The 57671-nt window shown below is 63.3% G+C and carries 50 protein-coding genes (1 of these 50 only partly in view); 17 read left to right on the forward strand and 33 right to left on the reverse strand.

Going from position 1 to position 57671, the window contains the following annotated elements; translation table 11 throughout:
• Nucleotides 1–1702, forward strand: partial view of a sensor domain-containing diguanylate cyclase gene (locus DVT68_RS10935; protein ID WP_158543492.1) — the 3' portion only. 485 nt of this gene lie to the left of the window's left edge; the window shows 1702 of its 2187 coding nt (coding positions 486–2187); the start codon falls outside the window, past its left edge; its stop codon occupies nt 1700–1702.
• Nucleotides 1703–1716: 14 nt separating this feature from the next.
• Here DVT68_RS10935 and DVT68_RS10940 read toward each other — a convergent pair whose 3' ends face one another.
• Nucleotides 1717–3045, reverse strand: coding sequence for an MFS transporter (locus DVT68_RS10940; protein ID WP_114825090.1), 1329 nt, complete (start codon nt 3043–3045; stop codon nt 1717–1719).
• A 148-nt stretch (nt 3046–3193) separates the two neighbouring features.
• On the opposite strand from DVT68_RS10940, the gene cyoA reads away from it, so the two are divergent.
• The 5 genes from cyoA to DVT68_RS10965 are packed head-to-tail and all read left to right on the forward strand — an operon-like array spanning nt 3194 to nt 8041.
• Complete coding sequence (gene cyoA / locus DVT68_RS10945) at nt 3194–4189, forward strand: ubiquinol oxidase subunit II (RefSeq protein ID WP_233523431.1); 996 nt, start codon at nt 3194–3196, stop codon at nt 4187–4189.
• A gap of 53 nt (nt 4190–4242) precedes the next feature.
• On the forward strand, nt 4243–6216 hold the full coding sequence (cyoB, locus tag DVT68_RS10950; protein ID WP_199536048.1) for a cytochrome o ubiquinol oxidase subunit I: 1974 nt from the start codon (nt 4243–4245) through the stop codon (nt 6214–6216).
• Between the two features lie 10 nt (nt 6217–6226).
• Complete coding sequence (gene cyoC, locus DVT68_RS10955) at nt 6227–6847, forward strand: cytochrome o ubiquinol oxidase subunit III (RefSeq protein ID WP_425477493.1); 621 nt, start codon at nt 6227–6229, stop codon at nt 6845–6847.
• Nucleotides 6844–7230 carry a cytochrome o ubiquinol oxidase subunit IV gene (cyoD, locus tag DVT68_RS10960; protein ID WP_114825093.1) on the forward strand — a complete coding sequence of 129 codons (387 nt, stop codon included), beginning with the start codon at nt 6844–6846 and terminating at the stop codon, nt 7228–7230. Before cyoC ends, cyoD begins: the two co-directional genes overlap by 4 nt.
• 43 nt (nt 7231–7273) lie before the next feature.
• Entirely contained in the window at nt 7274–8041 is a 768-nt protein-coding gene (locus DVT68_RS10965) for an SURF1 family protein (protein WP_114825094.1), read from the forward strand.
• A 57-nt stretch (nt 8042–8098) separates the two neighbouring features.
• Here DVT68_RS10965 and DVT68_RS10970 read toward each other — a convergent pair whose 3' ends face one another.
• Nucleotides 8099–8632 carry a DUF2501 domain-containing protein gene (locus DVT68_RS10970; RefSeq protein ID WP_114825095.1) on the reverse strand — a complete coding sequence of 178 codons (534 nt, stop codon included), beginning with the start codon at nt 8630–8632 and terminating at the stop codon, nt 8099–8101.
• A 159-nt stretch (nt 8633–8791) separates the two neighbouring features.
• Here DVT68_RS10970 and DVT68_RS10975 point away from each other — a divergent pair, with 159 nt between their 5' ends.
• Nucleotides 8792–9154, forward strand: coding sequence for a hypothetical protein (locus tag DVT68_RS10975; protein ID WP_147281713.1), 363 nt, complete (start codon nt 8792–8794; stop codon nt 9152–9154).
• 48 nt (nt 9155–9202) lie between these two features.
• Here DVT68_RS10975 and DVT68_RS10980 read toward each other — a convergent pair whose 3' ends face one another.
• The 5 genes from DVT68_RS10980 to zwf form a co-directional block, all read right to left on the reverse strand.
• Entirely contained in the window at nt 9203–10918 is a 1716-nt protein-coding gene (locus DVT68_RS10980) for a S53 family peptidase (protein ID WP_114825097.1), read from the reverse strand.
• A gap of 304 nt (nt 10919–11222) precedes the next feature.
• Nucleotides 11223–11864, reverse strand: coding sequence for a bifunctional 4-hydroxy-2-oxoglutarate aldolase/2-dehydro-3-deoxy-phosphogluconate aldolase (gene eda, locus DVT68_RS10985; RefSeq protein WP_114825098.1), 642 nt, complete (start codon nt 11862–11864; stop codon nt 11223–11225).
• A gap of 186 nt (nt 11865–12050) precedes the next feature.
• A complete protein-coding gene (gene edd / locus DVT68_RS10990; protein WP_114825099.1) occupies nt 12051–13868 on the reverse strand; it encodes a phosphogluconate dehydratase in 1818 nt (605 codons plus the stop codon).
• Nucleotides 13869–13935: 67 nt separating this feature from the next.
• On the reverse strand, nt 13936–14649 hold the full coding sequence (gene pgl / locus DVT68_RS10995) for a 6-phosphogluconolactonase (protein WP_114825100.1): 714 nt from the start codon (nt 14647–14649) through the stop codon (nt 13936–13938).
• A 135-nt stretch (nt 14650–14784) separates the two neighbouring features.
• Nucleotides 14785–16251 carry a glucose-6-phosphate dehydrogenase gene (gene zwf, locus DVT68_RS11000; protein WP_114825344.1) on the reverse strand — a complete coding sequence of 489 codons (1467 nt, stop codon included), beginning with the start codon at nt 16249–16251 and terminating at the stop codon, nt 14785–14787.
• A gap of 219 nt (nt 16252–16470) precedes the next feature.
• Here zwf and DVT68_RS11005 point away from each other — a divergent pair, with 219 nt between their 5' ends.
• The gene (locus tag DVT68_RS11005; RefSeq protein WP_114825101.1) at nt 16471–17223 is read left to right on the forward strand and encodes a GntR family transcriptional regulator; all 753 of its coding nucleotides are present in this window, start codon (nt 16471–16473) and stop codon (nt 17221–17223) included.
• A 185-nt stretch (nt 17224–17408) separates the two neighbouring features.
• On the opposite strand, the gene DVT68_RS11010 is transcribed toward DVT68_RS11005, so the two are convergent.
• On the reverse strand, nt 17409–18563 hold the full coding sequence (locus DVT68_RS11010) for an alpha/beta fold hydrolase (protein WP_233523432.1): 1155 nt from the start codon (nt 18561–18563) through the stop codon (nt 17409–17411).
• A gap of 486 nt (nt 18564–19049) precedes the next feature.
• Here DVT68_RS11010 and DVT68_RS11015 point away from each other — a divergent pair, with 486 nt between their 5' ends.
• Nucleotides 19050–20153 (forward strand): hypothetical protein, encoded by a 1104-nt coding sequence (locus DVT68_RS11015; protein ID WP_147281714.1) that lies wholly within the window; start codon nt 19050–19052, stop codon nt 20151–20153.
• Nucleotides 20154–20209: 56 nt separating this feature from the next.
• Here DVT68_RS11015 and DVT68_RS11020 read toward each other — a convergent pair whose 3' ends face one another.
• The 6 genes from DVT68_RS11020 to DVT68_RS11045 form a co-directional block, all read right to left on the reverse strand.
• Nucleotides 20210–20440 carry a GDCCVxC domain-containing (seleno)protein gene (locus DVT68_RS11020; RefSeq protein ID WP_114825103.1) on the reverse strand — a complete coding sequence of 77 codons (231 nt, stop codon included), beginning with the start codon at nt 20438–20440 and terminating at the stop codon, nt 20210–20212.
• 40 nt (nt 20441–20480) lie between these two features.
• Entirely contained in the window at nt 20481–20864 is a 384-nt protein-coding gene (locus DVT68_RS11025) for a VOC family protein (RefSeq protein ID WP_114825104.1), read from the reverse strand.
• Between the two features lie 136 nt (nt 20865–21000).
• Complete coding sequence (locus DVT68_RS11030; protein WP_114825105.1) at nt 21001–21453, reverse strand: thioesterase family protein; 453 nt, start codon at nt 21451–21453, stop codon at nt 21001–21003.
• A 465-nt stretch (nt 21454–21918) separates the two neighbouring features.
• Nucleotides 21919–22566: a hypothetical protein gene (locus DVT68_RS11035; protein ID WP_114825106.1), complete on the reverse strand. Its 648-nt coding sequence runs from the start codon at nt 22564–22566 to the stop codon at nt 21919–21921.
• Between the two features lie 809 nt (nt 22567–23375).
• A complete protein-coding gene (locus DVT68_RS11040) occupies nt 23376–23642 on the reverse strand; it encodes a YciI family protein (RefSeq protein ID WP_114825107.1) in 267 nt (88 codons plus the stop codon).
• Nucleotides 23643–23905: 263 nt separating this feature from the next.
• Nucleotides 23906–24895, reverse strand: a complete 990-nt coding sequence (locus tag DVT68_RS11045) for an AraC family transcriptional regulator (RefSeq protein WP_114825108.1) — start codon at nt 24893–24895, stop codon at nt 23906–23908.
• Between the two features lie 144 nt (nt 24896–25039).
• Between DVT68_RS11045 and DVT68_RS11050 the strand changes: the two genes are divergently transcribed.
• Both DVT68_RS11050 and DVT68_RS11055 read left to right on the forward strand, forming a co-directional pair.
• Nucleotides 25040–25816 (forward strand): SDR family NAD(P)-dependent oxidoreductase, encoded by a 777-nt coding sequence (locus DVT68_RS11050; RefSeq protein ID WP_114825109.1) that lies wholly within the window; start codon nt 25040–25042, stop codon nt 25814–25816.
• Nucleotides 25817–26148: 332 nt separating this feature from the next.
• Nucleotides 26149–26595: a carboxymuconolactone decarboxylase family protein gene (locus DVT68_RS11055; RefSeq protein ID WP_114825110.1), complete on the forward strand. Its 447-nt coding sequence runs from the start codon at nt 26149–26151 to the stop codon at nt 26593–26595.
• Between the two features lie 235 nt (nt 26596–26830).
• Here DVT68_RS11055 and DVT68_RS11060 read toward each other — a convergent pair whose 3' ends face one another.
• From DVT68_RS11060 to DVT68_RS11075, 4 genes are all read right to left on the reverse strand, one after another.
• Nucleotides 26831–27142 carry a VOC family protein gene (locus DVT68_RS11060; protein WP_233523433.1) on the reverse strand — a complete coding sequence of 104 codons (312 nt, stop codon included), beginning with the start codon at nt 27140–27142 and terminating at the stop codon, nt 26831–26833.
• Nucleotides 27143–27285: 143 nt separating this feature from the next.
• Nucleotides 27286–29121: a retroviral-like aspartic protease family protein gene (locus tag DVT68_RS11065; RefSeq protein ID WP_233523434.1), complete on the reverse strand. Its 1836-nt coding sequence runs from the start codon at nt 29119–29121 to the stop codon at nt 27286–27288.
• Between the two features lie 73 nt (nt 29122–29194).
• Nucleotides 29195–29605 (reverse strand): hypothetical protein, encoded by a 411-nt coding sequence (locus DVT68_RS11070; protein WP_114825111.1) that lies wholly within the window; start codon nt 29603–29605, stop codon nt 29195–29197.
• Between the two features lie 248 nt (nt 29606–29853).
• Nucleotides 29854–30783, reverse strand: a complete 930-nt coding sequence (locus tag DVT68_RS11075; RefSeq protein WP_114825112.1) for an alpha/beta hydrolase family protein — start codon at nt 30781–30783, stop codon at nt 29854–29856.
• 520 nt (nt 30784–31303) lie between these two features.
• Between DVT68_RS11075 and DVT68_RS11080 the strand changes: the two genes are divergently transcribed.
• Nucleotides 31304–33181, forward strand: a complete 1878-nt coding sequence (locus DVT68_RS11080) for a potassium transporter Kup (protein ID WP_233523435.1) — start codon at nt 31304–31306, stop codon at nt 33179–33181.
• Between the two features lie 298 nt (nt 33182–33479).
• Nucleotides 33480–34247 (forward strand): bestrophin-like domain, encoded by a 768-nt coding sequence (locus tag DVT68_RS11085; protein ID WP_114825114.1) that lies wholly within the window; start codon nt 33480–33482, stop codon nt 34245–34247.
• A 131-nt stretch (nt 34248–34378) separates the two neighbouring features.
• Here DVT68_RS11085 and DVT68_RS11090 read toward each other — a convergent pair whose 3' ends face one another.
• The 5 genes from DVT68_RS11090 to DVT68_RS11110 all read right to left on the reverse strand — a co-directional run bounded on the left by DVT68_RS11090 (nt 34379) and on the right by DVT68_RS11110 (nt 38535).
• Nucleotides 34379–34714: an antibiotic biosynthesis monooxygenase family protein gene (locus DVT68_RS11090; protein ID WP_114825115.1), complete on the reverse strand. Its 336-nt coding sequence runs from the start codon at nt 34712–34714 to the stop codon at nt 34379–34381.
• A 218-nt stretch (nt 34715–34932) separates the two neighbouring features.
• Nucleotides 34933–35139 (reverse strand): hypothetical protein, encoded by a 207-nt coding sequence (locus tag DVT68_RS11095; RefSeq protein ID WP_147281715.1) that lies wholly within the window; start codon nt 35137–35139, stop codon nt 34933–34935.
• 209 nt (nt 35140–35348) lie between these two features.
• Nucleotides 35349–36095, reverse strand: a complete 747-nt coding sequence (locus tag DVT68_RS11100; protein ID WP_147281716.1) for a DoxX family protein — start codon at nt 36093–36095, stop codon at nt 35349–35351.
• Between the two features lie 398 nt (nt 36096–36493).
• A complete protein-coding gene (locus DVT68_RS11105; protein WP_114825118.1) occupies nt 36494–37417 on the reverse strand; it encodes a bestrophin family protein in 924 nt (307 codons plus the stop codon).
• Between the two features lie 188 nt (nt 37418–37605).
• A complete protein-coding gene (locus DVT68_RS11110; RefSeq protein ID WP_114825347.1) occupies nt 37606–38535 on the reverse strand; it encodes a LysR family transcriptional regulator in 930 nt (309 codons plus the stop codon).
• On the opposite strand from DVT68_RS11110, the gene DVT68_RS11115 reads away from it, so the two are divergent.
• Nucleotides 38516–39220: a lipocalin-like domain-containing protein gene (locus DVT68_RS11115; RefSeq protein ID WP_114825348.1), complete on the forward strand. Its 705-nt coding sequence runs from the start codon at nt 38516–38518 to the stop codon at nt 39218–39220. The two genes, DVT68_RS11110 and DVT68_RS11115, sit on opposite strands and share 20 nt — an antisense overlap.
• Before the next feature lie 273 nt (nt 39221–39493).
• Here DVT68_RS11115 and DVT68_RS11120 read toward each other — a convergent pair whose 3' ends face one another.
• The 4 genes from DVT68_RS11120 to DVT68_RS11135 all read right to left on the reverse strand — a co-directional run bounded on the left by DVT68_RS11120 (nt 39494) and on the right by DVT68_RS11135 (nt 45873).
• Nucleotides 39494–40423: a hypothetical protein gene (locus DVT68_RS11120; protein WP_114825119.1), complete on the reverse strand. Its 930-nt coding sequence runs from the start codon at nt 40421–40423 to the stop codon at nt 39494–39496.
• Nucleotides 40424–40500: 77 nt separating this feature from the next.
• Nucleotides 40501–41061 carry a hypothetical protein gene (locus DVT68_RS11125; RefSeq protein WP_114825349.1) on the reverse strand — a complete coding sequence of 187 codons (561 nt, stop codon included), beginning with the start codon at nt 41059–41061 and terminating at the stop codon, nt 40501–40503.
• A 326-nt stretch (nt 41062–41387) separates the two neighbouring features.
• Nucleotides 41388–41978: a porin family protein gene (locus DVT68_RS11130; RefSeq protein WP_158543493.1), complete on the reverse strand. Its 591-nt coding sequence runs from the start codon at nt 41976–41978 to the stop codon at nt 41388–41390.
• Between the two features lie 1528 nt (nt 41979–43506).
• Nucleotides 43507–45873: a YadA family autotransporter adhesin gene (locus DVT68_RS11135; protein ID WP_158543494.1), complete on the reverse strand. Its 2367-nt coding sequence runs from the start codon at nt 45871–45873 to the stop codon at nt 43507–43509.
• Nucleotides 45874–46802: 929 nt separating this feature from the next.
• Here DVT68_RS11135 and DVT68_RS11140 point away from each other — a divergent pair.
• Nucleotides 46803–47537 (forward strand): Crp/Fnr family transcriptional regulator, encoded by a 735-nt coding sequence (locus DVT68_RS11140; protein WP_114825122.1) that lies wholly within the window; start codon nt 46803–46805, stop codon nt 47535–47537.
• A gap of 21 nt (nt 47538–47558) precedes the next feature.
• Here the strand turns inward: DVT68_RS11140 and DVT68_RS20285 are convergent, their stop codons facing one another.
• Nucleotides 47559–47789: a hypothetical protein gene (locus DVT68_RS20285; protein WP_147281717.1), complete on the reverse strand. Its 231-nt coding sequence runs from the start codon at nt 47787–47789 to the stop codon at nt 47559–47561.
• Between DVT68_RS20285 and DVT68_RS11145 the strand changes: the two genes are divergently transcribed.
• A complete protein-coding gene (locus DVT68_RS11145) occupies nt 47788–47976 on the forward strand; it encodes a hypothetical protein (RefSeq protein ID WP_114825123.1) in 189 nt (62 codons plus the stop codon). The genes DVT68_RS20285 and DVT68_RS11145 overlap by 2 nt on opposite strands.
• A 496-nt stretch (nt 47977–48472) precedes the next feature.
• Here DVT68_RS11145 and DVT68_RS11150 read toward each other — a convergent pair whose 3' ends face one another.
• The 5 genes from DVT68_RS11150 to DVT68_RS11170 form a co-directional block, all read right to left on the reverse strand.
• The gene (locus DVT68_RS11150) at nt 48473–48883 is read right to left on the reverse strand and encodes a DoxX family protein (RefSeq protein WP_114825124.1); all 411 of its coding nucleotides are present in this window, start codon (nt 48881–48883) and stop codon (nt 48473–48475) included.
• A 162-nt stretch (nt 48884–49045) separates the two neighbouring features.
• A complete protein-coding gene (locus tag DVT68_RS11155; RefSeq protein WP_114825125.1) occupies nt 49046–50617 on the reverse strand; it encodes a glycoside hydrolase family 1 protein in 1572 nt (523 codons plus the stop codon).
• 103 nt (nt 50618–50720) lie between these two features.
• On the reverse strand, nt 50721–51263 hold the full coding sequence (locus DVT68_RS11160) for a GNAT family N-acetyltransferase (RefSeq protein WP_114825126.1): 543 nt from the start codon (nt 51261–51263) through the stop codon (nt 50721–50723).
• Nucleotides 51264–51632: 369 nt separating this feature from the next.
• Complete coding sequence (locus DVT68_RS11165; protein ID WP_158543495.1) at nt 51633–52700, reverse strand: transporter substrate-binding domain-containing protein; 1068 nt, start codon at nt 52698–52700, stop codon at nt 51633–51635.
• 137 nt (nt 52701–52837) lie between these two features.
• A complete protein-coding gene (locus tag DVT68_RS11170) occupies nt 52838–53761 on the reverse strand; it encodes a transporter (protein ID WP_199536025.1) in 924 nt (307 codons plus the stop codon).
• A 729-nt stretch (nt 53762–54490) separates the two neighbouring features.
• On the opposite strand from DVT68_RS11170, the gene DVT68_RS11175 reads away from it, so the two are divergent.
• Nucleotides 54491–57646, forward strand: a complete 3156-nt coding sequence (locus DVT68_RS11175; RefSeq protein ID WP_114825128.1) for an efflux RND transporter permease subunit — start codon at nt 54491–54493, stop codon at nt 57644–57646.
• Nucleotides 57647–57671: the final 25 nt, after the last annotated feature.

Genomic DNA, 57671 nt, shown 5'->3' on the forward strand with positions numbered 1-57671 from the left:
CTTCGGATCCGCCGAGGAATGGTTTCGCGCCCACCTGCTCGGCATGGTGATCGTGGGCATGCTGATGCTGGTCGCGTTTCGCGAACGTGGCCGCATGCTGGGCGTGCCGGGAAAACGCCTGCGCATGTTGCGCGATGTGCTGCTGCTCGCCATCGTCTCGATCGGCGTGTTCGCGCAAGAGCGCTACCCGATGCTCTTCGTGGTGTTCGCACCCCTGTTGTACCTGGTGTTCCGGTATCGCTTCACCGGTCTGGTGCTCGGCATCGCCATCGTGGCGTTGGTGACCAACGTGGGCACCTCCCTGGACGAAGGGCCATTCAACCTCATACGCTCGTACAGCTCCTGGGAGCGCACCCTGATCGCGCAGATCTACCTGGGCGTGCTGTGCCTGGTGGCTGTGCCAGTCGCGCTGGCTCTGGCCGACCGGCAGCGGCTGGGGCGGCAGGTGGCCGACAGCGAATCCCGCTACCGCCTCCTCGCCGAATATTCCAGCGACCTGATCGTCCGCATAGGCGACGACAACAGCCGACGCTATGTCTCGCCCTCTGTCACCGAAATGCTGGGTTGGAGTCCGGAGGAATTCGCCGCCCTGCGGGGCGAGCTGATCCACCCCGATGACCGTGACAAGGTGCTGGCCGTTCTCGCAAAGTTGCGTGAAGGCTCCGGCCCGATCATCGCGCGCTACCGCCTGCGTCGCCGCTCGGGCGGCTACCTGTGGATCGAGGCGCTGGGCAACAGGGCGCCCAGCCCCGACCATCCGGGCGAATCGGAGATCATCTACACCGCACGCGACGTCACCCAACGCGTTCTCGCCGAAGAGTCGCTGGCCGACAGCGAAAAGCGCCTGCGCACGATCACTGACAACGTGCCTGCGGCCATTGCGCATGTCGATACCAGCGAGCGCTACACCTTCATTAATGCCTATATCTCCGAATTGATCAGCGGCGAATCGTCACCGGTCATTGGCCACACCGTTGCCGAGGTGCGCCCGGCAATCTACCCGGTGCTCAAGCCGCACATAGACGTGGCTCTCCATGGCGGCTGCGCTACCTTCGAGTACGAATCGCCACGTGATGGCCACGCGCGCTACTTTCAGGCCACGTACCTGCCGGCGGTCGCCGCCGACGGCAGCTCGACCGGTCTTTACATGCTGACCACGGATATCACGCGCATCAAGCTGGCCGAGCAGCAACTGAACTTCCTGGCCCACCACGATGCACTCACCGGCATCGCCAACCGGCTCTCGTTCCGCGAAAGCAGCGAGCTGTCGGTGCGACAAGCCGCCACCACGCAGCAACCCTTGTTGCTGATGATGATCGACGTCGATTTCTTCAAGCACATCAACGACACCTATGGCCATGCCGCCGGCGACGTCGCGCTGAGCGAGGTGGCGAAGCGGCTCAAGGCGAACGTGCGCAAGAGCGACCTGCTCGCCCGTATCGGCGGCGACGAATTCGTCGTGCTTTGCCATGACATCGAGGATGTGGCCACCGCCGAGCGGCTGGCGCAGCAGATCACCGACGCGATGCGTCCGCCGGTGTCGTTCGAGGGCGCCGACATCAAGGTGTCGCTGAGCATCGGCGTCGCGCTATGTCGCGACGTCGCATCCATGGAGGCCCTGGCGCAGCGCGCCGATGAGGCGCTCTACCAGGCCAAGGAGGCCGGACGCGCCTGTTTCCGCATGGTCGCCGATGGCTTCTGAGCGCGACGACGCGCTTACTCGCGCGCGGCCAGCGTTCGATTGATGCGCAGCGCCAGCAGCGTGCACACCACGCCGGACAGCAGGTAGGCGCTGACCGCCCACAAGCCGAAACGATCCGACAGGCCAAGCGCCACCAGCGGCGCGAAGGCGGCGCCGATCAGCCAGGCGAAATCGGTGGTCAGCGCGGCGCCGGCATAGCGCAGGCGGATCTCGAAGTTGGAGGTCACGCTGCCGGCGGCCTGGCCATAGGACAGGCCCAAGCCACCAAAGCCCAGGACGACGAACGCATCCTGCCCCAGCTTGCCGCCGCCCAGCAGCCACGGCGTGATCAGCGCGAACACGCCGATCAGGGCCGCCATGGTCCCCAGCGTGGTGCGCCGTCCGATGCGGTCAGCCATGACGCCCGAGATGATCATGCCCATGATGCAGGCCACCGAGCCGATCAGCTCGGCCACCAGCATCGCATCCACCGACTGGGTGGCGCCCAGCACGATCCACGACAGCGGGAAGATCGTCACCAGATGGAACAGCGCGTAACTGGCCAGTGCGGCGAAGGCGCCAATGAAGATGTTGCCGCCCTGCGTGCGCAGCAGCTCGACCATGCCGATCGGCTCGAGCTCGCGCTCTTCCATCGCCAGCGTGTATTCCTCGGTCACCACCAGGCGCAGGCGCGCGAACAGCGCCACCACGTTGATGGCGAAGGCCACGAAGAACGGATAGCGCCAGCCCCAGTCGATGAAATCTTCCTCGTCCAGCTCGGAGTGCAGGAAGAGGAACAGGCCGCCGGCCACCATGAAGCCGATCGGAGCGCTCAACTGGCCCAGCATGGCGTACCAGCCGCGACGCGCCGGCGGCGTATTGAGCGCCAGCAGCGAAGGCAGGCCGTCCCATGATCCGCCCAAGGCGATGCCCTGCAGGATGCGGAACAGCACGAGCAGGCCGATCGACCACGTGCCGATGTCCTTGTACGGCGGCAGGAAGGCCATGCCCGCCGTGGCGGTGCCGAGCAGGAACAGCGCGATGGTGAGCTTGGTGCCTCGGCTCCAGCGCCGCTGGATGCGCATGAACAGCGCGGTGCCGAATGGACGGGCGATGAAGGCCAGTGAAAAGATCGTGAAGGCATACAACATGCCGTCGAGCGGGCTGGCGTTCGGAAACAGCAGCGAAGGAAACACCAGCACGCAGGAGATGCCGAACACGAAGAAGTCGAAGTATTCGGACGTGCGACCAATCACGACACCCACGGCGATCTCGCCAGGAGCGACGCGCGCGTGGGCATGCAGCCGACTGATCTCCTCTGGCGTGACGCCTGGCCTGCCGTGCTCGGGGAACGTGCTTGACATAGCCGTTACTCGGAAAGAGGGAGGATGACGCGGCCATCATCTGGCTTCGCCACGCCTCACGCGTTATGGGACCTTCTGCCCGATTCCTGTCGCGCGCCGATCGGCGTACCGTTTTCCACCATCCAGAACATCGGTTGCGCCGTCGGTCATGTCTATGAAGGCTTTCCGTGGACTGCTGCTGTTATCTGCCGGCTTCCTGCTCGCGGGCTGCCAGACCGTACTGATGTCGCCCTCCGGCGACCTGGCCAAGCAACAACGCGACCTGATCCTCACCTCGACAGTACTGATGCTGCTGATCATCGTCCCGGTGATCGCACTGACGCTTGGTTTCGCCTGGCACTTCCGCGCCTCCAACAAGAAGGCTACCTACGATCCCGAATGGGATCACTCCACCATCCTCGAGCTGCTGATCTGGTCCGCGCCGCTGTTGATCATCATCGCACTCGGCGCGATTACCTGGGTCAGCACGCACAAGCTCGACCCGTACCGTCCGCTCGACCGCCTCGATGCCCACCGAGCGGTTCCCGCCGATGCGCGCCCACTGGTCATCAACGTGGTTGCGCTCGACTGGAAGTGGTTGTTCATATACCCCGAGCAGGGCATTGCCACCGTGAACGAGCTGGCCGCGCCTGTCGACCGGCCGTTGCAGTTCAAGATTACGGCGACATCGGTGATGAACTCGTTCTTCATCCCTGCGATGGCCGGCCAGATCTACGCCATGCCCAACATGGAGACCGTGCTGCAGGCGGTGATCAACCACCCCGGCGAGTACAAGGGCTTCTCCGCCAACTACAGCGGCATTGGATTCTCCGGCATGTACTTCAGCTTCCATGGCCTGAGCGAGGACGGCTTCGAGCAATGGGTGGCGCAGGCCAAGGCCAATGGCGGGGACCTCAGCCGTGAGGCCTACGTGAAGCTCGCCGAGCCCAGCGCGAACGCGCCGGTGCAGTTCTTCGCCACCGTGGCGCCGGGGCTCTACCAGGCCATCCTCACCCACTGCGTGCAACCGGAGAACCCCTCGTGCATGAGCCGCATGCAGATGCGGCCACCCAAGGCCGAGGGCGCTGCGTCCGACAACGTGAATGCCGACGGCGCCGCCACCGGCATGGCCGGCATGCCGCGCCACAATTCTTCTTCGGACTGACCTAGCGACAGGCGGTGTCCACGATGCTTGCCCATCCCGACCTCACCAAGCTGATCTTCGGTCGCCTCACGCTGGAGGCGCTGCCGCTGCACGTGCCGATCGTGCTGGGCACCTTTGCGGTGGTGGCGCTGGGCGGACTCGTCCTGGTCGGCGCGCTCACCTACTTCAAGCTGTGGGGCTACCTGTGGCGCGAGTGGTTCACCAGCATCGACCACAAGCGCATCGGCATCATGTACATGATCCTCGGCTTCGTGATGTTGCTGCGCGGTTTTGCCGACGCCGTGATGATGCGCGCCCAGCAGGCGATCTCCTTCGGCGACAACATGGGCTATCTGCCGCCGGAGCACTACGACCAGATTTTCACCGCGCACGGCGTGATCATGATCTTCTTCGTCGCCATGCCGATGGTGACAGGCATGATGAACTTCGTGATGCCGCTGCAGATCGGCGCACGCGACGTGGCGTTTCCCTTCCTCAACAACTTCAGCTTCTGGATGACCGTGGCTGGCGCGCTCTTGGTCATGGCGTCACTGTTCATCGGCGAATTCGCACGCACCGGCTGGCTGGCCTATCCGCCGCTGTCTGACATCGTCTCCAGCCCTGACGCGGGCGTGGACTACTACATCTGGGCCTTGCAGATCGCCGGCGTCGGCACCTTGTTATCGGGCATCAACCTGCTGGTCACCATCGTGAAGATGCGGGCGCCGGGCATGACGCTGATGCGCATGCCGGTGTTCACCTGGACGGCGCTGTGCACGAACGTGCTGATCGTGGCGGCCTTTCCTGTGCTGACCGCGGCGCTGGCGCTGCTGGCGCTGGACCGCTACGCGGGCACCAACTTCTTCACCACCGAGCTTGGCGGCAACGCCATGATGTACGTGAACCTGATCTGGATCTGGGGCCATCCGGAGGTCTACATCCTGGTTCTGCCGGTGTTCGGCATCTTCTCGGAGGTGACCGCCACCTTCAGCCGCAAGCCGCTGTTCGGCTATACCTCGATGGTGTACGCCAGCGTGGTGATCACCGTGCTGTCCTACCTGGTGTGGCTGCACCACTTTTTCACCATGGGCTCGGGCGCCAGCGTCAATTCGTTCTTCGGCATCACCACCATGATCATCTCGATCCCCACGGGGGCGAAGATCTTCAACTGGCTGTTCACCATGTACCGCGGCCGGGTGGAGTTCGAGGTGCCGATGATGTGGACGGTGGCCTTCATGGTCACCTTCGTGATTGGCGGCATGACCGGCGTGCTGCTGGCGGTGCCGCCGGCTGACTTCTCGCTGCACAACAGCCTGTTCCTGATCGCGCACTTCCACAACGTGATCATCGGCGGCGTGGTGTTCGGGCTGTTCGCCGGCATCTACTACTGGTTTCCCAAGGCGTTCGGCTTCCGGCTGGAGCCGTTCTGGGGCAAGTGCGCGTTCTGGTTCTGGGTGGTCGGCTTCTATTTCGCCTTCATGCCGCTGTACATGCTGGGCCTGATGGGTGTCACGCGGCGCCTCAGCCACTTCAACGATCCGGCCCTGCAGATCTGGTTCGTGGCGGCGGCATTCGGCGCGTTCCTGATCCTGCTCGGCATCGGCAGCCAGATCATGCAGTTCGCGGTGAGCTTCAAGAACCGCGAGGCCCTGCGCGACGTCACCGGCGACCCCTGGAACGGCCGCACGCTGGAATGGTCGACCTCCTCGCCGCCGCCCAAGTACAACTTCGCATTCACCCCGCTGGTGCATGACCACGACGCGTGGTGGATGATGAAGAAGCATCGCTACCAGCGTCCGCTCGACGGCTTCGTGCCGATCCACATGCCGAGCAACACCGGTGCCGGCATCATCCTCGCCGGCCTGAGCTTCGTGTTCGGCTTCGCCATGATCTGGTACATGTGGCTGCTCGCCGCCGTGTCGTTCGCGGCGCTGCTGCTGACAGCCATCGCACATACGTTCAACTACCACCGCGACTACTACCTGTCGGCGGACGAAGTGCGCCGCGTCGAGGCATCCCGTACGGAGCTGCTGGCACGCCATGTCTGAGATATCCACCATGCTTCCCATGGCCGGCGCGCCGACGCAGCCGCTGGAATTCCACGTCACCAGCGAGACCCATCCGCCCAATGGCACGCTGCTGGGCTTCTGGGTCTACCTGATGAGCGACTGCCTCGTCTTCGCCTGCCTGTTCGCCGCCTATGGCGTGCTAGGGCGGCAGTTCGCCGGCGGCCCCACCGCAGCGGAAGTGCTGGAGATTCCCACGGTGGCGCTCAACACCGCCTTGCTGCTGCTGTCCTCCATCACCTATGGCTTCGCCGTGCTGGAGATGCAGCGCGATCGCCAGAGCCCCATGCTGGGCTGGCTGGTGGTCACCGGGCTGCTTGGCCTGGGCTTTCTCACCATCGAGCTGCGCGAATTCGCGCATCTGATTTCGATCGGGGCCGGACCGCAGCGCAGCGCGTTCCTGTCCTCGTTCTTCACCCTGGTCGGCACCCACGGCCTGCATGTCACCACGGGCATCCTGTGGATGATCGTGCTGATCATCCAGGTGCTGAAGAAGGGGCTGATCACCGCCAACAAGCGGCGCCTGATGTGCCTGTCGATGTTCTGGCACTTCCTCGACGTGGTGTGGGTCGGCGTTTTCAGCTTCGTCTATCTGATGGGAGTGCTGCCATGAGCGCGCATGACGACACGCAGCACGGGCACGACGACGCCCACGGCCACGACGACCTGGGCATCCACGCCACCTTCGGTGGCTACATGACCGGCTTCGTACTGGCGGTGATCCTCACCATCATCCCGTTCTGGGTGGTGATGGCGAAGGTGTTCGAGAAGTCCAGTTCGGCGGCGGTGGTGATCCTGGGCCTGGCCGCAGTGCAGATCGTGGTGCACATGATCTACTTCCTGCACATGAACACGAAATCCGAGGGCGGCTGGAACATGCTGGCGTTGGTGTTTACCATCGTGCTGGTGCTGATCACGCTCAGCGGATCCATCTGGATCATGTATCACCTCAACGACAACATGATGCCCCTGATGAATCCGGCCAACCTGCCGTGACGGCGCCACGAACCCACCGCACGTTCCCCGCCGCGAGTCATCCATGCGCTCCACCGAAGAAACGGGCCGCCTGCCGCGCGGCCCTGTCGCCCTGACCCTGTTTGCCCTGCTGGGGCTGGGCCTGTTCGCCGGCTTCATCGCCCTCGGCACGTGGCAAGTACACCGGCTGGCCTGGAAGCGTGACCTGATCGCCCGCGTAGACCAACGCGTGCACGCGGCTCCCGAGGATGCGCCCGGCCCATCGGCATGGAGCGATGTCACCGCGCCATCGTCCGAATACCGGCACGTGCGCCTGCACGGCACGTTCCTGCATGATCGCCAGACGCTGGTGTGGGCGGCGACCGATCTGGGCAGTGGCTACTGGGTGATCACGCCGCTGCAGCAGGCCGATGGCAGCGTCGTGCTGGTCAACCGCGGCTTCGTGCCGGCGGACTGGTGCGGCATCAAGGGGCAGTGCGCGACGCAACCGGACGGCGAGACCACGCTGACCGGCCTGCTGCGCATGAGCGAACCGTCGGGCATGTTTCGTCACAACGACCCTGCCCGCAACAGCTGGTACACCCGCGACGTTCCGGCCATCGCCGCCGCACGCGGGCTCAGCCGCGTCGCGCCTTACTTCGTGGACGAGGACGCCGCGCCAGGCACGCTGGACGCAGGCAAGCCCGCCTGGCCGCAAGGCGGGCTGACGGTGATCGCTTTTCCCAACAACCACCTCAGCTACCTGATCACCTGGTACCTGCTGGCCTTGATGGTGCTTGCGGCCGGCGTCTACGTCGCCTACGACGAGGTTCGGCTGCGCCGCCACCCGTAGCTCAGTGCTTCCCGTGGGAACGCACAACGCGCGCTCCCACGGGAACGGCTCGCGCGGCTACATGTGCAGGAACGACTTGCCCTGCTTCAGCACGGTGTCGCACACCTTGGTGGTGAGCTGCGACTTCAGGTCGCTGGAACCACCGCCGAGCGTATTGAGGTCCATGCTCTGGCCGTTGCTGCCCTGCAGGATGCCCTTGGCGCCGCTGAGGTAGCTTGGGTCGCTGGTGGCGCTACCGCCGCTGCTGGTGGTGGACTTGTGCTTGGCGCTGCCAGTGAGCTCATTGAACATCTGGCTCGGGTCCGAACTCTGGCCGCTCTTCACCGTGCCGGTGCTCGTGCCACCGCCGCCCAGCTTGCCCATCAGCTGGTCCTTGATGCCGGATGCTCCGGAGTCACCGCCGAGGAAATTGTTCTTCATGCAGTATTCCAGCAGGCCCGCCACGTTGCCCATGCTGCCCGAGGTCATGGAACCGCCGCCGGGGATCATGCTGCCAAGCTTGCCCAGGTCTTGCGCGCTGCCGGGACCGCACGCGAGGCTGAGCGCGATGGTTGCGCCGATGGTGGTTAAGCTGCCGATGCGCTTGTTCATGGATTGCCCTCCGTGTATCTGCCGAATTCAACACCTTGCGTCGTTACGGTTGCGTCAGCGCGCAGGACGCCTCGAACGTTTCCCGTTCAGGTGTGCGCCCGCCTGGCGCGGCCGTACCCTGGGCGCGAGCCTGTACCCCGACTTCATGGAAGCCAAACGATGAAACGAATTGTGGTCCTTGCGATGGTGGCGACGCTGATGGCCGGCTGCTCGAGCGTGGGCAGCCTGCGCAACTCCAAGCCCACCGCCGCCTACGAAGGCAGCGGCAGCGTCGGCGACATCGCCTCGTGCATCTCCGGCGCATGGGGCAGCAAGCCGGTGCACCTGGTGTCGTACCAGGAATACACAGGCACCAGCATCGAGATTCACCAGACCGAGGACGGCCCGGCGGTGGCGCTGGTCGACATCAAGCCGGTGAGCGCCCGCACGGTGGCCACCTACTATTCGAACTTCGACGAAGACGACAGCTGGTATTTCCAGGAAGTGGAGCGCTGCGTCGACACCACGCTGCCGCACGAATGAGTCTGCTGGGGACGGGGCCCGCCGGGCCCCGTCCCCAGGATGTAGCGCTTACTGCTGCAAGGTGGTGATCAGACCCGCCTTCGGGCTGCCCCAGCCGGTGACCAGGTCATAGCCGGTGACCGCCGAGTAACTGCCCGACTTGCCACTGGTGATGTCGTGGAAGTCGGTTGCATACGTGCTGGTGATGTTCTGCGGGTAGATCGTCGCGTTGAAGTTGCCCACGCGCGTTCCACCGTTGGCCACGATCTGCTGGTTGACCAGGGCGATGAAACCCGCCCACATCGGCGCGGCGAAGCTGGTGCCGCCGTATTCGTTGGCCAGGCAGCTGGTCTGGTCGGCGCAGGTGTAGAAGGTGAAGTTGGCATTGGCCGAGACGTCGGGGCCGTTGCGTAGCGTGGTCGAGCCCTTGTTGCTGGTGTTGATCACGCCCGACAGCTTCTGCCAGGACGGAATGGCGATCTTGTCCGGCGAAATGCCGCCGCCGCTGTCGACCCAAGCGGTTTCCGACTTCCATGCGCCGGCCGCGCTGGCGGTGACCAGGTCGGTGCCGCCCACCGAGATCACATAGGCATCGTCGGCCGGCCAGGCTTCGTTGCGCCGCGACCAGGTGGAGCTGTCGCCGGACGCCGCGAAGAAGGTCTGGCCTTGCGCGGCCATCTTCTCGAAGTAGGGATCAAGCGTGGACGGATCCGCCGGCGTCCAGCCCCACGAGCAGCCGATGGTGGTCGGCAGCGGGCTGTGCGTGGTCATCGCGCTGATGATCGCGGTGTCAGTCGACCCGACGTACATCACCAGGCTGCTCAGCCCCGGCGCCATGCCCAGCGCCTGGGTCATGTCGAGCGTCTGCTCGGTGTCGTCGCAACCGCTCTTGTACAGGCAGGAGGTGCTGGTGCCATCGGTCGACAGCACCGAGACCGGTACGCTGTTGGTCTGGTTGACGTTCTTGAAATAGGTGGTGAGGTCAGCCAGATCGGTGCCTTCGTACTCGAACAGGCCCAGGTTCTGGCCGGCGCCGGTCAGTGCGGTGCCGCCGTAGTAGGCCGCGCGCATGTCACTGCCGAGGAACGACGCGGACGGACCGGAGCCCGTGGTGGCGTGCGGTACGACGGCCTCGGGGTTGATGCCATTGGCCTTGGCGTAGTCGCTCTTCTTCACGTACAGCGGGTGCGGCAGCGAATAGTTGTCCAGCCCCGACACGTGCCACAACGGAGTCGCCAGCGCCGTCGTGGGTTCGCGGTCAGGGCTGAAGAACACGCGATTCTCGGTCGGATGCTGGTAGGTGCGCATCTTCACGTTGAACGCCTTCTCGACCGCCGATACCGGACCGGACACCTGCACGTCCATGCCGTCGCGACTGCCGCCGACCACGCGCAGGCCGAAGCCCGCGAGATAGCTCACCACTGCGTCGTAGTCGGCCTGCGTCGGGCCGAACCGCGCGGTGAACTGCTCGGGCGTGAGGTATTGGCGATAGGAGGGACTCGCGGGGTTGGTGACCTCGGCGACGAAAGCGTCCAGTCCGGCGCGGTCGCGCACGGGCAGCACGACATCGAGTCGCATCACCTGATTGGCGGGCAGGCTGCCGACTCGCGCGGCCGTGTTGGCGCTCACCGCGTCACGCACATGATGCGTCAACACCTCGGCAGCCTGCGCCGTGCCGGTGGCGAGAAACGCCATCGCGATGGCGAACGACAGGCCGCGGACTTTCCGCAGCGATCCACGAACTCCATTTCGTGCAGCTGTTCCAGTCAAAGCTGTACTAGTCATGGGAGGACTCTCCTCGATGTAGACAGTGACCGAGAAATCAGTCGAAAGGGGAGCTGGCGACACGCTCCCCCGTGCGCCGTTTGGCGGCGCGAGGCTAGACCTGCAACCGTCGGCTTGCAGTGAATCTGGCGCGATATGGAGCGAGAAAGTTCTTGCGTCGCAAGCATGCGATCGAACGCGCAAGCGTCGCGCAAGCGTCGCGCAAGGAAATGCAGCGAAGGCTGCCCGCTGCGATGGCGTCACAGGTAGACGCGTCGATGCGCGACGCGTGAACCCACGCGCCGCGCATCGCGGTGGAACAGGATCAGCGCAGCGCGGCGGCTTCGCGCGCGAGCTGCTCGATGCCGGCCCAGTCGCCGCTGCGCAGCTTGTCGGCCGGCGTCAGCCAGGAACCACCCACGCACACTACGTTCGGCAACGAGAGGAAGTCGGTTGCGCTGGCGAGGGTGATGCCACCGGTCGGGCAGAACTTCATCTGCGGCAACGGACTCGCCCACGCGCCGATCAGCTTGTGGCCACCGGCGGGCACGGCGGGGAAAAACTTCACGTGGCGATAGCCGCGTTCGAGCAGCGTCATCACTTCGCTCGCGGTGGCGGTGCCGGGCAGCAGCGGCAGCTCGCTGTCGTCCGCGGCGTCCAGCAGGCCAGGCGATACGCCGGGCGACACTGCAAAGCGGGCGCCGGCCTTGAAGGCGGCGCGCAGATCCTTGGCGCTGAGCACGGTGCCCACGCCGACCACCGCGCCTTCCACGTCCTCGGCGATGGCCTTGATCGCGTCGAGCGCCGCCGGCGTGCGCAGCGTGACTTCAATGGCCGGCGTGCCGCCGGCGACCAGCGCTCGCGCCATCGGCACAGCGGCGCGTGCGTCTTCGATGATCACCACCGGCACCACGGGCGCCAGGCGCAGGGTGGCGGCGATCTGCTGTTGCTTCTGTTCGATGCTCATGGCGTTCCGTGGATGCGAGGTGGAGTCAGCGACCTGCAACCGTGCTGTTGTCGCGGAGCAACCCGATAAGGGACTGCACCGAGGCACGGCGACGTTGCTTCTCGGACATCAGAGGCCCCGGATTCCTGCGTACGCAGGAATGACGCGCGGGTAGCAGTGATGTCCGGAGGCCGCGCTAAACATGTTTCAGAGCACGCCCGCGCCCATATCGGCGGTGGTGGCGTTGCGACGGAACAGGCCGAACAGGTCGCGGCCCATGCCGAACTGGTGGTTGGAAAGGTCGGCGGTGGCCGGCACGCGCGCGGCGAATTCGGCGGCGTCGACCAGGACATCCACGCGACCGTGCACCGCGTCCAGGCGCACCATGTCACCGTCGCGGATGCGCGCGATGGCGCCGTTGTCCTGCGCTTCGGGCGTCACGTGGATCGCCGCCGGCACGCGGCCGGACGCGCCGGACATGCGGCCATCGGTGAGCAGCGCGATGCGGTGGCCGCGATCCTGCAACACCGACAGCGTCGGGGTGAGCTTGTGCAGCTCCGGCATGCCGATCGCCTGCGGACCCTGGAAGCGCACCACGGCGACGAAGTCGCGGTTGAGTTCGCCGCGCTCGAACGCCTTGCGCACGTCATCCTGGTCGTTGAACACGATGGCCGGCGCTTCGATCACCAGGCGATCGTCGGGTACCGAGGAAACCTTGATCACGGCGCGACCGATGTTGCCGCTGAGCATGCGCAGACCGCCGTCGGCGCGGAACGGCTCGTCCGCGCTGCGCAGCACGCCGCGATTGCCGCTCTCCTTCGCCACCGGCTTCCACGCGAGCTGGCCCTGCTCGTCCAGGGTCGGAATCTGCGTATAGCCGTCCATGCCGGTGCCGAACACCGTGCGCACGTCGGCGTGCATCAGGCCGTGCGCAAGCAGCTGGTCGATGAGGAAGCCCATGCCGCCGGCCTCGTGGAACTGGTTCACGTCGGCGTAGCCGTTCGGGTACACGCGCGCCAGCAGCGGGACCACCGACGACAACGCGTCGAAGTCATCCCAGCGCAGCTCGATACCCGCGGCGCGCGCAATGGCGACCAGATGCAGGAGGTGATTGGTGGAACCGCCGGTGGCGTGAAGGCCGATGACACCGTTGACGATGGCCTTCTCGTCGATGATGTAGCCCAACGGCAGATGCGAGGAACCCGGCGCGCTCAGCTCGGCCACGCGATGCACGGCCTCGCGCGTCAGCGCATCTCGCAGCGGCGTATCCGGCGCGACGAAGCTTGCGCCCGGCAGGTGCAGGCCCATGATCTCCATCAGCATCTGATTGGAATTGGCGGTGCCGTAGAAGGTGCAGGTGCCCGGCGCGTGGTACGCGGCGGCTTCGGCTTCCAGCAGCTCGGCCTTGGTCGCCTTGCCCTCGGCGAACGCCTGGCGCACCTTGGACTTCTGCTCGTTGCTGATGCCGCTGGGCATCGGGCCGCTGGGCACGAAGATGCCGGGCAGGTGGCCGAAGCTGAGCGCACCGATCAGCAGGCCCGGCACGATCTTGTCGCAGATGCCGAGGTACAGGGCGCCATCGAACATGTCATGCGACAGCGACACCGCCGTGGCCATGGCGATCAGGTCGCGCGAGAACAGCGAAAGCTCCATGCCGGCGCGGCCTTGGGTGATGCCGTCGCACATCGCAGGAACACCGCCGGCCATCTGCGCGGTGATGCCCGCTTCGCGCGCCACGTTGCGGATCAGCTCGGGATAGCGCTCGTACGGCTGGTGGGCCGAGAGCATGTCGTTGTAGGCGTTGATGATGCCGAGGTTCGGCGCATGGCCTTCGCGCAGGCGCTCCTTGTCGGTAGAACCACAGGCAGCGAAACCGTGGGCGAGGTTGCCGCAGGACAGGCGCTCGCGATGCACACCGGCGCCACGCGCCCCATCGATGCGACGCAGGTAGTCCGCGCGTGAATCGCGGCTGCGCTCGCGCAGGCGTTCGGTGACTTCGGCAATGACGGGGTGAAGCACACTCATGTTGGAACTCCGCAAAGTCGGGTGGCGCGCATGCGTGCGCGCCAATCAATCAGGTGGGGCCGTCGCCTCAAGGACTCCAGTAGACCGCCACCGGTACGCGCTGCTGGGTCAGCACCGCGCGCACGGGGAAATTCGCCGCCGCGTCCAGGCCCAGGCGAGCGTCGGCCAGCAACTGGCGCTTGGCCTCGCCCTCGATGTGCAGGAACAGCGCGCGCGTGTCGAGCAGGGTGGACAGCGTGAACGTGATGCGCGGCTCGCCCGCACCGGGCGCGCGCATTGGCAGCACGCGCACCGGATTGTGCGGATCCAGCGCCTCCGGCAGGCGATCACCGCCGGGAAAGAACGAGGCCGTGTGACCGTCGTTGCCCATGCCCAGCACCACGGCGTCGAACGGCATACCGAGCGACGCCATGCGCGCACGCACCGCGGCGAGTCCGGCTTCCGGCGTGGGCGCGTCGGCGTACAGCGGCACGAATTGCGCGGCGGAGGCCTCGTGCTGGAGCAGCAGCGACTTCACCAGGGCGGCGTTGGAACGCTCATGGCTCTCGGGCACCCAGCGCTCATCGACCAGGGTGATCTGGACCTTGGCCCAGTCCAGCGACTGGCGCGACAGGCGTTCGAAGAAATGACGCGGCGTGCTGCCGCCGGACACGGCGAGCAGCCCCCGCCCGCGTTCGGCGATGCTTTCGCGAAGGAGCTCGGCGACCCGTTCGGCCAGCGCCACGGCCAGCGCCTGGCCGTCGGTGAAACTATGGGTGGTCACGTTCAGTTTGTCGGGCATGGCGGGTGGGATGTCGGCTCGCGCGGCACACACACGCGCGTCGGCAGAAGCGGGGAGGTCATCGAGTCTAGGCAGGCCCCCGCGATGCACAGGTGAAGCACCCGTGCATCGCCGTGGATCAAGCCGAACCGTTGCTTACTCACTGTCCTCGTTCCAGGTGCGGCCGTCGCGCTCGATCAGCGCCACCGCCGCGGTCGGTCCCCAGGTGCCTGCGCCGTAGGGACGCGGCGCCTCGCCGCTGTTGGCCCAGGCTCCGAGGATGGGGTCGGCCCACTGCCATGCCGCTTCCACTTCGTCGCGTCGCATGAACAGCGTCGGGTTGCCGCGCACCACGTCGAGCAACAGGCGCTCGTAAGCGTCGGGCTGCTGCACGCCGAAAGCCTCGGCAAAGCTCATGTCCAGCGACACGTGGCGCAGGCGCAGGCCGCCCGGGCCCGGATCCTTGATGGTGACCCACAGCTTGATGTTTTCACCCGGCTGCAGGCGCAGCACCAGGCGGTTCTGCGCGAGCTGGCCCGCCGAAGCGGCGAAGATCGAGTGCGGCACCTGCTTGAACACCACCACGATCTCGGACACGCGCTCGGGCAGGCGCTTGCCGGTGCGCAGGTAGAACGGCACGCCGGCCCAGCGCCAGTTGGCGATCTCGACCTTCAGCGCCGTGAAGGTCTCGGTGTTCGACTTGTGATCCTTCAGCTCGTCCAGGTAACCCGGCACGGCCTGCCCTTCGGCGGCGCCGGCGCGGTACTGGCCACGCACGGTGAGCTGCGCGGCGTTGCTTTCATCGATCGGCTGGAGCGAACGCAGCACCTTGAGCTTCTCGTCGCGCACCGCATCGGGCGCGAGCGAGGAGGGCGGCTCCATCGCCACCATGCACAGCAGCTGCAGCATGTGGTTCTGCACCATGTCGCGCAGCGCGCCGGCATGGTCGTAATAGCCCGCGCGCTGGCCGACGCCCAACGTTTCGGCCACGGTGATCTGCACGTGGTCGATGTGCGAGGCATTCCACAGCGGCTCGAACAGCACATTGCCGAAGCGCAAGGCGAGCAGGTTCTGCACCGTCTCCTTGCCAAGGTAGTGGTCGATGCGGAAGGTCTGCGATTCGTCGAACACCTGGCCAACCGCATCGTTGATCTGGTTGGCGCTGGCGAGGTCGCGGCCGATGGGCTTTTCCAGCACCACGCGCGCCTTGCCCTTGTTGAGGCCGTAGCCGCCCAGGCGCTTGCAGATGTCGACGAACAGCTCCGGCGAGGTGGAGAGATAGAACACCCGCACGTGGTCCGGCTGCTCGCCGATCAGCGCGGCGAACGCGTCCCAGCCGTCGTCCTTGCGCGCATCGAGCGAGCGGTAGTGCACCAGTCGCAGGAAGTCATCGATCTTGCCCGGCTGGCCGCCGTTGTTCTGCAGGGCCTTGCGGATGGTGGCGCGGTAGCCCTCGTCGTCCGTCGCCTCGCGGGCGATGCCGACGATGCGGCTGACATCGGGGATCTGTCCGTCCACGTAGCGGTGGTACAGCGCAGGCAGCAGTTTGCGAACGGCGAGGTCGCCGGTTCCGCCGAAAATCACCAGGTCGAAAGCGTCGACCGGTTGGGGAGAAGCAGTCACTTCAGTCACCTCGAGGCGATGCGGAGAGCGGTACGTGGCATGCATACCACGTGCGATGCCGGTCGATCGTACCAGTGACATACCAGACAAAACCAGTTCCCTCGATCCAATATTTTTAGCCAGTCAGCACAACGGCTCGACCCCAAAATTGGTACGACCGCAAAGGCTCGCCGTAACAACCGATTGCCATACTGGTATGGTCATTGGTATCGTTGAGGCATGGAAACCGCCCTCGTCAATGAATACCGCCGGCTCAGCCGGGACCCGGCCGCCAGCCAGCCTCTGGCCTACCTGCGCCTGCGCCGGGCCATCCGCAACGTGGTCGAACACCGGGATATCGAGCCGGGGCAGGCCCTGCCCAGCGAACGCGACCTTTCGCGCCTGCTGCAGCTGTCCCGGGTGACGGTGCGCAAGGCGATCGCCGGCCTGGTGGAAGAGGGCCTGCTCAACCAGCGCCATGGCGCGGGCACCTTCGTGGCCGAGCGCATCATCAAGCCGATGTCCCGCCTGACCAGCTTCACCGAGGACCTGCGCGCACGCGGCCTCAATCCGCGGTCGGAATTCTTCGAGCGCGGCATCGGCGAGGTGACGCCCGAGGAGTCGATGGCGCTCAATCTCTCGCCGGGCGTGCTGGTGGCGCGCCTGCACCGCGTGCGCTACGCCAAGGAAGAGCCGCTGGCGATCGAGCGCAGCGTGGTGCCGGCCAGCATCCTGCCGGACCCGATGGTGGTGCACGACTCGCTGTACCAGGTGCTGGAAACCCTCGGCTGCCGTCCACGCCGTGCGTTGCAGCGACTGCGCGCGGTATCACTTGGCGCGCAGCAGGCTCGACTGCTGCACGTACCAGCCGGCAGCGCCGGCCTCAACATCGAACGCCGCAGCTTCCTCGACGATGGCCGCGTGGTGGAGTTCACCACCTCGTGGTATCGCGGCGACATCTACGACTTTGTGGCGGAATTGCAGACGGATTGAGGGAGCCCGACGCATCCTTCGCGCCCCTTCGGCGTCACCGTAAGGCACTGGATCCCAGCTTTCGCTGGGATGACGAGCGTAGATCGCGGAGACCGATTTGCGTCGACGCGTCGACTTGCCTGCCGTCATTCCAGCGAAAGCTGGAATCCAGTGTCTTTAGGGCCGACAGCAAATCCACCCAGGCCCTAGCGCACGATTTCCGCCGGCGCCGCATCCCCCACCTGCTGCGCCAGCGGCAACGCATCCGTCACCAGATGCACGAGGAAGCGGCCCGGCTGCTCCTGCATCATCATGTGCGCCGAATCGGCGAAGGACACCAGCTTCTTCGACGGCGCGTGGATGTGCGAGTACCACTCCTCGGTCAACTCGTGCGGCGTGGTGTAGTCGTGCGCGCCCACGAAGACGATCACCGGGCAGCCGAAGTTGGTGACGTGGTCGAAATCGGTGGCCAGCAACGCCGGCAGCAGGTGGTTGAGCGAGAACAGGCTGCCCTTGCCCATCGCGACCCGGTCTTCGTGGGTGTAGTCGGGCGACAGCGACTCGGCATCGTCCTCGAACTGGTAGTCCTTTCGGCCCCACGCGAGACCGCCGTAATACATCTCCCACTTGCTGCGCACCCCGACGTGATCGATTGTCAGCTGGTTCCCGGGATAGGGCGCGATCGCTTCCAGTTCGCGGATCGCGGTCTGGTTGCCTTCCTCGCGCGCGCGGCGCAATGCGAAGTTGTATCCCGCCTCTTCGTTGTGGCGACCGTTCACCACCTGGCCGGTGGAGATGTACGCGTAGAACCAGTCCGGGTGACGCTGCGCGAGTTCCACACCGAGGATCGAACCCCACGAGTGGCCCAGCAGGAAGATCTTCTGCTTGCCGTAGTGCTCGCACAGGTACTGCACCAGCTTGGCCGCGTCGTCGGTCATGCCATCGACGCTCATCCCCGGCGCCATGGCCTCCTCGCTGTTGGCGCCATACGTCTTGCCGGCGCCGCGCTGATCCCACTGCACCACGGTGAAGTAGTCCTCCCAGGCGGTCTGGAAGGTGTACGCCTCCGGTAGTGCTGGCGAGGCCGGGCCACCGTGGAGAAACAGCAGAATGGGGTTGCGCCGATCCTTGCCGCGCACCGAGATCCACTGGTCGATGCCGTTGATGTGCAGCTTCACCTTCTCGTCGATGCCCTGCGTGGTGACGATCTGGCGGTTGCTGTCCAGGATGCGCGTGACCTGCTCGCGCGTCATCGTCTGCGGCTTGGCCTGCGCCGCTGCGTCGTCGGCACACGCCGGGTGGGCGGCGACACCAGTGGCCATGGCCAGCGTGAACAGCAAGGTGGTGCGGAAGGTGGTCAAGGCATCTCTCCTGAGCAAACGATGTGATGGTTTCCGTCCAGCCGCTGCGACCGGCAGCGGCACGAGTGCGTGTCCGGCGCCTGCATCGGCAGGCCATCGCGGACTCACGATGCCTTGAGCAAGCGGCGTGCCAACCTTCCGAAAGGCGCCAGCAGCTCGGCGGATCAAGGAGTTGCGCCTGCGATGCCCAGGCAGGCGATGAGTCCGCGGACACTGGCGCGGACGTCCGCCCATGTCCGCACATCGAGGCAACTTCTTGCGTGACGTGCAGCACGACGTGGCGACCCACTCGTTCATGGAGATGAGCAGAACCTATCCGGAGCACCAGCGATTTCACTTGCGCGATATCCCAAAGCAGGCACACTCGACGACCCTTGTTGCAGGGCCAGTCGGGTGCAGGTCATTCAATCAGTCGTCGGTCGCGTCTGCCGTTACGGACGCAACGCGCGTCGCTTGCGGATCGCATGGTTGCTGGCCGCTGGTGGCATGACACTTGCCGCTCAGGTGTATGCAGCGGATCCCGCCGCTCCCGGCGTTGGCGGCGCGCCAGTCGAAGCCACTGGCGCGATGGCGTTCCAGGTCAACGATGACAGCACGACGCTGGCCGTGGCCAAGGTGCCGCAGATCTACTTGTACGGCCCCATTGATGCCGATGCGGCAAACCGATTCGACGCATTGCTGAAGTCGGGCAAGATCCGCCGCGGTTCTGACATCTATCTCAATTCGCCCGGCGGTGACATGGCGGCGGGACTCGCGCTGGGTCGCCTGTTCCGTTCCTACTCGCTGGGCACGCACCTGGGCGTGCCGCGGCGCACCTCGCGCATGCCGGCGATGCCGCGCGCAGCGCAATGCGCCAACGCTTGCGCCTATGCCTATCTCGGTGGCCTCTATCGCTGGGCGCCTTCAGGCAACGACCGGCTCGGCGTGCCTCCGCACGATGCGGCGGCGGCAACGGGCCCCGGTTCGGTCACGCCTACGGAACTGACCAGCTATCTCAAGGACATGGACATTCGCGCCGACCTGCTGGCGCCGCCGCCCACGGCGCCGGGCGAAGAGGTGGCCTGGCTCGACTCCGAGCGCGTGCTGGCCACCGGTCTGGCCAACAATGGCTATCTCGCCACGACCGCGACTTATCGGCCGATGGCTGCGGAGACCTCGCTGCTGCTCAGCCAGATGTCGCGCGACGGCGAACACCGCATCACGCTGCTGTGCCGTCCGGAAGGCATGACGCTGACGGCCCAGTACGTGATCGGCACCGAGCGCTCGCGCAAGATCGCCGCGCGCGTCACGCGCTCCTATTTCGAGATCGACCAGCAGCCGACGCCACAGCAAGAGACAGGCAACGTCTCCATGGTCGACCAGTCGCTGGTATTCAGCCACCCGGTGCCGGTGGACGAACTCAACCGGCTGCTGTCCGCCCGCACCATGGGCGCGTGGCTCGCGGACCGTGGCGGCGCGGTCCGCTACGGCTTCCTGCTGTCGCTTGCCGGCGTGCAGAACCACCTGCGCGAATACAGCGCCAGCTGCCAGCAGATCGCCAAGGCAGGCGCCGGCGCGAGCACGGCCGCGGCGCAGGCGCCACGTCACTGAGGCTTATCGTGAGGCGCCAGGCTCGCTGACCCGTTAGGCGGCCTGAAGCAGGCAGCTCACGACTTGCTGCAGCACGAGCCCTGCTGCTGGATCGGCGGACACGGCACGGAGCCGTACGAACAGAACACGCAGCAATCGCCGGGTTTCGGCTTCAGCAACTCGCCACAACCGGTGCACTCGTAGAAGAACACGCAGGCGTTCGTCGGCATGGTCTCGGTCTTCTGGCGCCCACAGGCCGGGCAGGTCAGCGTGGATTCCAGCAAGAGTTTTTTCGGCTCGGTGTTCATCTGTTTGCGCGCCTGGCTTTCCGCCACTCCATGGTCAAGCTTAGTCGACTGCGCTGATCGAGACGTAATAACCATCAGGATCACGCAGCGAGAACTCCATGGTCTCGGTGTTCGGATTCCTGTGCGGCTCCTCTTCGAATCGGGCGACAAGCGTACGCGCCGTGGTCAGGGCCCGCTCGAAATCGTCCACGCGGAAGAACAGCAGCAGGCCATTGCCAGGCGTGGCGTCGGCTGGGCTCATCAAGGGCGGATGCTCATGAACGCCCCACTCGTGCAGGCAGAGCAGAACCGTGCCATCCGTGTCGAGGATCTGCCCGAAGTCGTCATGGGCCGGAGCGGTCGGTGGCTGGCCAAGCAGCGCCTGGTACCAGCGAAAGCTGGCCGCCACGTCCTCCACGCCGATGATTGTCCAGAGTCGTTTCATGGGCCCACCCTTTGATCCAGCGGATTCATCGACGGACACGCGCTTTGGGTTGTGCATCTAGGTACAGGTGTCGGTCGCAATGACGCGTGCACAAACCTGCCCCAAGTCCGAAGGCGCCAGCGCCCCGATCGAATGATCAGGCGCGTGGCTTCACACTCGAAGGTAGAATCATGAAGTCGCTCGTCCTCTCAAGCGATTCCATGGCCGCCAGCAGCGCCGCTGGTGGGGCGATGAGCTTGCGCTCGTTGAGATCGAGCCATCCACCCGCGCTGGTGACGCGTGCACTGAGCTTTCCGTCGGGACGAAAGATCTCGTGCCGCAGCAGGAAGCGACTGCCATCATCGGAGTGACCCGCTATGGCATACGTCACCGTGATCTGCTGCTGCAGGCCGATCTCCTTGAAGTACTCAACCTCGTCCTTCATCACCACCGGACCGATCTTCAGGCGCACGAATTCTTCCATGGGGAAGCCGTGTTCCATCAGAAACATCTGTCTCACGTCGGCTGTCTTGTCCAGATAGGCCGTGTTCCGCATATGCGAATTGAAGTCCATGTCGCCCCAGCCGGCATACAACGTCTTCGTGTACATGCAGCTGCTCCCTCGGATGTGGATGGCGCCGAAAAATTATATCGCCCACGCCTACGCACAATGATTCGCGGATGGCGAGACTTTCGATTAGGCCATCAGGGCAAGGAGCATGCCGGCGCATGTCGTGATTTCACGTTCAAATCATCGTCGTGCTTCCTGGCGACCACGTTATCCTGTGAGTTGGTCCACGCTGCCGGGACGAGATATTCAAGGGCGCCGTAGCCCTCTCGATGAACGCCACACCTGGCTTTCGCAGTGCGCGCGGACCACAAACACGATGTCGTCAACGGCGACACGCGCGAATTCATGCATTTGTGACGAAGCTCGCCCAAGGCTCGGTGGGCGCTCCATGGCTTGACCATTCACCCAGTCACCCCACATCCGGCATCGGTCCTTCACAGGGTGACGCGGGCGCACCGGGACGAGCGCCCAACATTCACGATCTTGGGCGCCCACGATGTGCGGTCAGTGCAGGATGCCGTCCGCCCTCAGTCGCGGGATCAGCGTATTGGCGAGGTTTCGGGTCACCCTCGGGATATTGTCGGTCGCCGTCGTGGTGGTCGCCGCGATCCACACGACGCCCTGGGTGCGGCTGTCCCATACGCTGGTTTCCAGCGTCACTTCCTCGCGCACGGTCACCCGTGGCGCCGTTCTCCAGGCGTTGCCATACCAGGTATAGAAGCCGCCGGGCCCCGGCCCACGCCAGCCGGGACCGCCCCAGGCTCGGCTACCCCAGGGGCCGCCCCAGTTGGGACCACGCACTGGCGTCCCGGGGGTGACGTTGACACGCTGTTGCACGCTGACCACGCGCGTCACCAGAATCGCCTCTGCGCCACTGGACTTGATCAGTTGGTCGACCCTCGCCTCGGTTTCATTCGGCGCAAGCTGGGTGTAGCTGGCGGTGGCGTGCACATCGGCCCGCTGCAGCGCCTCCACGAACGTATCTTCGAAGACGCGTCGCGTGCTGTCGCTGCTGGCGATGCCGATGACCAGCACGTCGGCGGCCGGAGGACCTTGCCAGTTGGGATCCTTCCACTGGTTGCTGATGCTGAGCGTCGAGCAGCCCGCGAGCGCGGCAAGCAAGCTCAACGCAACGATGGATATCAGTTTCATGGCCGTGTTCCGCAGGTGTTCGGGACGTGGCCCCGTGATGGAGAAGGTGGCCGCCACGGGGTTTTGCGTTGCGACGTGTGACTCGGAACGGCAAGCAGCCGATTGTCATTCCTCAGAGCTGATCGTGTTGAACGCGCTACATGGCTTTCAGCGAACGCGCCTGAGGGCGGCGGCGCGCTCAGGCATACGTCATCAAGGAGCCGGTCGGCGCGCCGGTTCACGGTAAGGCGTCCAAACCAGGGGCGCGATTCGCTGTCGACCTTGCAATCGATCCGGAGAAGCGCGGCAGCGACCGGGCGTCTGTCCGAATCGACAGGCCAGCTCGCGCGACATGACTCGCGCTGACGGCACGGATTGCATCGGTCCCGGACTCGTCTATGGCATAGCGGCATCCAGCGCCGCGATTGCCGCGATCAGCTTCAGTCAGCGAGTTGCCTGGGCACATGACCATGGGCGCCAATCCCCCGGTGTGCGACGAGCCTTCGACGATGCGTCAGGGGCAACAAGTACAATAAAGGGGCTGTGAGTTCCCCGTGTACGCAGGTCTGGGAACGCCTGGCGCCCACAACAGGATGACAGGGCCTCGCGGGCACGCTGGCATCGACGCCGCGGCTCCGAAGGTCCGCCCTCCCGAGCCGCCTTCATCCCGCTTTCACGCCAAGGCAAGGCAGCAGCTCTTCATCACCAGCGCTGCGCCCTGGCCGCCCCACGCCTGGACGACCCAATGGCGGTTTCCGGATAGCCGGCGATCCAGTTGAAGGCAACTTCGTGGAGATGCCATCAACAAGCCATTTGCACGACCGGCAAGGTCAGGCCAGGACTTCTCGCCAGTCCTTCAAAGTCACATTGCCGACCACGCCGCCGGTGACGAACGGGTCGCCTTCAACAAACTCCTCCGCCGCTTCCCGGCTTGTAAAGATGCCTAGCGCTCCGTGGGTGGGGTCAGCATACGGGCCGGCCAGCAACAGCACGCCGCGCGCATGGAATTCACGCAAGCGCGCCGCGTGCGCAGGACCGAGTTCGACTGCTTTTGCGATGCCATCCGGCGCAGCCTCGTAGATCATCACGCACTTCATGTCGCGCACTCCCAAAGTAGTTGTATCGACCGTGTTGCCCCGAGCATCGGGAGCCTCGGAAAAGTCCTGAGCAGCGTATGTCCTCTGCTGGTTTCGCGATGCGTCCGCCTAGTCCTGCGAGTACCACCCAAAGCCTTATCAGGCGCCGTATGGAAGTTCTTCGGTGATCAACGAAACGACCCGGCCATACGCAGCCCGGCACAAGTTCGTCATGGCTCAATACGGTCGCGCCGGTGGTGACTTGGCCTTCGGTTGAATTGCCATCAGGCGAGTCTGGCGTTTTCCCCACGCCGTCTCGCAGTGGCCACTTCCTCCCTTGTGAGGATCGGCTCGGCTTCTGGCTGCGATTCGTCCACTGCCATCGATGTCAGTCGTGATCTCAGAATATGAGCGTCGCGCTTCGGTGGCATGCCAAACAGTCGTGCGTATTCGCGGCTGAACTGGGAGGCGCTGATATAGCCGACCGCATCGGCTGCTGCCTCGGCGCTGACGCTTTGTGATGTCATGAGTCGCCGCGCCTCGAGCAGACGCAGGCGCTTCTGGTACTGAAGCGGCGACAACGACACCATCGCCTTGAATTGGCGGTGAAATGCCGTGGGGCTCAGTCGCGCCACGTCGGCCAGTTCTTCGATGCGTACCACCTCGGCAAAGCGCTCACGCAGGTACCGCACGGCTCGCATCACGCGCTCCGAGGGTCCTTGCGCCACCACCATGCGCGCGACCAGGTCGCCATGGGGCCCGGCGAGGAGCCAGTAAGCGATCTCGCGCATGATGGCCGGTTGGAGCGAGGAAATCGCCTGCGGGTGATCGAGCAACTGAACCAGGCGCAGCAGGCAGTCGTTCAAGGGGCCGTTGCAATCGATGACAAATACGGCGCCGCCAAGATGGGTGGCCGCGGTGGGAGGGCACTCCATCTGCTCAAGCACCGTGCGCAGCACAGCCAGATCGAGTTCGAGCACGACGGCGAGGCAGGGCTTTTCCGGACTCGCCTCGAAAACGCGCCCCAGTGACGGCGCATCAACGCCCACCACGAGCGCCTGGCCTGCACGGTAGTCGAGCCGGTGCTCGCCGAAAGTCGCCCACTTGGCGCCTTGGGCCACAACGCACAGCGCAGGGCGCATCAGCCGGTGCACGGGCGGGTTGGGCTGGTACGCACGAGTGATATGCAGGCCCTCGACGGCCGTGCTGTACGGGCTCGCCGTGGATTGTCGATCGGCGTATCGCGCAATCGCCTGGGCCAGGGTTTCGGACATGGGCTTATCCGTCACTGTCATCCAGTACACGTTAGTCCCTGGGGTAGGAATAGGCAAGAACGAGGGCTGTTTCGGCATTCACGCGACCCTGCTGCGTGCCGATCATCACCAGCCATTGAGCCCACCAATCCCCAGGAGAGCGACATGACCGCAAACACGCATCCATCTGCCGGAAAAATCGCCATCATCACCGGCAGCAGTCGCGGCATTGGCCGCAACGCAGCCCTCCAGCTGGCCAGACGCGGCGTCCGGTCGATCATCACCTACCACTCGAATCGGGTGGAGGCGGACGCCGTCGTCGCGCTTTGCGCGCAGACCGGCGCCCCCGGGCTGGCGCTTCAACTGGACGTGGGCAAGGCCGCTACGTTTGACGATTTCGCAGATTCGGTGCGCAGCGCACTTGGCGATCTGGGTGCTGAACGCTTCGACTATCTGGTGAACAACGCCGGCATTTCCTCCACGGCGAGCTTCGTCAACGGAACCGAGCAAGAGCTGGACGCGCAGTTCGACGTCCATTTCAAGGGCACGTTCCTGTTGAGCCAGAAACTGCTTCCCTTGATCAACGATGGCGGCAGGATCGTGAATATCTCCTCGGGCCTTGCGCGTTTCGCCATGAACAACCGCGCCATCTACGGGTCAATGAAGGCGGCCGTCGAAGCACTGACCCGCTACATGGCGCTTGAGCTGGGTCCTCGCCGTATTACGGTCAACGTGATTGCGCCCGGCGCCATCGCCACCGACTTCAGCGGTGGCGTTGTTCGTGACAATCCTGAGGTCAACAAGATGGTTGCCTCCCACACGGCGCTCGGTCGAGCCGGCCTGCCCGAGGACGTCGGCCCGGTCATCGCCGCACTGCTGTCCGACGAGCTGGGCTGGATCAATGCACAGCGCATCGAAGTCGCCGGAGGCATCCATATCTAAAGATCCTGGGGAAGCACTCCGGAAGCCGCCCGACGCCCACCCAGTCGCTCCCGTCCCATTGATGGGCGCCTCGTCGTGGCGCGCAACATCGCGCCACGACAACGTAGAGCGCTGACGCGCAAGAGCGACGTCATAGTTCAGACTTCAGCGGATCTCGGACCACCTTGCGAAACATCTTCGGTCTTGAGGCATCGGTACCGATAGAATTCTTGTAGTACTTCAAATCGCCGTTTCACCATACGTTTCTTCACGTCCATCTGTAACATGGCTCTCCACAGGACATCGACATCAAATAGCCTTGTTGCTGCGACTTGAGAACGCATGGAGTAACGATGATTCACGATCTTGATTCGTTTTCGAAAGCCTTTCCGGACGTCGTGGCCGCTCTCCGGACGGTCAGCCATGCCGCGGGAAAGACCATTGACAAGGGCCTCCTTGAGTTGATTAAAGTGCGCGCCTCGCAGATCAATGGCTGCGCCTTTTGCCTCCAGCTTCATTTGAATTGGGCGCGTGAGGCTGGTGTCCCTCAGGTGAAGCTTGATCGTGTAGCGGTATGGCGTGAAGCACATGGCTTGAGCGCAGAGGAGCGAGCCGCGCTTGCATGGACCGAGGCGCTGACCGATCCGACTTGGCGGCCGCATACCGAGAGCGCCAGGAAGGAGTTGGCGACGGTTTTCAGCGACGAACAGCTAGTGACCTTGACGATCGCCATCGCAAGCATCAATGCCTGGAACCGTATCGCAGGACCACTAGGCTTCACACCACCAGCTGCCGAATAGCGTTCCTTTCTGCCGAACCACGCCCGCGGAACCGCGTTGGCGAAAGACTATCGGGATGCCCGCGTCCATTCGGATGCGAGCATGGGGCGTTCCATCGACGACGGTCCCTGGCCGCCGCGCCGGAATTGCACGTCTAGGAGGGGGTGAAGCGAAACTCCAATCGCGCCCCGCCAGGCTCGCGAAGCATGCAATGCCTATTTTGACCCTCGCCGACGGGTTCAGGCCCGAACTCCACCTACACACCTGGCCAAGCGGAGGCGAGAGCGAAAACCCTGCAGAGGTCCGCCTCGCTGGATACCTTCAGTGCGACGTGATGAAGCCCCACGTTCTTGCGCCGGTCGAAAGCGACGTAACCGCCCTGCCTGTCGACCTGCCATAGGGTCAATCGAGCGAAGCCGTCCGAGACAAACAACGCGGGATACGCCGGCATTTCGCCAACCACGGTCCAACCGAGGCACTCCACGAAGAAGCGCCTGGAAAGCTCAATGTCGCTGACCGTCAGACCCAGGTGATCGATGCCTTTGGTGATTTTCCCGGAATCTTGCATATCGATTTCTCTTGGGTTGGTGCACAGGCTGCCCCCAGCGGACGCGAGCCTGTTAGAGAACCCTGTCCCCAAAGTCGCGCCTCCCAGGGTCCACTTTGGGTTGCAATTGGGGGCCCCAGCTATCGATAGTGGACCTGATGCCTCTATCTGGCTGCACTCATGCCATATTTGGCAGCGCGCTCGTCGATTTGCGGATCAAGCGCGCGCGCGGCGTTGAGATCGGCGACGCCAGAGTCCTGGCGACCATAGCTAATTTCAGCCAGGCCAAGACCATAGCGAGACCATGCGGAGTCGGGTGCTTGATCCACGGCCTGCTTGTAGGCCTTGATGGACTCCGAATAATGACCCAACCGCCACTCCACCAGACCGAGGCTCTCTAGATAGTCTGGTTTCTTACCGTCTCGCCGAATCGCGTCGTTGCAGTCACGCAATGCGTCGTTGAGCATTTGGTTACTGAGTCCAAGCGCCATGCAGCGCTCACTCAGCACATGGCCAAGCATGGCATCGTTTTCATGCATGACGATCCAGCCATCAAGCAGAGGAAGCGCTGCCATGGGCTGGCCGAGTTTGATGTCGAGATCGGCCACCGCCTGTGCCTGCATTGAGCCGGATGGCAACATGTTACTGAGGGCCACCACATCAGATGCGGCGCCAGCGCGATCGTTGCTGGAGAGGCGGAGTTCGGCGCGTGTCAGCAGCGCGTCGCCGTTTTTTGGGTCGAGGCTTAGGGCAATGTCCAGATCGTCGAGTGCGGCATTTGGATGCTTATCGGCTACATGCGCTCTTGCGCGGGCAACGAAGAATGAGGACTGATGGGGCGATAGGCGTATGGCATCGTCCAGATCGTCTATTGCCGCGACGATATCGCCGCGCGCCAGATGCGCTTGGCCCGCCAGATAGTAGTCACCCGCATTCTTTGGTTTGTCGTTATTGTCTGCAGCCACGCCATCGGGTGTGTCGCTGTTCGAGGCCGCCGTAGCATTGGCAAACACGCGTCCACCGTTATAGGTGAAATAGACTTTTTTCTGGCGGTTGGCGATGTATACGTGATGGGAAAGAAGGAAATCCGCGCCGAGGAGCACGTCGACTCCATTGGCGATGCTACCGTCGATAACCTGCATCTGCGTGTTATTGATGGTTTCTGCACCAATGGAGAACGCATCGACGTTCACCGTCCACTCCTTGACGGAGTTGGCGCCGACCCCGGTGCCGACGACAGCCTTACTCCCCGGGGTGATGACGTTAACTTTGGCCCGCTCGGCGGCAAAGCGAGCCATGACGCTGACCGGTGCTCCCGAATCAAGCAACGCACGTAACCTTGTGCCGTTGATCTGGACAATTAGAAACGTTCTGCGATCGAACGAGTTTTTTCTGGATGGCAGGATGTCGACGACGCTATATTCCTTGGCCCAGTAGGCCAGCGGCGTGTTGTCGCACTGAATCGGCTCAAACATGGTCACGCTACCGTGCGCGAGGTCGAGCTCAAGATCTGCCTGTTCGAGCAGGTTGGCGCCAATCAGGGCGTTGCCTGCATCACTTCCTCCGACGAGGAAGATCACGTTCTTAATTGGCATGCCTGGAATCGCGAATCGGTTCACGAAAGCTTGTTTGACGTTTACGTCGCCGCCGACACCCGACATCTTGAAGCCCTTGGGCGCAGGAAAAGGGTCGAGCCCCATCGAGGCGGCGTTGGCGCTGGACATGAAGTTGTAGAAGGCTCCCGTATCCAGAATGAAACGGGTATTGGTTCCATTGACTCTTACAAGGGTCGTTGGTCGCAGACCCATCATGTCAACGCGCATCTTGCCGATCTTGCTCAACTGGCAGTCGTCGGCCCATACCTGATTGGCGAGAAGAAAACTCCCGATCAAGCAGAACAAGCGCATGAAGGCGGCGCTTTTCCCCCACCGTGCCGCGAACAACCCGAAAACAAGATGCAGCCCCTTGAGACGATTGTGCCCAACTTCGCAGACTCCCATCGCCATCCCCTTGGTGGTGTTATCGAACCTGTCCGCCCCGGGTCGGAAGCGAACGTCTTCGACGATTCGCAGATCAGATGCGCGCGACTTCCTCAGCTCGACAGAACGAACTCCCGCTGGCTCTCGTTCTTGCTGCAAGCCACCAGAGCATGGCCAGCGCGAAGAGGTTCAGTCCGATCTGGCCAAAGCCAAACCAGCCCACCGAAACGACGGCGTTCAAACCCAACGTGAAGGAAAACCGGAACGCGGGGGTCAGTATCTGAAACAGCTGGATGGACCAAAAGATGAGGCCCAAATTGGCCGCCCACCGTTTTCCCAGGAAGCAGCCGGTACCTGCGATGACACCGGCCAGAGCCAGCGTCATGTTGGGGATCAGGAAACCCAGGGGATAGCCGTAACTGGCGCCGATGTGGGCGGCCCACGCACATCCCCATGCACCGTGCGTCAATAGAATTGCCGAGATGATTTTGTCAGCCTTGGCCATGCTTGGCGCCCCCTGCGCCAGACAACCGCAAAGAAGATGTTTGGAGGTCTAACCATCAAAGATGGAACTGGACAGAGCGCTTGTCCACGACGGATCGAACCTGGTCACTGCAACATAACAACCACCTTGATCTTTGCCGGACCCCTTCTGACGGCGACCTTGGCCTACTGGGTTCGCCGGTTAATCACAGCATCGCCGCACGAGCACAAGCAAGCCGGCGGCGACGCAGTTTGTCGAAGGTCGCTCGACTACCTGATCGTTTCAAGCCATTGCAGTACCGCATGAGAGAGTTCCGTCCGCTGGTCGGAATACGCGTGGTCGGTCGGCAAGTGAAGGGTTGTCACCTGCGTGTCGCCCGCCTGGCGAAGCGCGCTGGCGAAGGCGTCATCGACGGGCGCCAGTCCGTCGTCCGAGGTCACCACGAACACGGGGCGGTCCTTGACGGCCCCGACCTTGGAGCGGAATTGCCAAGCAGGCGCGTGGTCTGACACCTCCTGCGCCAAACCATCGGGAGTGCATCCGCTGAGCGGCGCCATGCCTTCCTCGGCCAATGACGCGCTCATTCGCTTGACGGCGCCAGCCTTCGAACCAGGCGACTGCATCTGCTCCAGCATGCCGGCCAGATCGGCGCCCGAGATCATCGCCACGCCCCTGATGGCAGGATCCGCGGAAGCGCCCTGCACAGCCATGAAGCCTCCCATGCTGTGGCCCACGAGTACGATTCTCGACGGATCAAGTCGCAGCCGCTTGGCGTTTTCGGGCTTGCGGAGATAGGCGATGGCCGCCGCCACGTCGTCGATGCCGTGCGAGAAGGAGAAGCTTCCCGGTGAACCCCACGACCCACGATAGTTGAAATAGAGCACGTCCCACCCAGCACGCCGCATGTCTTGCGCGAGATCGAGGTTGCGCTCATTTCCCGGGAAACCGTGCAACAGAATCACGGCGGGGTGCGGTCCGGCTCCCGCGGCAACGTAGACCAGGGCATTCATCATCGATCCATGGCTGGGGATCTCCATGGTCTCCATCATCGCCTTCGCCCCTCCGCCCGGATTGGCAGGAAGGTTGGACGTGGCCGGGGCGTCGTCTGCCGCCCCGGCGGCATGGGCATGTGCAGGAGCGAGAGCCAGGCACAGCAACAGGCAAGCCGCAAATCCTGCGGTTGTCACTCTGACCTTCATATTGTCCCCTTGATGAAATTCCCGGAGCCGGCAGGCCTCGGTCAATGCCTGACTTTAGGAGGAAGTTTGATGTCCTGAAAGCTCCCTCCCATCTGCCAGATGGGCGTTGGCCGAAGTCCTCAAGGTCTGCCGCCGATTGGAAGGGCACTCCAACCGCGTTGGTGGAGCATGGAGTAAGCGAAAAGGCCGCCTCAGCTTGTGTGCAGGCATTGCTGCTGGCCGCCATTTGTGCGCCCCTTCCCACTGGTCGCTGTGACGGAGGACCTTGCTCGCGCGGGAGAAGGGCGGCCGAGGCGCGCTCGAGCAGGCCCCGCCGCTGTCGTGAGCCCTTCGCAGCATCCTGCGGAAGGGGCGGTGCAGGAGCGGTTCACCGGCATGGAGCTGGATTCTTGCACTCGCATTGACTCTCCCCGGCATAGGATCGCCTGGCGCGAAGGCGGCCGGGGTCTTGCCGGAATTGTCATCAGGCCCCCAGTACCCTGCCTGTCTCCTTCATCGGCTGTCGAACGGGTGCACCGCCGTGAATCAGGAATCCGTAGCGAACCCTTGGAAGAAACCGGCGTCGTTGGCCGCTGCGGTGGGCGCCCTCGGCGTGGTCTTCGGTGATATCGGCACGAGTCCGCTCTACACCTTCAAGACGGTGTTGGACCTGACCGGCGCGCACACCCCAGCCACCATCCTTGGCGTGATTTCGCTGCTGATCTGGACGCTGATCATCGTCACCACGGTGAAATACGCCGGTTTCGCCATGCGCATCGACAACGATGGCGAGGGCGGCATCCTGGCCTTGATGGCCTTGATTGGGGTGAAGCGGCAGAAGCGTCCGTTGATCGTGGCCGTGGGGTTGTTCGGCGCCGCGCTGATCTATGGCGACGGGGCGATTACGCCGGCCATTTCGGTGCTCTCGGCACTGGAGGGGCTGGATATCGCCGCCCCCTCGCTTAAGCACTTCGTGTTGCCGTTGGCGGTTGTGATTCTGCTGGCCCTGTTCTCATTGCAGCCCATGGGTACGGCAAAAATCGGGCGGGCGTTCGGCCCCATCATGGCGCTGTGGTTCCTCACCATGGCGGTGCTTGGCTTGTGGGGCACTGCGCGGCACCCGTCGATCTTGTGGGCGCTCAATCCTTATTACGGCTTCCACTACCTGCTGAACAGCCACGGCGTGGGCTTTGTCGTGCTTGGCGGTGTGTTTCTTTGCGTCACGGGTGCAGAGGCGCTGTACGCCGACATGGGGCATTTCGGCGCCGGCCCGATCAAATTTGCGTGGTCCACGCTGGTGTTTCCCAGCCTGGTGCTGAACTACGCGGGGCAGGGCGCCATCGTGCTCGATGGCGCCTCGACGGAAGGCAACATCTTCTACCGCTTGTGCCCGGAGCCGCTGACCTTGCCTCTGATCATCCTCTCGACGATCGCCACCATCATCGCCAGCCAGTCGATCATCACTGGCGCGTTTTCGATGACTCGACAGGCGATCCTGCTGGGATGGATGCCGCGCCTGAAGATTCAGCAGACATCCCGCGAGGGCTATGGCCAGATCTACGTCGGCGCGGTGAACTGGATACTGATGGCGGTGACCATCGGCCTGGCGTTGGGCTTCAGGAGGTCGGACAACCTGGCCGGCGCTTACGGTATTGCGGTATCCGCCACGATGTTGATGACCACCGGGCTCCTGTTCATCGCCATGCGCGAGATATGGAAGTGGAACGTGTTCGCCTGCATCGCGGTCGCCGGCCTGTTCTTCGTGGTGGATGCATCGTTCTTTGCGTCGAACATGATGAAGCTGCTCGAGGGCGGCTACGTGCCGCTCATTCTTGCCACGCTGGTCTATCTCGTGATGTTCGTATGGCATGAGGGGATTACCGCCGTGGGCAAGCGACTGGCGGAAAACCCGGTGTCGATCGAGGACTACTTCAAGGAGATCGCCGAGGCAGGCGTGGCGCGCGTGCCCGGCACCGCGGTGTTTCTGACGCGCACAAAAGGCAATATGCCGCCCGTGATGATGTGGTACGTCAAGCACAGCCATGCCTTGCACGAGCGCGTGCTGGCAGTGACCCTGGATATCGCCTCCAGGCCCTATATCCCCGTGAACGAACGCCTGCAGATGAAAGAGGTGATTCCGAATTTCTGGTCGATCACCGCCACCTACGGCTTCATGCAGCGGCCGGACCTGCCTGCGCTGATGTCACAAATCGTCACGCGCGGCTGCCCGATGGATTCCCACGAACTGACCTACTTCATCGGGATGGAGAAGATCGTACCGCGGCAAGACGGACGTGGCCTTCCACGCTGGATCGAATTTCTCTTCAGGATCCAGTTGCGCAACTCCACCCGCGTTACGGACTATCTCCATGTGCCGCCGGACCAGGTGGTCGATATTGGCCGGCAGGTATCCATCTGACATGCGAACGTTGGGCGTGCGCGTTCTGGCGTGGCGCGGTCCGCGCTCAGTCTCCTGACGCGGAAGTGTGCGCCCTGTTCACACAGCTTCAGATTTGCTGACCCAGGTTTATGGCGAGTGCCGCCATGGGTCACAAGCACGCTTCATGGCACTCGGACACGGTAATCCTCACCGTTACGTAAATTTACTTAATTGCCTTCCCAAATTCTTCGGATGCGCAAACTGGGTCTGCTGGATCACTGTAAGCCATCCAGGGCCAAGGCCTTGGGCTCGTTGCGACCGCCAGAGACCACACCGCATGCACTTTGGGATCGACCATCCAGTCGTGGTGTTTGTGTTCACCTTTGCCGCCATGTGGATAGCTGGCCGCGTTGGCATGTTGCTCGCCCGGTGGCATCGACCCGATCAACCGGACGTGCGCGAGGCCTTCAATGTCGTGCAGGGAGCCACGCTGACACTGCTTGGACTGATCATTGGCTTTACCTTCTCCATGGCCATCGGTCGATATGACCAGCGCAAGAACTACGAAGAAGCTGAGGCCAACGCGATCGGCACTGAGTACGTTCGCCTGGATCTTCTGCCGCCTGCGGTGGCATCCAAGGTGCGTCCTTTACTGATCAGCTATCTCGATGAGCGCATCAAATCCTATGAGACGACCGACCGAAGTCAGATCTCTGCGGTCGATGCGCGTGTCAACGATCTGCAAACAGGGCTCTGGAACGCCATCACACCGGCCGCCCATGAGCGTCCCGATCCGATTACGGCCCTGGCCGTGGCAGGCATGAACGATGTGCTCAATTCACAGGGCTACACGCAGGCTGCGTGGTGGAACCGCATCCCCACGTCCGCGTGGGTGCTGTTGGTGGCCATCGCGCTCGGCTGCAACCTCCTCGTGGGCGTAGGTGCAAGCAGGCTCACCAGCGAACCTGCCCTGATGCTGGTGCTTCCACTGATCATCGCAGTGGCATTTGCCTTGATTGCGGACATCGACAGTCCGCGTGGCGGGATGATTCGAGTCGCGCCGCAGAACCTGCATGCGCTGAGGGCATCGATACCGAACACCTGACGAGACTCCACTATGTCAGCCTCCGGACGGATGCGGACCCCGCGAGGAACGCCGTCGCACAGATCAGTGTCCAAGCTCCTTAGCAAAACTGGCCGCAAGGGAGGTGCATCTGGTCACCAAAGATGCTTTCCCTAGACGTTTGAATGTTGAGTTGGCATCAGCAAGCTGACGACCGGTTCCAGACTTATTTCCGGAAACGACTCGGCGATTGCTGCCTGCATGAGGAGCGCCGCCTCCTTATCCAGCGCCCCGCTGGCAAAGGCATCCGATCTCGTCACCGCACTCGGCCACTGCGAATAGCTATACCAGATGCCGTCTGGACCGCGGTGCAGCCTGGACCCGAGTGAACCATGCTCGCTCAAGAACAATTTCGACAGGCGAGTCCACCCCTCGACGAATTGATCCTCCATGCCAGGATGTAGCCTCCAGCGGTATATGGCCGCAAAACCTGCATTCGGAGTTTCCATGGTGGCTCCTGAGTCGACTGGTTCGGTGCTTGCAGACGACGCCTATTGCATGCTGCGTGAAGAACTGGGGACTAATGACCGGTTGGCGGCATCAGGATAGGTCAAGAGGACGATGTCGGTCGTTCGCATTGAGTGAATACGTCCGCGAATTCGGGCCGGGAGCGATGCCCGCATTGGGTCGAGAACGCGTCCTGGCTACGGACCTAGCAACCCATAAGTCAGTCTTGCTGGTAGTCCTTCCAGATAGGATTTTCGCTGATGGGTGGCGGCAAAGCGGCTCTACGCGCTGCTTCCTTTCGGTAGCGATACTCCTCAATAAACCACGACGCCAGATAAGTGGCGGCGCCAGCGGCTGGCCACATGATGGCGGCCTCCTGGTCCGATATCCGTTGATGCGGGAGAAAGAGCTTCATGAGGAGCAGCATTCCCACTCCCCACGCCATGGCGCCATCGATGAGTACGTACCTCAGGATGCCCCTTTCACGAGTCCTATCCCAACGATGAAATTCTCGTTCTTGCATGGCTCCCCCTTTGCCGGTCAATCATCACACTGTGGTCGAAAGACAGGTCTAACCCAGGAAACGCTCTGCTTTTGTAACCACCGTTCGGGGACGGAGGCAGGCACGCCCATTCCCTATTCAGATTGATTCCCATCCTGGCGCTTACCCGTAGCGAGCCACGGCATGCCGCGGTAGGAATCGGCCACCACCCAGGCGGCGCCGGTGAGTGTCCAGGAGATGACGGTCTCGCTCCATTGGAAGGCATTGGGGCCGGCCGCCACCACAGGAATCCACACCAGCAGCGTAAACATGCCCATCTGCCACGCGGAGAGCACCGCCGCCAGGCGTGCGCACAGGCCCGTGAGCACAGCGGCGCCCGCGGCGATGTAGGCGCAACCGGTGCCAAAGGCCCATGCTCGATGCGCTGGCAGCCAGGCTGGCACGAGTGCCGCCGTCTCATTGAGATAACGGAAGTGGGCGGCGCCAAACGGGAGCATGGCCAGGCCGTAGAGCACTCTGGCGATTCGCAAACCCTTTTCACCTGTGGCGAAACGGAGGTGCTGCCTGTCCCAGTCGGTCGCGAAGCGGGCATATAGCGCCCAGGCGCCCGCAACAATCACCGCGGTTTCGCCCCAGCCCGACAAGGCATCTTGTGACGTGGGCGCGCGGAAGATGCCTGGAACTCGCACCAACAGCAACCAAAGCACGAGCCACGCCAGCAGCACGCGAGCAGCGGAGGCAGCCGTGGGCCGCCAGAGCAGACCGAAGCCGGAGAGGATGGCTATGAGGTTGCAGAGATAAGCCAGCCCCTGTCGCGCGGGCAGATCCTTTGGCACGCCTTGCCAAATGGCGGCGAAATCGCCGTGGATCAGGCCAAGCATTCCAACGGCGATCATGGTCGCCGCAAACACCGCATGTCCCACGCTTGCAATCCGCATGACTGCCTCCTCGAGAGGACCAAGTGCGGGCTGTGTTCGTCATTCGACCGCTGGCCTGACTGAGCGGGCTTCAGCGAGTCGACTTCCGGGCGAATCCAAAGGAAGTGTTTTCGTCACTCTTACCGTTGGTTTCGCCAATCAGGTGAACCGCCGACACGATGCGCTTCCAGTCGAAGCTATTTTCCACAGACGCCAGTACAGGTGAGTTCGATTGGGGTCGGGAGCGGGCAATTCGGTGTGGCTTTTGCGCAAGGACCCTCGAAACGGGTGCTTTGAATCCAGCAGCCTGACCGACTATGGGACCAACGCGCTCCACCGACGCTCCGTTGCAATGTAGAGCTTCACGAAAGTACGCAATCCTTCGGCTCCAACGGCGAAGGAAGATCCGCTTCTCCAAGCAAGCTCAGCACGTTGATTTCTATCGTGCGACTCAATGCATCCAACGGAAGATCATTCGCCAACATGTCGAATGGATCCTCGATCTGGGTGCCGATCGCATCAAGACCAAAGAAGGTGTAGGCCAGCAGGCCGACAGCAATCGGTGTGAGCCACCCCAGTGGGCCATAAAGGCAAAAGGGCAAGATGAAGCAGTACGCATAGACGGTGCGGTGAAGCAGCAAGATGTAGGCGAAGGGAATGGGTGTGTTCCTGATGCGTTCGCAACCACCGAGGACATGGGAGAGCTCACCGATTTCCCGATCCATCGCCGCCAACAGGATGCTGTCTGTACCCGAAGCTCGGGCACTTTGTGCATAGGCCTGGCTCAGCGTGCCCAGAACGGTGTTTGGCCGATTGGGCGAAGCCATCGCAAGAGCATAGACAGAAGGGGACAGCCACCGGCGCAGGTCCGCATCCGGATCGGTTCCGCGCAAGTGGTGGCGCAGCGCATGGACAAATCCGATCACATCGCCGATCAGACGCCGTCGTTCGGCCACCGGAAGTCCAGGCATGAAGGCCTGTGTCTGGCGCGCGAGATTGCGGGTGGCAATCACCAGATTGCCCCATAAAATTCGCCCATCCCACCAGCGCTGATAGGCCACGGTGTTACGAAAGCCAAGAAAGATGGCTAGCGTCAACCCGAGTAACGTGAGGAATCCCGCTTCGAGCGTGAAGCGAAGCACGATACCGCGCTGCTCCGCCAGTATCACCATGACAGACATCAGCATGGTGAACAGCACCCGCGGCCATATCACGGGAATGATCGAGCCCTTCAGGGCAAACAGCAACGTCATTACCGAATGGGATTCACCTGGGCGTACGATCATGGTCGATTACCTTCGGTCGGTTTTCGTCGTCCCAGCGACGCAACACCTGCTCTCTATGGCATGTCATCCACTGAACTCGCGGCTGCCTGCTGCGCCCCGGCACAACAAGAGTCTATCCGCGGGCCAGATCGCTTGCTGGCCCTAGCCCTGAGGGAGTGTCTGACGAGAGTCAAAGACAGACACCCGGATCATTGCCCCCTGTTGAACTCCGCCGCGAACGCGTTCTCGTCTCTTGTTGAAAACCGCTGTGCGAATTCCGCCTGGAGAAAATCAACGAAACGGCGCACTCGGGGTGGCTGAAACACGTTGGGGTGGTACATCGCGTGGATGGGCGAGGGTGCGGACCAGGCAGGTGCATGGACGAGTTTCAGCCTGCCGGCGCTTACGTCATCGGTGACAGCCCAAAGTTGCCGGTACGCGAAGCCGCGCCCCATGACAGCCCATGTGCGTATTACTTCGCTGTCCGTGCACTCGTGATATCGCCGTACGCGCACCACATCCTCGCCGAGGCGCCACTCGTTTCTTGGCCCCGCCTGTGTGGTCAATACGAGCGTGGGAAGCGCAGCGAGTTCCTCGGGTCGTGTTGGCATGCCGTGGACCTCGATGCACGCGGGCGAGGCGCATACAACTCGCCAGCTGTCAGCAAGGTGGCGGGCGACGAGGTCGCTGTCCTCCAAGAGGCCCACGCGTATGGAGACGTCGACATCGTCCGGCACGAAACGCGAGAGTGAATCCGACAGCGTCAGCACGACGCGCACGTCGGGGTGAAGCTCCATGAAGCGATTGAGGATATGAACGAGCAAGTTGCGCCCCAGATCCGATGGCGCCGATACCCGCAGCGTGCCGCTGACTGCATCGGTGCCAGTGCGAACCGCCCGCTCGGCCTCCTTCATGGTTTCGATCGCAGCCCGGCAGGAGGCGATGTAGATGCGCCCCTCGTCCGTCAGGCGCAATTGACGTGTCGTGCGCTCAAACAGCCGGGCGCCGAGCATCGTCTCCACGCGTTGCACGCAGGCGCTGGCCGCCGCCGGTGAAAGTCCGGCCCGGCGCCCGGCGGCCGACAGGCTGCCAAGGTCGGCCGCATCGACAAGAAGCTGCATGTCGCTGAAGCGGTTCATGAGTTCCAGCCCTGCTTCGGAAGGCGTAAGCCGGATGATCTTCAAAAGCAATTTGAAGGTCAATCAATATTCGGGCCAATTATCAAAGCCAGACCGGCGAGTGACTATTCAATCCTCTGCACCCACCGGAGGCGTCCCCATGTCATTCGCCAAACCAATGCTCGTCGTCTGCCTCATGGCCGCCATCGCCGCACCACCGGTCCTGGCCGCCCAGGACGCCATGAAGCCTGCCGTAAGCGGCAGCCCTGGCATGGTTCCGAAGGAACTGGTCGGCGCCTGGACGCTTGTCCGTTGCGACAACGTCTATCCCGATGGCCATCGCGTGGAGCTCTACGGCCCCAACCCAACCGGCATGTGGCTAATCGACGCCCAGGGCGACTACATGATGCAGATCGTGCGCGCGAAGCGGATGCCATTTGCGGCCAATGACAAATCGAAGGGAACCCCCGAGGAATATCGCGCCGCTTCATTGGACACCAACGCCCACTACGGTCACGTAAGCGCCGATGGGAATGTCCTGCACGGCGAAATCATCCATGCCTCGTTCCCCAACTGGGACGGCCGGATCAGCGACTCCAGCTACACCATCCACGGCGACGAGCTGACCTATCGCGTCGCCAAGCCATCGAGCGGCACGGGCGAGGGCGCCCATGGCGAAGTCGTGTGGCGTCGCGTTCATTCGTAGAGGCGCGTGCCGGCGAAGCAGAAGCGTTGGTACGGCGAGGCGCCTGAGGGAAGGCTGATTTCCTGTTTCGGCTGGACTGTCCGCCTAGAGTCGGTAGCAGACCGATCCATGATTCATGGTTCCTCTCTGGCGGCGTCGGCCACACGCCGCCAGTCGGTACCCGCGGGTCGTCCAGCACCGTCCAAAGCGGTGCTCAGCTTGACCGGAACCCCCGCAGCTCCTTGGGAAATCCCTCTTCATCGCTGCTTTCGCGGCGCGCCCTGGCTGGGCTCATCAAGTTGAGGGATCGGTGTTGGCCGTCTGGTCGCCGCAGCCTGAAGAAGTCATCGTCTCATCTGTCTTTATGGGCGCCGACATGAGGGTTCCACGCAGGGAGCGCAGCAGCACCCGACCGCATTGCTCGGCCAGCAGTTGACCACGCTCAACGCGCTCGGCCCGGCCTTCCATATATCTGACCGTCTTGAACTGCGGGTCGGCTTTCACTCTGGAGGCGTCAGCAATGGCGATGTCCAGGGATGCGGCGAGCAGCTCGGCGCTTTCTTCCTTGAGCGGCATCCCCTGGTCACGCGTCCAGTAGGACAGCATGTCCTGCTCCGACCGGGCCGTCGATATGACGCGAATGGTGTTGACGTACGACGCCCGCTGGCGCTCGTTGGGACCGTAGATTTCGACCACGTTGTCCAGAACCAGGGTGGTCTGGTCCTGCGTCATCGAGTACGCCGGCGTGACACGCACCAACCACCCCTGATGGTCGTCCCGCTCCCTGAGCACGGCCTGCCTGCCGGCACCGACGGTGGCGAGCGAGGCGCCACGCCCCAATAGTGTGCCGGTCAAGAAATCATCCAGCACAGGCTGATAGGGATCGAGCACCTTGTCGGCGTCCTTCTGGACCTTGGACTTCTCGGAGTTGCGGCTGGACTTCTCGATCGCCGCATGGGTCAGCACCGCGGCCAGTAGGCCAATGGCATTCGGCGCCGGATACAGCATGGCGCCCGCCGAATTTCCGGCGTTGTCGAAGTTGGCGACGCCGCTGAAGGGTACCCTCGTATCCAGCGGAATCTCGAGGGACCAGCTCAGTGCGGCGGGTGCGGGAACGCTGGCGACGGCAGGCGCGTTCTTCCCGGACGCCCACGCGGTGCGCAGAGTCGCGCAAGGCGCCATGACCAGGAGGGCGATGGCGACGATGAGTGCGGAACGGCTCATTCCATGATCTCCGTGCATGCATGAGTGACGCCATGGGAGACGGCGACCGATGCCGCCGCCTCCCCATGGGCAGGTGGTCAACCCTTGAATGGCTCGAGGAACTTGTCCTTGCCCGCTTCCAGCGCCTGGAAGTAGGCATTGGTCAGGCCGGGGAACGTGGGCGGCTCATCCCATTTGCCCTCGGCCGCCACACGAATGCCTATCGGCGCATACCACTCGTAGGCGTTGGTGGCGAGATTCACCTCGTACCCCAGTCCGATCACGACACCCTTCGGGTCGCCGGAAGGAATGTAGGCGGAGTAAGGACGTTCAAAGCCAACCTCCTGGATGTCGATGACCACCAGATGATCGACGGCATACTTCGCACGCAGCGACGAGAAGTCCTTCTTGGCCATGTCGGCGCCGTTCGTCTTGGCGCCTGGCAGCTTGGACACGTCCAGGTCATCGTTGATCACAACGGCATTGAGGCCGCGCTTGCGAAGAAGATTCGCGACGTCTTCCTTGAGCTTGGGAAGCCCTTCCTGGGGAAGCGAGTGCGAATAACTCGTGAGCTTCGAGTTGGCCATCGATGCGGCGGCCATGCACAGCAGGCAGCCGGCGCCTGGCGTCGAGACGTCTACTTTGGGAAGCGTCGTCATGACGACGCCGACTTTCTGCGCACTGGCATCGTGCGCGGGCGTGGAAAACGCGATGGGCTTCTGCGGGGCCCCGGCGCAACCAGTCAACAGGGCAGCTGCGGCTACAAAAACGACGGCGATACGAAACTGCATTCTCTTCTTCCCCCTGAATTGTCGAACGGAGTTGGTGTTTCGCGTGGCTTCGAGCCGCTTGCCGCCCCGGGCGAATGCCCAAGGAATTCGCCCGAAGAAGCGATAGGCCCGGATTGCAGGTACGGGTGGTGTGCTGACGGGCCGACATCAGTCAGCCCGTGCGAGGTCTCCAACCCGCCAAACGGCGGCGTGCATTAGATGCCGAAGCGGTACTCGAGCGTTCCCGACAGCAGGCCGAGGGAGTTTGTCTTCGTCAGGATGTTGTCTGCCTTGGCCGCGTAGTGGTCGTAGTTGATGCCAAGGCTCCAGCTCCGATTGAAGTTGTACCCTGCGCCGACACCGGCGTAGAAGTTGGTGTCATGCCCACGGAAGGAGAAAGACTCTCCCGCAACGGTGGCATCCAGCTTGGTTTTCGAGAAGAAGCCGCCGAGCCGTGCGCTCAGGAACCAATTCTGGGCAAAGTTGAATTTGCCGTTGCCACCAACGGTCCAACCTGCGACATGCAGGTTCCCCTTGTAGTCGTATCCGGCATAGCTGCCCGTTGCGCTGGGCTTGCCGAGATCGACGTAACCGGCTTCAAGACCCCAGGTGTCGTTGTAGCGATAACCGAAGTTCAGACCGTAACCGGTGTCGTTCTTCTGGGTCAGGAGATCGACGTTCGAGTGCGCCTGGCCGACGCTACCGTTGATGAACAGATCGCCGTTTCCAACTTGTTGTGCATGGCTGGCGAAGGGGGCCGAAACCATTGCAGCACCCATCGACAGAGCGAGTAGCAGCTTACGCATGATTTTCCTCATCCAATTAAGTGACATCGGACAGCACGAGTCTTTGCACGACTGTGTCGTCCCTTCCTTTGAGCTTTCGCTCTTCCCTTTTCACGCATATCGGAGCTGACCGAATGCGCAAAAATCCTTCAAATCACTACTGACATGCATAAGCCCGAAGAAAAGCTGCTTCGTGTTCGGGCGTCATGGAGCTTGCGGCGACGATCTGACGGCGCGAGGCGGTCGGACAGGAAGCTTTCATGCCTGCGTTTCTGTCCGGAACAGCTCCCGTGTTGCAAACGAAGCTGCCACCAATCACGCCACTTTGAAGATTCCAGGTTTGAAGCGGCCGGCCTGAGCCGAGAGTGGCGAGGATTCCACTATCGGAGCAGTTCAACGTTTGCGCAGGAACGGGAACAAGGAGCATCGACGGGCAGCAAGTTGGGCCGCCTGACGGCATCGATGTCAGTGACAAGAACGACGACCCGCGCCCTCGTTTTGGCAATCGACCCCACATGATCCTTTGCAGCACCTTCGTCATTCCTCCATGAACATGATCGAGCGACTACACGTGAGGCCGTTGCTCTGCTCCGCGGCGTTATTACGCGCTGGCCGCGCGATGACGCGCGACTCGCCGAATGGGCAAGTGCATTTCCGTCGAACTTTCCTGGCGCGAACCTCGTCGCGGCTCCGCTCTTCGGGAGCCAACGATCAAGAGGGTGCGTTGTCCTCGGCTACGAAGCGCTGGCGCAACCGGTCTGCCATTTGGCGATGCGGTCGGCGAACTGAATAGACAAATGCACTCTCACTCCCCCAAGTGATGTTGCGAGGCGCAAGGTATCACAGGAAACCAAAGACGTCCGCACAAACTTTGAGCCAGAAAGTTTGTCGCAAAAGCTTGCGATCAGGGCCCGCGCGCTGCACGCAATCCGGGTCACCCTGTCGACCTCAAGCGCATATGTCGCGCTCGATCATCCACAAGGTTCCCGGGTCATTCGTTTCCGGCATCGCCCCGAATGAGCACGACGGGAAGCGCTAGCCAGAGCGATCAAAAATCATTCACCTGCTGGCGGATGGGCGCACCAAGTTCGCTTACCCCGATGCCCACTTGCGAGCAGGCAGGCGCCAACACGTTTCTCTCAGATAGCGCGCGCACTAGCGGCGCCTGGGAGTTCGACGTCCCGACCATCAAAGTGACTTACCAGTACAAAAAGGAGTGCTTTGGTCGCCGCGAATCAGCAGCGAACATGAGGCCGGCATGAGCTGGTCCGGCGGCTTCTGTGAGCACTCTGCAGCCGAGTCCTCCCTCAGCCGCGCAGGGAAGGAGCGTGCCTTTGCCTTGTCTGCGGCAGCCAAAACACCGCGCTCGTCGAGGTCTTCGAAGACACCGACGTGCTTTGCAACCGACGGCGCCGGCCCAAACATCTGGGTGGCCCTCCACCAATAATGCTCGAGCCAACCAATCGAAACTCGAACGCTCGGCCGTCTGCCGAAGCGGCGCGATCCAGGCTTGCAAGCAAGGGAGGGGATTGCCCCCTCCCTCACCTTCTTACCAGGCGTAACCCGCCTGCAACTTCACTGCGAGGTGCGAACCCGTACCTTGCGAGCTTCCGGTGGCAGACGAGATGCCGCCGCCAAAGTTCAGGCCTGCGGTGGCCTGGTAGCCGAAGGCCACGCCCATCGCCGACTGACCGTCGTAGGTGGCCCCGGCGGCGCCGACCCACTTCTGCCCGATCGCGAGCTGCGGGATGCTCGGCACAGCCATCGCCTGCGCAACACCGCGAGCCGCATAACGGTTGTCCATCTGCGAAGCATCGTGCACCTGCTGATCGGTGTACGCCTGGGAAGCCGCCGTGCCGCCAGCCACCAGACCCTGCACCTGCTGCAGGTTCACAGCGTCCGTCGCTTGCGTCCCGGGAGCGACCGAGGTGATCACGCGACCACCGACGTCGACCGAGTTGTCACGATTGGCCACAGAACCTGCACCCAGAGCCACGGAGTTGTTGCCGTTCGCCTGCGCACCGGCGCCAATGGCCACCGTCGGGTCACCATTCGCCTGGGCGCCAGCGCCGATCGCGACAGAGCCAGCGCTCTTGGCAACCGCCTTCGTACCCTGTGCGATGGAACCATCACCGCTGGCGCTTGCACCGGCGCCCGTAGCGACCGCGCCCATGCCGTTGGCGGACGCAGCCGTCTGGCCCGGGATCGAACACGCCATGCCACCTTGGGCAGACACGGTGCACACACCGGCCTGACCATTCACCAGTGCCTGGATCTGGACCTTGTTCGCCGCGATCTGTGTCGTGTTGGCGCTGACCTGCGTGTTGGTCGCAGCAATGTCAGCCGCGTTCTGGGTGGCGGCGGCAGAAGCCGCGGCAGCCGTTGCGGTCGTGGAGCTCAGGTTGGTCTGCACCGTGTTGAGGTCCTGAGTGTTCTGGCTCACCTGAGTAGTGAGACCCGCAACCGACGTGGTCAGGCCGCCCACCACCGACGTCAGCGCACCGTTGCTGCTACTCGGATCGCCCGCCGCGGGCGTCAGACCAGCAACTGCCGTGCTCAGGCCGCCGACCGTCGTATTGAGGTTGGTCAACGAGTTGTTCACCGTGACCATCTGCTGGTTGACGGAGTTGTTGAGGTTGGTGACGGCGGTATTTGCCTGGGTGATCTGCTGGCCCTGCTGGTTCACCGTATTGTTCACGGCGCTCACGGCCTGGTTGGTGGCGCCGACCGCCGAATTGAGCTGACCGACATTGACCGCATCGGTGTTGTTCACGCCGGCTGTCACGTTCGTGATCGAACGCGTGGCGCCGTTGCCGCCCACGGAAACCGTCATGGCCTGACCGCCATCCGTCGAGCCGTAGCCCAAAGCCACCGAACCGGCGCCCGTGGCCGAGGTGAACGAACCGAGTGACGCAGTAGCCTCACCCGTCGCGCTCGACTTGTAGCCGATCGCAGTGCGGTAAGAGTTGCTGCTGTCGTTGGTGGCGCCGGCCGGATTGGTGGCGCCCGTATTCGCGTAGGCGCCCAGGGCAACGTCGCCCACGCCCTTCGCCTGCGAGGCAAAGCCGTACGAGCTGCCGAACTGGCCGGCGATGTTCAGCTTGTTTTGGCTGGGATCGGAACCACCAACAGCCGTGCCACCGTAGTTGCCCGTGGTCTGCGAGCCGTTGCCCATCACCACGTCATACCAGCCAACCGAATTCGTGTCAGCGCCGATGCTGATACCTGCCTTGCCGGAGCTGATCGCGCCCGTGCCCAGCGAGATCGAGTTGCCGCCCGTCGCCGAAGTGACACCGTTCGTGGTGACCTGGCCCGCCGGTTGACCACCCGCGACCACGCCGTCGGACGAACCGATGGCAATGTTGCCCGAGGTCTGCGCGCTACCGGAGTTCACCGCGGTCGAAGCGTGAGCACCCAGGGCGATGTCGCCGTTGCCGCCAGGAGCGTTCGACGTGCCAGTGGTCGCGTGCATGCCGATCGCCGTCGATGCATAACCGTTCGCCGTCGCCATGTATCCGCCAAGAGCGGTGGAGGCATAGCCGTTCGCAGCACTGGCGTTACCGCCAGCGAAGCCAAAGCCGACATAGTCGGGCGATGGGTGATCGCTATTCGTGGCGGTAGCCGTTGCAATGGCGCCGATGGCGGTTGAGGCATAGTTTGAGAAAGCACCGTAGCCCACTGCCGTGGTCTGCGAACCCGCAGCGTAGCTGTTGGCGCCAATAGCGGTCGATTCGCCACTCGCGTCGCCGTAGGTATCGGCGGCCGGAATCTGGGCGTTGCTGCCGCAAGCGAGGTTGAGTGAGCCGTCCTGGACGCACGGCGCGCTCACATCGGACGGACCGACAGCCTGCGCGTGCGAGTAGGTCGGAGCAGACAGCGCCGCGATGACGGCGAGCCAGAGAATTCTGCTCTTCATAAAGACTTCTTTCTTCATTGAGACTGGTTTTGTGGACGCAGCGTGCCTCCGGGCGGTGTTGCTGGATCCTAGATACTGCTTAAACATTCCTCCTCCTTACATATCGCCAATCAGACGATTTCGAGTCGCATGGATTGCGATAGCGAGGGGTATCGGAAGCCCATCTGGACCTCGCCGACATCAGAACTCTTCGCCGCAGGCGGACGCCACCTGGCGAGCCTTTGGCTTGTCGGGTGCATCAGAGGTCAGAAATCCGACTGGCTTTCGGCGTCAAGCATCATCAAACGCCTTGTCGCTTGCATCGGCCCCGCGCTAATCGCATTTGGTCAACGCCACGCTGAAATCCGATGGGACTCCAGGTAGCGCTGCGCCATGGTCCCAGCGACATCAGATTTAATCTGTCAAGGAGATGACAAAGGAAAAAGGGGAATTTGTAGGGGAAAAACGCATCCATCCTTTGTCGGACGGAGAGTGAGCTCAACGCAGTTCACCGCCGCAGGTCGATCGAAAGCCCCCGCGGCTTGGCCATGATGTCGGTGATGTTCAATGAGTATTTGGACGTCCAGATCGACTCGGGCGGCGCCATCAGGCGACCGACTGCCCTGGACGCAACTGCATCCATCTCGATCGCCGAAGCGGGGAAAAGTAACTCAGCTCCATAAACGATGTGTAAAAAAGCGCTCGAAGACTCACTGAATTGCGGTTTTTACTGTCGCGCCGGCATGCGTGATCGTGGTCTTCTTGACGACGACTCGAACCTTTGTACGTAGCTTCACCGGCAACCGTCTCGATGATTGGCCGATTCGTTTGCACCAATCAGGCGCCACTGCGGCTTTTGCCTTTCGTAGTTTCCTAGTGCGTTCGAGCGAGCAACCGCCCGACGACCTGACGTCGTTGCCGGCATCCACTTCGCGCCCACGTTCTGGCCCATGAATCAACTCGACATAAATTCATTGAGTTCGGCTGATCGCCACAATCTGGTTGAATCCGGATTGCGGCATGGCAGTTGGTCGAGGTCATGCTCCGATGAAACGCTGGCAAGCATGTGTCACGACGCGGAGCTGCGCACCCTGCGGCAAGGTGAAGTGCTCATGCATCGTGGCGAGACGCCAGGGAGACTCGTCATCGTCGTCAAGGGGACCATCGAAATCAGCACAACCACCCAGGATGCCAAGCGGCATGTGCTCGGCTTTCTGGGTGACGGCCAAATCTTCGACCTGGTTCCGTTTTTTGACGGACGAAGCGTCAACTACGAAACGATCACGCTGACGGATACCCTGGTCCTTCAGCTTACGAGGGATCAGGTGCTCCGACTGCTTGCCAGCGACCCCGGATTCAACCTGGCGGTCATCAAGGAGCTTTGCTCCCGCGCAAGGCGGTCGTACATCACGCTGACCTACACCTCGCTACTGACGCTCAAACAACGATGCGCTCGAGTCATCGTTAATCTGATGAGGGACTTTGGTGAGCACAAGGATGACGGAATCCACGTGCCACTCAGGCTGTCCCAGGAAACGCTCGCGAGCGTCGTTGGATGTTCTCGCCCCGCACTGAACCGCGAACTGAAAAGTCTGAGCACGGATGGGTTCATATCGGTGACCTACAGCCACGTAGTGGTTACCGACAAAGAAGCCCTCACGAGTCTTGCCAGCGAGGATTGGTAGTGGAGGGCGACGATCTGTCCGTCAGTGGCAGCGATGGCGCAGAAACGGAAAGCAAATCGATGTGCGCCTGGCTGCTTCCCTGAAGCGTGGCTCCCCCGCCTGCCGGTGGTGGATTGTCGTGTAGAGAACAGACTTGAGTTCATGGCTCGGGGAAAATCCAGAATCTTCGATCGAGATGATGGTCGACGCCCAGGGCACGAGATTTTTCGGGTCGGCGCTGAACCACGCCTCAGGTAACGAGTGGTAGGCCATGACTGAAGTGCATTCCTCGCCCGTGACGATTTCGTGCGAGCTGTTCGACTCCGTAATCTCCGTGCTGACAAACTTGCGTTTTATCAGCGAATCCCTCGCCCATTTGCAAGACAAAGAGTCGGTAGTTTTGCCGCATACGCAGCTCGCGTCGGCCGTGATTGTTGCCTTGTTCAAGGCAGCAGCCTGAAGCAGCGAGCGCTTGTGGGGTCGCCTAGGCCCTAAATTCGGCCACGCTGCCGCAGCCAGGAAGTGCAGCCGTGGTCTACGTCGCACTTCGTCTTTGTCGGTGATGGAACGTCAGCCTATTCGAGAACGCATACACGCTTTTGGTCGGGAGCGGACACTACTCAAATGCGACGCTCTCTATCCGTTGCCATCGCGGCGAGCGCAGTCTGCCTCAACCAACCGGTGAACGGTGATGTCCACGTTGCCACCAGCCTTGATGGCCTGAAACCCCACGGTTCCTTCGCAATATTCAAGATCTAGTTGGTGTTCAGAGACCCATGTCATCTTCACCGCAGTGACACCGATCGGATAACTAGATGCGCTGGGTCATCATAGCCATCGCGGGGCCTCGAATGTCTGTCTCTGGACGATGGCGGATCTCATGCGAATGCCAACATGAGGCGTCGTTCGGCCATGACAGCGTGCGGCTGGACGGTCGCGCCCACTGGTATGCCTGCTCAGGCCGCGGATGCCCGGCCGGCCCGCCATCGGTACGGGCCATCGCCCAGCAGGATCTGGAGAACGAGCAGCACCGACCACAGGAGCGGCAGCTCCGCCCCTGCGCCTGTGAAGTAGAAGCCTTTGCGTACCGCCCAGAAATGCGTCGCGCCGATCATCATGGGCAGCGCATAAAGACTGACCCAGCGCACGCCGATGCCGGGAATGAGCAGCAACGCGCCGGCAATCTCGGCGGAAAAGACATACCAGGGCACGAACCAGGGATAACCGCTTGCAGCGAAACCCGCCCACCACCGAGGCAAGCCTCCCGGGAGGAGGGCGAACTTCCAGTAGAGGTGGGCAATGAACAGGGACCCCAGTACAACCCTGAGCAATAGCGGGGCGTATCGGGCGGCGCGGTTTGGGTTCATGGTGTCCCCTCATAGCCTACCTTCAGAGCTGCCTGATGCTGGATTCCGGCGGCGAAGAGGTCGCCGGTCTTGAACAACATGTGGAGCCACAGCGCACTGCGATGGCTTGATGTTGAACGTCCACGCCCGCACGACCGCAGCCCTCATAGACCTCGCACGTCCTCATTGGCCTGGCGCCACGCTGGCCGTCTCAGGACCCGCCATATATCGACTCAGTATCGCCGTGCTCAATCCGTTTGCATGGGCGATGTCACCGTAGAGCGCGGCCGAGGGGCGGGGGGTGCGACGGAAGTCGTGATCGTAGTCCACTGCGATCAGGCCGAATCTGGCGTCGAAGCCCTCATCCCATTCGAAATTGTCGACCAGCGACCAGTGGATATAGGAGCGGATGTCGACGCCATCGCGCTGCGCGAGCCACGCTTCGCGGACGTGCGCGACCAGATAGCGCTGCCTTGCCTGGTCGTCATCAGCGCGATCGGCCGTGCCGTTCTCGAGGATCATCACCGGCTTGGAGTAGCGCTTGCCGACCTTGGTCAGCATCTCGTAAAAGCCGCGCGGATAAGAGGGCCAGCCGAGATCGTTGTGCTCTTCGCCAGGCTGGTCTGGCGCCACATTGCCGACGTCGGGCGCGAAGGGATGTCGCCAGTCACCGCGCACGTAGTTCCGGCTGTAGTAGTTGACCCCGACGTAGTCCTCCGTCCCGGCCAGATCCTCGATAGGCAGGTCGATGTCGGTGGTAGTGATGCGCATGTGGCCATTGGCGACGGCGTCCAGGAAATCCCAGTTCCATGCCTTGTCGACGACCCAGGCAAGCCCGCGGTCCAATGGGGAGAACCGGTTGTACGGCTCGAAGACTTCCAGATTCTGAGTCAGCCCTACGGAGACTGGTGCGCCAAGCGTGCTGGCGACACGATGCAGGGTGCGATAGGCCTCCACATGGGCCCGCAGCAGCGCGGCATAGACATCGCGCGTGCCGGCGAAATCGCCGCGCTTCTCGCCCGGTGGATAGGAGCCGATGACATAGCCGTCATAGAGATAGACCATCGGCTCGTTGAGCGTGCACCAGATGCGCACCTCGGGAATGAAATTCTGCGCGACCGCATCGACGTAGGTCTTCCAGAGGTCCAGCGCATCGGCGCGTTCCCATCCGCGCTTTCCCTTGGCGTCCGCTTCGAAGAACCAGGCGGGCGAGACATAGTGGAACAGCGTCACCACCGGCTCGATGCCGTGGCTTTTCATGGCGGCGAAAATCCGGTGGTAATAGGCGATCGCCTCCGGGTCGGGCTCGGTCATGCCGGCGCGCGGAAACAGGCGGGCCCATTCGATGGATACGCGAAAGGCATTGAGACCAAGGCGCGCCGCCGCGTCGATGTCCGCGTCGTAGTGGAGATCGAATCCCGCCTTGTGGGTTCGCACCTGCTCGGGCCATCGACCGAAGTCGTGAATATCGCCGGGTGGCGTGGCGCCGATCTGGTTGCCCTGGGCGAAGCGATGGTCGCGAAACACCTCCGTCTCGAACTTCGTCCAGTCGCTGGCCGGCACGCTTTCCGCCTGTTGCCCGGCGATCGCCACGCCCCACAGGAAGCCCTTGGGGAAAATCATCGCCTGCACCGGCGCCGGGGTGCTGCGCGGTTCGCCGCGTCCCGGAAGGGCCAGGCTCAACACTGCGCCGCCAACAACGATCAGTATCAACACGCCGACTGCCAGAAAACCTTTCCAGGTACGTACGATCATTCGCCAACCCTTCCCGATTCAACGTTGCGGGATGGCCAGCCCATCCGCGCTTCTCTAGCCACCAGGAAAACCTGTTCCTGCTCTGCTTCAACGCGGGCTGACGTCATGACGGCTCGCCACCGCAAGCACCGCTCGATACCGACTGTGCAGCGCATTCCATGGCGTCTTCGCCAACCTCCCGACAGGGCGGAACATCGAGCGTCTTCGCCATTTCGGTCGTGCCATGCCAGCCCAGGCCCCGATAGAGCGGCTTGCCTTTCTCCGTGGCATGCAGAATGGCGAAGGTGACACCACGCCTGACCAACTCCGCCTCCGCTAGGTGCATCAGTTCCCGGGCCAGTCCGCGATTCCGGTAGTCGGGTTCGACGAAGACATTCAGCACGTAGCCGCGTTTGTCCTGCATGGGATGCGCGGGGTGGGGCGGCCAGTCGATGAGCATCAGGCCGATGCCGGCAACCGGAACGGCGGCGTCCTGGATGACGTAGCCAAAGTAGGATCCATCCAACAGACGTGGCTTGACCCATTCGCGGAAATTGCCGGTCATCAACGTCAGGACGTCGTCGCGCTGCCCCGCATCGCGAAACATGGCTTCGCGGTGCTGACAGATGAGGTCAAGATCATCGGCGTCGAGAGTTCGAATATCCATGATGATTCCGAAGTGACGGGGTCACGCAACGATGTCTGCTCGGGGTAGAAGGCAAACGTGCGAGTTGTCCGGCATGGCGCAAACCTCAAGGCGAATGGTCGTCACGCTGGCGGGGCCGATGGTTCGAACGACTGACCTTCGCTGATGCGACCGCCACGCACGCACCCCTGAGCTGGTGTCCACGCCCCCTCCGATGCAACCTCTGGTGATATCCCCCAAGGCGGGTCGCTGCACAGCCGCGTCGCCCGATCCGCTGACGCAGTGTGTCGTTGGGTGATGCAAGGCCGCAAGTCCGTTTCGGGGTCGGCCCTCAGCCGGACTGCCTGCGGCGCCTGCGTTCGTGGGGTGCGCGGTCAACCGAGGCGCCGCTCAGGGCTGCTCGCTGCCGAACCATTTGTCGTAGATGCGCACGTACGTGCCGTCCTTGCGCATGGACAGCAGCGCGCTGTCGACCTGCCGACGCAGTGGGCTATCGACGGGGAAGGCGAAGGCGGCATCCTGCCGATCCACTTCGGCGCCAACGATCTTCACCTTGCCCTTCCAGTCGTGGGTGGCGTAGTAGCGCAGAACCGGTGTAGCGAAGAACACGGCGTCGACTTGCCGATCCATCAGCGCCCGGTACACCTCGTCCGGGTTGTCGAATTCGTGCACGCGTGCGCCAAGCTCCCGCAGATAGCCGACGGGAATGGTTCCGTGGCCGGTGGCGACGCGCTTGCCGGGAAGGTCTTCCGGCCCGTTGATGTCGCCATTGAGCTGCTGCACGGTCATGTTGCTCGTCAGGGTCGCCGTATAGAAGGCGACGTAGACCACGCCGGTGAACATCAGCAGGAAGGTCACCAGCCGCGCAAGCCACTGGCGCGGCGCCTGGTCGGCCTGGGTGACCAGGGTGGTTGCGGCCCAGAACAGGCTCTGCAGGATGCCCGGGAAATAGCGCTTGCTCGGGATGATACCGTCCTCGCGCCCGCGCTCGACGAACCACACGATGTGCGCCGGTATCAGCACCAGTACGACGCCTGCGAGCAGCCAGACGAGCGAGGTGCGAGACCAGAGGAGGTCGACCAGGTCCGACAGCGGATTGACGTTCGGTGTCTGCCCGAGATCGCGCACCATGACTTGCTGCCCCGCCTCGAGCACGGGGTAGGAGAAGTCGAACTCCTGGTCGCGTTCCCAGGTGACGAACTGGGGCATCGTCACGTCGGCCTGCCCGGTGCGGAGCGAGGCCGATAAGGCATCGACGCCACTGACCACCCGGTACTCGGTCTTCACCTTGAGCCGTCGTGCAATCTCGTCCCATAGATCCACGTAGAAGCCGCCCATGCTCTGACCGTGCTGCGTGACGATGGGGGGAAGCACGATCACGGCGACGCGGACGACCTTTGGCTCATTGGCGGCCATCGCCGAGGCGCACAGCGTCATCGTAAGAAGGAGAACCAGCACGCACCGTCTCGTGAGCGCAAGCATCAGCCTATCTCCCATCCTGAGCGCCGCCGCTCCGACCAGCATCCTCGCCTGGTGGGCATGACATTGGCGCGCGAACAGCCTATGACACGTGGGGCAACGCCACCAGCGAAGCGTCAGGGATCGAACCAGCGGTACTGCACCGCCAGTGAAATCCCCTTGTAGTTGCCGCCGATGCGCGTGACCAGTCCGTTGGAAACCGCCAGCTTGGTCGACCAGCCGTGGGCGAACGGCGCCGACAAGGTAAGGCCGTAGCGCATGTTCGATTGCCCGTTGTTGCTGCCCACGCCGTTGACGCTGGTGGCGCCCCCCTTGGCGTAGCCGATGGCTGCGGCCAGCCACAGACCCGGCTTGAAGCTGTATCCGCCATTGAGTGAAACCGTCGCCAACGGGTCCTGGCTGCGCGTGTTGCCGCCGTAGTAGTTGTTGTTGTCGGTGAAGAACCACGCGCCCAATGAGGCCTCGAAAAACCAGTTGCCCCAGGGTTGGGACACACCGATCTCCGGCTTGAACGCCCATCGATTGGTGCCGACGTTGACCAGCAGGGATGGGTCGTATTTTCCTGTCGGCGCCGACACGGTGAGGCTCATGCCGACCGAGGTGGTTTGTTCCCGCTGCGCGAATTCGGCGGGCGTCATGGCAGGGTTGCCGACGAGGTTGTAGGCAAAGCGCAGACGGATATCGCCCATCCCGGCGCGATGGATCGAGGTGGGCGCGTCAATCACGTCGCCGCTGAGGTCGGCGCTCATGCCCGGGATGGCGACGCCGATCGACGCGGTGCGGCCCGCCAGCGCAAAGGTATGCACGTAACCGAGCGCGTACGTGTTGATGCTGGCCTGTACGTTGCTGACCGGCAGCGACGGGTCGGTCAGCACGTCGCCCGTCAGATACGTATAGGTGGCGCCAATGAAATTGGTGCCGATGGGGGAGGGCGAATAGGTGCGCGGCTCCAGGTCCTGCGCAGACGCGCTCGCCACGTGGAGCAAGAGCCCCACCATGCCTGCCTGCAGCAAAACCCGAAACATTCGAAAGAACATCATCGTGGCTTCGAACCGTCGTCATGCGCCGAAAGGGGTGATGCGAAGGTAATTCGTCAGACCTTGGTCGCCATTGACCGAAGCCGATGGAGGCTCGGTGCAAAGGCGCTTTCCCGATGGCTGATTGCTGTCTGGCAGGTAGGTGAGTGGACCTCGCGTGTTGGTGGAGTAACGCGCCCGAGGCCGCCTGCGTTCGACGCGCCGATCACCTTCCCTGGCGCGACACGACGACCTTGGGCAAGCCCATGCGATTTGCTTGGTTGGCTTGCTCGTGATGCCCTTTCGGGCAGGCGGTCACGAGCCTGCGATCACTCTAGTGGAGAAAGCCGAGCGCAGCCAATCGGTAGACATTGATTTCGCGCATTCACTTTTTCGTGACAATTACGCGAGCTGCCCCGGTTCGCACGCAATGGCGCCAGAGTCCCGGCCCGTGAGCGCCCTCTTCACACGCATCGGCGTGCACACGCACGGTCAGGGGCCCCGACCGTTGTCCCAGCGTCGTCTGGGACTCCGCGCCAGTGCCCGGCGGACGCGGGCGTGATCCCCCGCCATCCGGCAGTCATGGTGACCGACCAGCATGCGCTTTGATGATCGTGGCGCCCGCCCACCGACTAACGGCACATTCGCGGCCGCCGGTTTGCGTGCATAAAGGCGGCTGAGGTGGCCCGCGTTGTCGCGCCTCTTGTCTGCAGGCGCGACAGGGGTGCGCCCAGCTGAAGGGTCAGGAAGCCCGTGAACCTGTTTGCGCCATTGATACGCCGCCCGATCGGCACTTCCCTGCTGGCGCTGGGCCTTGCCCTGGCTGGCCTGTGGGCGTATGTGCTGCTCGGCGTGGCGGCGCTGCCCACCCTCGAATTTCCCGGCATGGTGGTGTACGTGGAGGTGCCGGGCGCCAACGCGCAGACCATGGCGGCCACCGTGGCCGCGCCGCTGGAGCGGCACCTGGGGCGCATCCCCGGCATCAAGGAGATGCATTCGGAGAGCAACGACGGCTCCACGTCGGTGCGCATGCTGTTCAATTTCGGCAACAGCACCGACAAGCTGGCGCGCGACGTGCAGGCGGCCATCAACGCCAGCATGGCCGACCTGCCGACCAACATGCCGGTACCGCCGCGCTACTACAAGTTCAACACCGCCAACATCCCGGTGCTGCTGCTGTCGCTGACCTCGCACACACTCCCGCCGGACAAGCTGTTCGACCTGGCCGACACCCTGATCAACCCGGCGATCTCGCAGATTCCCGGCGTGGCGCAGGTGCGCGTGATCGGCGGACGCCCGCGTGCCGTGCGGGTGGAGCTCAACACCGTCGCGCTGGCCGCCAAGGGCCTGACCGCCAACGACGTGGCCAACACCCTGCGCGCCGCCAACGTCACCTCGCCGCAGGGCACCCTGAGCGACGGCGCCACGCAGATGACGGTGACGGCGACCGACGCGCTGCACACCCCGGATGAATTCGGCCACCTGCTGGTGGCGGTGAAGAACGGGGCGCCGGTGCGCCTGTCGGACGTGGCCCGGGTCACCAGCGGTCAGCAGGACGAGTACCAGGCGGCCTGGTTCAACGACCATCGCGCCGTCGCCATCCGCATCAGCAAGCGCCCCGAGGCCAATGCCGTGGCCACCGCCGACGCGGTGCGCGCGAAGCTGCCGCAGATGCGCGCGTGGTTGCCGGCGGACATCCAGATCACGCCGATCTTCGACCTTACCCAGACCACCAAATCGGCGCTCCGCGAGGTGGAGATCGCGCTGATGCTCAGCGTGCTGATGGTGGCGGCGGTGATGCTGGTCTTCCTGCGCCGGATCGGCCCCACGCTGATCGCCATGATCAGCGTGCCGTTGTCGCTGGCGGGCGCGTTCGTGGTGATGTGGTCGCTGGGTTACACGCTCAACACGCTGTCGCTGGTGGCGCTGGTGCTGTGCATCGGCTTCGTGGTGGACGACGCCATCGTGGTGATCGAGAACATCGTGCGCCACATGGAGCACGGCGCGCCGCCGCTGGAAGCGGCGCTGGTGGGCGTGAAGGAGATTGGCTTCACCGTGGTGTCGATCACCTTGTCGCTGATCGCGGTGTTCGCGCCGCTGCTGTTCGGCAACAACCAGTTCACCATGCTGCTGCGCGAGTTCTCGGTGACGCTGACCGCGGCGGTGGTGATCTCGGCGATCATCTCGCTGTCGGTGACACCGGCGCTATGCGGCCGCCTGCTCACCCTGGAGACCGCCGGTGGGCGCGAGCCGAGCCGCTTCGAGCAGGCGCTGCAGCGATTCGACCGCAGCCTGCACCGCCTGTATGAGCGCGCGCTGGACTGGTCCATGCGCCACCGCCGGCTGATGCGCTGGCAGCCGCTGATCCTGCTGACCCTCACCTTTGCGCTGGCGACCGTGGTGGTGAAGCTGTTCGGCTTCAATTTCATGCCGCAGGAAGACATCGGCATGATCCAGGGCGACGTGCACGCCGACGCCAACATCTCACCGACCTTGATGGCCGAGCGGGCCAAGCACGCCGCCGCCATCATGCTGGCCGACCCTGCGGTGCGCGATGTCACCACCTTCCTCGGCAGCGACCGCGCGGGTGGCAACGTCGGTAACCAGGCCACCATGTTCGTCGACCTCAAGCCCAAGGGCGGCGACCCGGGCGAGCGGCCTGACAAGATGAAGGACATCATCGCGCGCCTGAACAAGGCGTACGCGAAAGTGCCCGAGCTGCGCGTGTCGCTCAACTCCATCGGCTTCTTCAACGACGACGACAACAGCGACCGCGGCAGCCAGAACTTCGAGCTGATCAGCAGCAACAGCGCCGACCTGCAGCCATGGGCGCTGGAGGTGACGCGCCTGATGCGCCAGCACAAGGAGTTCCACGACGTCAGCAGCGACTACGACGACGTCGACAAGCAGCAGATGCTCACCGTGGACCGCGCCGCCGCCAGCCGCCTGCAGCTCAACATGGGCCTGATCGACACCGCGCTGTACAACGCGTTCGGGCAGCGCCAGGTGTCGATCATCTATTCGGACATCACCCAGTACTGGGTGGTGCTGACCTCGTCCGAAGAACGCACGCTGAGCCCGGGCGCACTGCTCAACACGTATGTGCGCAGCGACACCGGCAGCATGGTGCCGCTGTCCGCGGTGGCGCACATCTCGCCCAGCGTCACCCCCTCGTTCGTCATCCACACCAACCAGCTCGAGGCGGCGAAGATCTACTACAACATCGACCCGGACTTCCCGCAGGACAAGGCGACGGCGCTGATCAATCAGATCGTGTCGGACGCACGGCTGCCGGCCGGCATCCAGATCGGCTATTCGGGCAAGGCGCAGAACCTGGAGGAGACCCGCTCCAACGCAAACGTGCTGATGATCGGCTCGATCCTGGCCATGTACATCGTGCTGGGCATCCTCTACGAGAGCCTCGGCCACCCGCTGACCATCCTTTCGACCTTGCCTGCCGCCGGCGCCGGCGCCTTCCTGGCCATGCTGGCCACCGCCACCCCGATGTCGCTGATGGCCATCATCGCGATCCTGATGCTGATCGGCATCGTGAAGAAGAACGCCATCCTGATGGTCGATTTCGCCCTGGTCGCCCAGCGCGAGCACGGCCTGTCGCCGCCCGACGCCATCCGCGAGGCCGCGCTGGTGCGCTTCCGCCCGATCACCATGACCACCTTGGTGGCCATGGGCGCCGCGCTGCCACTGGCCGTCGGCTTCGGCATCGGCTCGGAGATGCGCCAGCCGCTGGGCGTCGCCATCGTGGGCGGCCTGCTGGTCTCACAGCTCCTGACACTGCTGAGCACCCCGGCGATCTACCTGTGGAACTACGACCGCAAGCTGCGCGAGGAGGCGCGCCGGGCGAAGAGGGCAGCGAAGAGGGCGCTGAAGGCGCAGACGGCGGCGGGGTGAGACCTATCCCCAGACGGGAGAGGGT

Origin of the sequence: Dyella solisilvae, from assembly GCF_003351225.1 — a bacterium.
Lineage (GTDB): Bacteria > Pseudomonadota > Gammaproteobacteria > Xanthomonadales > Rhodanobacteraceae > Dyella > Dyella solisilvae.

Coding starts and splice junctions, on each gene's coding strand:
- DVT68_RS10940 (WP_114825090.1), bottom strand. CDS start 3,045: ATGTCAAGCACGTTCCCCGAGCACGGCAGGCCAGGCGTCACGCCAGAG.
- cyoA (WP_233523431.1), top strand. CDS start 3,194: ATGTCTATGAAGGCTTTCCGTGGACTGCTGCTGTTATCTGCCGGCTTC.
- cyoC (WP_425477493.1), top strand. CDS start 6,227: ATGCTTCCCATGGCCGGCGCGCCGACGCAGCCGCTGGAATTCCACGTC.
- cyoD (WP_114825093.1), top strand. CDS start 6,844: ATGAGCGCGCATGACGACACGCAGCACGGGCACGACGACGCCCACGGC.
- DVT68_RS10965 (WP_114825094.1), top strand. CDS start 7,274: ATGCGCTCCACCGAAGAAACGGGCCGCCTGCCGCGCGGCCCTGTCGCC.
- DVT68_RS10970 (WP_114825095.1), bottom strand. CDS start 8,632: ATGAACAAGCGCATCGGCAGCTTAACCACCATCGGCGCAACCATCGCG.
- DVT68_RS10975 (WP_147281713.1), top strand. CDS start 8,792: ATGAAACGAATTGTGGTCCTTGCGATGGTGGCGACGCTGATGGCCGGC.
- DVT68_RS10980 (WP_114825097.1), bottom strand. CDS start 10,918: ATGACTAGTACAGCTTTGACTGGAACAGCTGCACGAAATGGAGTTCGT.
- eda (WP_114825098.1), bottom strand. CDS start 11,864: ATGAGCATCGAACAGAAGCAACAGCAGATCGCCGCCACCCTGCGCCTG.
- edd (WP_114825099.1), bottom strand. CDS start 13,868: ATGAGTGTGCTTCACCCCGTCATTGCCGAAGTCACCGAACGCCTGCGC.
- pgl (WP_114825100.1), bottom strand. CDS start 14,649: ATGCCCGACAAACTGAACGTGACCACCCATAGTTTCACCGACGGCCAG.
- DVT68_RS11005 (WP_114825101.1), top strand. CDS start 16,471: ATGGAAACCGCCCTCGTCAATGAATACCGCCGGCTCAGCCGGGACCCG.
- DVT68_RS11015 (WP_147281714.1), top strand. CDS start 19,050: ATGACACTTGCCGCTCAGGTGTATGCAGCGGATCCCGCCGCTCCCGGC.
- DVT68_RS11020 (WP_114825103.1), bottom strand. CDS start 20,440: ATGAACACCGAGCCGAAAAAACTCTTGCTGGAATCCACGCTGACCTGC.
- DVT68_RS11025 (WP_114825104.1), bottom strand. CDS start 20,864: ATGAAACGACTCTGGACAATCATCGGCGTGGAGGACGTGGCGGCCAGC.
- DVT68_RS11030 (WP_114825105.1), bottom strand. CDS start 21,453: ATGTACACGAAGACGTTGTATGCCGGCTGGGGCGACATGGACTTCAAT.
- DVT68_RS11035 (WP_114825106.1), bottom strand. CDS start 22,566: ATGAAACTGATATCCATCGTTGCGTTGAGCTTGCTTGCCGCGCTCGCG.
- DVT68_RS11040 (WP_114825107.1), bottom strand. CDS start 23,642: ATGAAGTGCGTGATGATCTACGAGGCTGCGCCGGATGGCATCGCAAAA.
- DVT68_RS11045 (WP_114825108.1), bottom strand. CDS start 24,895: ATGTCCGAAACCCTGGCCCAGGCGATTGCGCGATACGCCGATCGACAA.
- DVT68_RS11050 (WP_114825109.1), top strand. CDS start 25,040: ATGACCGCAAACACGCATCCATCTGCCGGAAAAATCGCCATCATCACC.
- DVT68_RS11055 (WP_114825110.1), top strand. CDS start 26,149: ATGATTCACGATCTTGATTCGTTTTCGAAAGCCTTTCCGGACGTCGTG.
- DVT68_RS11060 (WP_233523433.1), bottom strand. CDS start 27,142: ATGCAAGATTCCGGGAAAATCACCAAAGGCATCGATCACCTGGGTCTG.
- DVT68_RS11065 (WP_233523434.1), bottom strand. CDS start 29,121: ATGGGAGTCTGCGAAGTTGGGCACAATCGTCTCAAGGGGCTGCATCTT.
- DVT68_RS11070 (WP_114825111.1), bottom strand. CDS start 29,605: ATGGCCAAGGCTGACAAAATCATCTCGGCAATTCTATTGACGCACGGT.
- DVT68_RS11075 (WP_114825112.1), bottom strand. CDS start 30,783: ATGAAGGTCAGAGTGACAACCGCAGGATTTGCGGCTTGCCTGTTGCTG.
- DVT68_RS11085 (WP_114825114.1), top strand. CDS start 33,480: ATGCACTTTGGGATCGACCATCCAGTCGTGGTGTTTGTGTTCACCTTT.
- DVT68_RS11090 (WP_114825115.1), bottom strand. CDS start 34,714: ATGGAAACTCCGAATGCAGGTTTTGCGGCCATATACCGCTGGAGGCTA.
- DVT68_RS11095 (WP_147281715.1), bottom strand. CDS start 35,139: ATGCTGCTCCTCATGAAGCTCTTTCTCCCGCATCAACGGATATCGGAC.
- DVT68_RS11100 (WP_147281716.1), bottom strand. CDS start 36,095: ATGCTTGGCCTGATCCACGGCGATTTCGCCGCCATTTGGCAAGGCGTG.
- DVT68_RS11105 (WP_114825118.1), bottom strand. CDS start 37,417: ATGATCGTACGCCCAGGTGAATCCCATTCGGTAATGACGTTGCTGTTT.
- DVT68_RS11115 (WP_114825348.1), top strand. CDS start 38,516: ATGTCGCTGAAGCGGTTCATGAGTTCCAGCCCTGCTTCGGAAGGCGTA.
- DVT68_RS11110 (WP_114825347.1), bottom strand. CDS start 38,535: ATGAACCGCTTCAGCGACATGCAGCTTCTTGTCGATGCGGCCGACCTT.
- DVT68_RS11120 (WP_114825119.1), bottom strand. CDS start 40,423: ATGAGCCGTTCCGCACTCATCGTCGCCATCGCCCTCCTGGTCATGGCG.
- DVT68_RS11125 (WP_114825349.1), bottom strand. CDS start 41,061: ATGACGACGCTTCCCAAAGTAGACGTCTCGACGCCAGGCGCCGGCTGC.
- DVT68_RS11130 (WP_158543493.1), bottom strand. CDS start 41,978: ATGCGTAAGCTGCTACTCGCTCTGTCGATGGGTGCTGCAATGGTTTCG.
- DVT68_RS11135 (WP_158543494.1), bottom strand. CDS start 45,873: ATGAAGAGCAGAATTCTCTGGCTCGCCGTCATCGCGGCGCTGTCTGCT.
- DVT68_RS11140 (WP_114825122.1), top strand. CDS start 46,803: ATGAATCAACTCGACATAAATTCATTGAGTTCGGCTGATCGCCACAAT.
- DVT68_RS11145 (WP_114825123.1), top strand. CDS start 47,788: ATGACTGAAGTGCATTCCTCGCCCGTGACGATTTCGTGCGAGCTGTTC.
- DVT68_RS20285 (WP_147281717.1), bottom strand. CDS start 47,789: ATGGCCTACCACTCGTTACCTGAGGCGTGGTTCAGCGCCGACCCGAAA.
- DVT68_RS11150 (WP_114825124.1), bottom strand. CDS start 48,883: ATGAACCCAAACCGCGCCGCCCGATACGCCCCGCTATTGCTCAGGGTT.
- DVT68_RS11155 (WP_114825125.1), bottom strand. CDS start 50,617: ATGATCGTACGTACCTGGAAAGGTTTTCTGGCAGTCGGCGTGTTGATA.
- DVT68_RS11160 (WP_114825126.1), bottom strand. CDS start 51,263: ATGGATATTCGAACTCTCGACGCCGATGATCTTGACCTCATCTGTCAG.
- DVT68_RS11170 (WP_199536025.1), bottom strand. CDS start 53,761: ATGATGTTCTTTCGAATGTTTCGGGTTTTGCTGCAGGCAGGCATGGTG.